Raw genomic sequence first — 41,255 nt, 5'->3', positions numbered from 1 at the left:
TGAAATTTTCAATTGAGAAGACCGCATTCTAAAACGCTTGTTGTTGTGTTTTAAAAATTCCCAATAGCTTGCTTCAAATTTCTGAAAAAAGTCATCAATGATGCAGAAGAAATATGTAAAATCGAACATGGTGGCTGAAGGTGTAGGTTGTGTGGTAACTCCCTAATGGTTTTCAGCCACCTTTTTTTCAAGTTAATTTCTTATCCGCGATTCAGGTTAAATAGTTATATTTAAGTACAAAAATGAATTTAAAAATTGTGATTTTGATCACACTTTCTTGTGGTTATTTGTTATTATAATGAAAAGTTTTCTAAATAATAAAATTTTGTTATGAAAAAGATATTGATTCTACTCATCATTTTTGCCGTGCTAGGACTCGGATATTGGGTTTATCAGGATGCAGAAATGAAAAAAAAGAAAGAGGTTAATCAGGTAATTCATGAGGCCTATCAGTCACTCAATATTGTAGACACTCATCCTTATAATTTTATTTCTAGCCCTGATATTGAAGTCATTCCAGTTCACCCTTCCGCTCACTTTATTGCTAAATCAAGTGAACTTTAATTGTTAAATCTGGATTGATAAATTTACAACAATAGATATCTTATTGAATTTTATTGAATAATAAATTTTAGAAACAATAAAAAATCATTGTGCTATAATTTGCCGCAACCATAATTGAATCATTATATTTATTTTACAAGTATATGATTTATTTGAATCAAGTAGAGCTGCATAACATTTATGCAGCTTTTTTGTTTTACAATTTTTGTCATCTGGTTTTATTTTGGCACCAATGAAAAGTTGTTCAATATATTTTTTTTCAAATTAAATGTGGCATATCAATTGCTTAGACCCCTATAAAATTAATGATGATTCAATTTCACGGATCATTAATTTTATAGCGTGCTGACGGCATAAAGTTTACTTACCGGGGTAAAGTCATGACGACTCCTAATCCATCTTCAGAGAATATGCTTGAACGCTTATTTAAATTAAGCGAAAACAAAACCAGTTTTCGTACAGAAGTTCTTGCTGGTGTAACCACTTTCCTAACGATGTGTTACATCATTATTGTTAATCCAATGATTTTGTCCGAAACAGGCATGGATCATGGGGCTGTTTTTGTCGCCACCTGTCTGGCAGCTGCAATCGGCTGTTTGGTGATGGGACTTGTTGCAAATTATCCAATTGCACTCGCACCGGGTATGGGGCTGAATGCATACTTTACCTATTCAGTGTGTATGGGTATGGGCGTGCCTTGGCAAACAGCATTGGCTGCTGTGTTTGTATCGGGTTTGATCTTCATTGCGATCAGCATGTTTAAAATTCGTGAAGCCATTGTCAATGCGATTCCAATGTCATTAAAACTGGCGATTGGTGGTGGTATTGGTATGTTTCTGGCACTGGTTGCTTTAAAAAATGCCGGTATCATTGTAGATAATCCTGCAACCTTGGTGGGCTTGGGTGATTTAAAACAACCTTCGGTACTGCTGGCTTTGCTCGGTTTCTTAATGGTTGTGGTGATGCACCAGTTTAAGGTACGTGGTGCAATTATTATCAGTATTTTAGTCATTACCGCTATTGCTACGGCATTGGGTTATAACCAGTTTCAAGGCGTGGTTGGTCAGATCCCATCTATTGCCCCAACATTCCTGCAAATGGACTTCCAAGGCTTGTTCACTGCTAGCTTGGTGGGTGTTATCTTTGTGTTCTTTCTGGTCGATTTGTTTGACTCAACAGGGACATTGGTGGGTGTATCGCATCGTGCAGGTTTATTGAAAGATGGCAAATTGCCACGTTTGAAAAAAGCACTTTTTGCAGATTCAACTGCAATTGTTGCAGGTGCGGCTTTAGGTACATCTTCAACCACGCCTTATATTGAATCCTCTGCTGGTGTTGCTGCTGGTGGTCGTACAGGTCTAACAGCTGTAGTAGTTGGCATTATGTTCTTGCTGTGCCTGTTTTTAGCTCCTCTTGCACAGTCTGTGCCAAGTTTTGCTACGGCACCTGCATTGTTATTTGTGGGTGTATTGATGATTCAGGGTATCGTCCATATTGACTGGGATGATATCACTGAGGCGGTACCTGCCTTTTTGACCATTGTGTTTATGCCTTTTGCCTACTCAATTGCAGATGGTATTGCGATGGGTTTTATCAGCTATGCGTTAATTAAGCTATTCACAGGTAAGGCGAAAACTGTTCCATATATGGTATGGATTATTGCTGCACTTTGGGCATTGAAATTTGCTGCATTTGGTGGCTAGTTCACCAAATTCACATGAGGGTGTAAATTCCGTTTGCACCCTTTTTTATTTTTTAAAAAAAGTTTTATAAGGATAAGATATGAACCAACTTGAGCTTATTCAAGCGCTGCCAAAAGCAGAGTTACACGTACATATTGAAGGGACTTTTGAGCCTGAACTAATGTTCGCCATTGCTCAACGTAACCATATTGATATTCCGTATAAATCTGTCGATGAAGTGAAACAGGCCTACAACTTCCATAATTTACAGTCGTTCCTCGATATTTATTATGCGGGTGCAAATGTTTTAGTGCTTGAACAAGACTTTTATGATCTGGCGATGGCGTATTTTGAAAAATGTGCTGCCGATAAAGTCGTGCATACAGAAATGTTCTTCGATCCGCAAACCCATACCGATCGTGGTGTGGCATTTGCAACCGTGATCAATGGTTTGCAACACGCCTGTGATGATGCAAAAGCCAAATTTGGCATTACATCGCATTTAATTATGTGTTTCTTGCGTCATTTAAGTGAAGAAGCGGCATTTGAAATCTTAGAACAAGCTTTACCCTTTAAAGATCAGATTATTGCGGTAGGTCTGGATTCAAGTGAAGTAGGGCATCCGCCTGCAAAATTTGAACGTGTATTTGCAAAAGTGCGTAAAGAAGGCTTTTTGGTGGTGGCACATGCCGGTGAAGAAGGTCCTGCAGATTATGTTTGGGAAGCTTTGGACTTGCTAAAAGTAAATCGCGTGGATCACGGGGTACGCTCAGAAGAAGATCCTAAACTGATGCAACGTTTAATTGCGGAAAAAATGCCATTAACTGTATGTCCTTTAAGTAATTTAAAGCTCTGTGTAGTGGATAATATGGCACAGCACAATATCCGGCGTTTATTGCAACAAGGCGCGCATGTGACTGTAAATTCAGATGATCCATCGTATTTTGGTGGATATATGAATGATAATTTTATTGCGATCGCGGAAGCCTTGGATCTGTCTAATGATGAACTGAAACAATTGGCTAAAAACTCATTTGAAGCGTCATTTATTACCGAGGCTGAAAAGCAAAAATGGTCACAACAGATTGATGCCTTGGTCTAATTTATTCATTTGAAAATGCTTTTAAATTGAGCAGATTTATTTATTAAGCTGCTCAATTATTGTCTAATCAATATTGCGTATGAAGAGCTGAGTTTAATTTTGAAAAAGAGTCTTTGTTGGATAGCGGTTATTGCTTTACTGGTGGGTTCTATGTCTATTTTTGCGATGAATAAAAACTCTAATTTAACCCAGAAAATGTTAAAACCTGTGGTTGAACAAGGTTGTAAAATTGAATTAAATGATTCAAAGATTTGGCAATCTACTGCCTTGTTTATGAGTTCAGAACGTCAAAGTTCGGTGCAAAAACAAATCTGTGGTTGTGTGAGTGATCATGCGCTGAAAGATGTGTCTGTGCAAGACTTGGCGCGGGCATCGCTCAGTGAAGATGCTAAAAATAGTCTGATTCAGCACGCAGTATTAAATAGTATTAAGGGTTGTGCTCAAGAAGCTTTGAAGTAAGTTTCAAACAAGAAAAAGCCGTATCTGTGTATAAATGGATGCGGCTTTTTTTATTAGACTTTATGGGACTATTTTTCTTGCCGAGTCATACTGCGTAAGACATGATCTTGGTCTATAAAATGATGTTTTAAAGCAGTGATATGTCCTAGCATGAGAAAACCTGCAAACCCTGATAAATAAATATGAACAGGTTTAATAATGGCTAAAAGTTAAGAGTTATCTTGAACCAGGCGCGGGATTTCAAATAAATACAAAACAGGTGCAGGATGTCCAGCACTCCAGCTAAACAAACAGACGCTAATGGGTAATGCCAGCAACATCAAATATAAAGCCAAATGTCCAAGATATGCCAAGATTTTCATGAATGGTGATATCGTATCTGGCAGGGCTGGAACGGGGTGGGTATAACGCCAAAACAGATGAATCAAGAGCAGGGATATAATCGTAGTCGCTATGTTCTTATGCAAGCTGATGACTTGACCTTTAAAGCTGCCATCAACATCGTAGCTTAAAAAAATTCCGCTATAAAAACCAATCAACCATGGGGCAATGAAAATAACCGCCATCAGCCAATGCAGCATCTGTGCTGTATGGCTATAGTATTGTGAAGTGCTTGTTATGTTAGGGCAGTATGTAATTTATAAGTCTAAGTAGGCTAATCAAATCGTATATTCTAAAAAAACGTGAATATGGAACGAAGCGTACAATTTTTGCAACGCTACGGTATTGTTTTGCACAGACAATATGCATCTAGAAAATTCATTTGAAATATCGATTTATTCTAGGGGAAAGTTTCGGCAGAATAGGCCCAACAGATTTTATAACAAAGGATTAAACTGTGAAAAAATTAATTGCTGTGCTTGCACCTTTAACTTTAGTTCTTAGCGCATGTGTATCAACTGGCACAACTACAGGTACAACGGGTGCAACAGGTACGCAATCGGCAACCCAGCAACTCGGTACTGCGGCACTTAAAATTGCCATCAATGCAAAATGTACAACTGAATTGAATAATATTGCTGCATGGCAAACGGCCACTAAATTGATGACTGCAACTCAAAAGCAAAATATTCAGTCTGAAATTTGTGGATGTGTAAGTGAAAAAGCGCCACAAAGCGTCACAGCAGTAGATTTGGCCACAGCAGCGATTGATCCGGCAGCACGTACTACAATTGTTTCAAATGCAGTCACTAAAACAATTAATGCCTGTGTCGCTGAAGCAGTACAATAATCATTAATGAAATTAATAAATAGGCTGACTTGTTCAGCCTCTTTTTTTTGTAGGTAGACAGGTTATGAAAATTGCTGGTGCAGATGAAGCGGGACGGGGTCCACTTGTAGGTTCAGTGGTTGCAGCTGCGGTCATTTTAGATCCCAATAATCCGATTGAAGGCTTAAATGACTCTAAAAAGCTCACTGAAAAAAAACGTGAAAAGCTATTTGTAGAAATACAGGAAAAAGCCTTGGCTTGGGCCATTGCTGAAGCGAGTCATGAAGAAATTGACGAGATCAATATTCTTCAAGCATCATTGTTGGCGATGCGCCGCGCTGTAGAGGCTTTAAATATTCAACCTGAGCATGTGCGGGTCGATGGCAATAAAGTCCCGCAGGGCTTAATGATGAGCTGTGATGCAGTGGTAGGCGGTGATGCCATCCATGCAGAAATTTCAGCTGCCAGTATTTTGGCGAAAGTCACGCGCGATCATCAAATGGTCGAATTGGATCTGCAATATCCACAATTTGGATTTGCGAAACACAAGGGTTATCCAACCAAAGCCCATTTTGAAGCAATTGCAGAACATGGTGTTATTGATCAGCATCGTCGCAGTTATGCGCCAGTCAAAAAAGCTTTGGCTTTGCTTGAACAAAGCTAAAATGAATAGCCAGATAAATTTAAAGCGGCTTATATAAGCCGCTTTAGGAGAAAACATTTAATCTGTTATCGATTAAAGTCATTCTGGGTATTCGGGGGGAAATTATCTTCCTCAAAAGAAGGTTGATAATCTTGATCGATATGCTGAAGATGTTCATGCATTGCACGTTCATGCTGGATACGCTGATAAATTTCTTCACGGTGCACAGAAACTTCTTTCGGAGCATTGACCCCGATGCGTACCTGATTACCTTTTACACCAAGTACAGTTACGCTGACTTGGTCTCCAATCATTAAAGTTTCCCCGACGCGTCGAGTCAAAATCAGCATGTTTCTCTCCTTGCAAAATGCAAAACCTGCAATTTATTAAATATAAAATAAAAAACAACCAAAAATTAACATCTAGATAGAAATTCTATCATCTGTGTGAAAGATTTTACTCTATCGCAGCTTTTAAAAATTTTCAGGCTTTAATATAACAGAGCAACTATAAAAAAAACTATAGCGGCTCTGTTTTTTTCTACTTTTTTAAAAACTGTCTAACAATGGCAATTCCTACCATGTTTTCCGATATTATGCACGTACGCTTGATTCACCATGCTCACGGTCTAAACCGAAAGCAGTATGAAGCGTGCGTACAGCAAGCTCTAAATAATTTTCTTCGATGATCACGGAAATTTTGATTTCTGAAGTGGAGATCATCAAAATATTAATACCTTCTTCAGCAAGGGCCGTGAACATTTTGCTTGCCACACCTGCATGTGAACGCATACCTACACCCACAATCGATACTTTTACGATATCAGAACGGGTAGCCACTTCACGTGCACCAATTTTTTTCGCGGTATCTTCAAGAATTGTTTTAGCTTTGGCTAATTCACTACGGTTCACCGTGAAAGTGAAATCAGTGGTACCATCTTCTTCAACGTTCTGGATAATCATATCCACTTCAACGTTAGCATCACCAATTGGACACAAGATTTTAGCTGCAATACCTGGTTCATCAGGCACACCTAGAATCGTTAATTTTGCTTCGTCACGGTTAAATGCGATACCAGAGATAATTGGCTGTTCCATGTTGTCTTCCAATTCAGTAGTAATAAGAGTGCCGACGTTTTGTTTAAAGTTTTCGTCAAATGCGCCATCATCGTCATTATCAAAACTGGATAATACACGTAAAGGCACTTGGTATTTACCAGCAAATTCAACTGAACGAATTTGAAGAACTTTAGAACCCAAAGATGCCATTTCAAGCATTTCTTCAAAAGAAATACGATCAACTTTTTTTGCTTTAGGGGCAACACGCGGGTCGGTGGTATAAACACCGTCCACATCTGTGTAAATCTGGCATTCATCTGCTTTGAGTGCAGCTGCAAGTGCAACACCAGAAGTATCCGAACCGCCACGGCCTAAAGTGGTGGTATTGCCTTGTTCGTCAAAGCCCTGAAAGCCAGCAACAACCAGTACACGACCTGCGTCTAAATTTTCAGTTAAAACATCAGTATCAATTGCTTCAATACGTGCTTTAGTGAATGCGCTATCTGTTTTAATGCCAACCTGGCGACCAGTGAGCGACTTTGCTTCAACACCAATAGAGTTAAGTGCCATCGCTAACATAGAAATCGTAACCTGCTCACCTGTAGAGACCATCTGGTCAAGTTCACGTGGATCAGGGGTTTCGGTAATGGCCTTCGCTAAAGCAAGCAGACGATTGGTTTCGCCACTCATTGCTGAAACCACCACTACAACCTTGTGGCCGTGGTCATGCCAGCGCTTTACACGACGAGCAACATTTAAAATGCGCTCGGGAGTACCCATAGAGGTACCGCCATATTTTTGAACGATTAATGCCATAGTTGTTCCATAAAAGCCATGACCCTGATGTACCTATCAGGGTCCATTACACAAAAAGTGAAGTCTTATTTTGCCTCAAGCCAAGCAGTTAAACCTGCCATGACTGGTGCAAACTTCTCGTTAAGTGGCGCGCCACCTTGTGCCAAGTCAGGTTTCCCACCACCTTTACCACCGAGTTCGGTTGCCAAGTGTTTGATGATGTCACCTGCTTTAATGTTTGCAGTAAAATCTTTTGCTACAGATGCAAGCAGGCTAACTTTATCGCCCTCTACACCTGCAAGCACGATCACTGCATTTTCTAATTTTGATTTCACACCGTCATGCAGGTTACGAAGTGATTTCGCATCCATGTTTTGTACAGTGGTAATCAGTGTCGGACGACCTGCAACAGTTTGAACCTGACTTAAAAGTTCGCCGGCTTGCAAGCTTGCAAGTTTTTGATTCAGTTGCTCAATTTGTTTTTGCAACTGATGTGCAGTGTCTACTACAGCTTCAACTTTTTCAACTGTTTGATGATTCTGCGCTTTTAATAAGCCATTGATGTATTGAACATCACGATCGACTTTCTGCACGACTTCAACAGCTTTAGTGCCGGTTACTGCTTCAATACGACGAACACCTGCTGCAACGCCACCTTCAGAAGTTATTTTGAATAGCCCGATGTCACCGGTACGTTTTACATGAATGCCACCACATAGCTCGATTGAGAAATTTTTCTCGTCAATCACCGAACCCATAGACAGTACGCGTACTTCATCACCATATTTCTCGCCGAACAGCATCATTGCGCCCTTGGCTTTGGCAGACTCGATATCCAGAAGCTCGGTAGACACAGCAGTATTAGCAATTACTTCAGCATTTACTAAGCGTTCTACTTGTTGAAGTTGTTCAAAAGTAACCGGTTGGTCGTTGGCAAAGTCAAAACGTAAAATATCTGATGCAACCAGCGAACCTTTTTGTTGCACATGTGAACCCAAGACTTGACGTAGAGCAGCATGTAAAAGGTGAGTCGCAGAGTGGTTACGCGCAGTTGCAGCACGGATATCTGCTTTTACAATGGCTTCCACCTTTTGTGCAGCCTTTAGGCTACCCATGGTCACGATACCTTGGTGAATGAAAGCACCACCAGATTTTTTGGTATCTTGAACTTCGAAAATACCGGTATCATTTTTGAAGATACCTGTATCACCAATCTGACCACCGCTTTCGGCATAGAAAGGGGTCTGGTTTAGAACGATCAGTGCTTCATCACCTTCAACCACTTCGTCAACTTGCTCGCCATCTTTATAGATCGCGATAATTTGACCTTCACCTGCAGTTGCATCGTAACCTTCAAATTGTGTTTCGCCTTCAACTTTCACAACGCTGTTATAATCGATTGCGAATTTGCCTGCTTCACGAGCACGTTGACGTTGTGCAGCCATTTCCACTTCAAAGCCTGCTTCGTCAATCGTTAAGCCACGTTCACGTGCGATGTCGGCAGTTAAGTCAGTCGGGAAGCCATAAGTGTCGTACAGTTTGAATACTGTTTCGCCCGGAATCACATTGCCTTTTAAGTGAGCCAATTCACCTTCAAGCAATTTCAAACCTTGCTCTAAAGTTTTTGCAAACTGTTCTTCTTCTTTAAGCAATAACGCTTCAATACGTGATTGTTGTGCTGCAAGTTCAGGGTAAGCTTCGCCCATCACGGCAATTAAAGGTTGCAACATTTTATAGAAAAATGAACCGGTCGCACCTAATTTGTTCCCATGACGAACGGCACGGCGAATGATACGACGTAGTACATAACCACGACCTTCATTTGAAGGATTTACACCGTCCGCAATCAGGAAGCAGCATGAACGTGCATGATCCGCTACAACTTTTAAAGATGCAGGGTATTCAACCGGTTTGTTATTTGCAGCGGCTTCAGCATCAATAGCAGTAGTATCCATGCCAATGATTTCTGCAGCTGATTTAAGCAAGTTTTGGAACAAGTCAATTTCGTAGTTTGAGTTTACATGCTGTAAAACTGCAGAAATACGTTCCAAGCCCATACCTGTATCAACAGAAGGAGCGGGAAGCGGGTGCAGTACGCCATCAGCAGTACGATTGAACTGCATGAATACGTTGTTCCAGATTTCGATGAAACGGTCGCCATCCTCTTCAGGTGTACCGGGTAGGCCACCCCAGATGTGCTCCCCATGGTCAAAGAAAATTTCAGAACAAGGACCGCAAGGGCCAGTATCACCCATTGCCCAGAAGTTGTCTGATGCGTATTTTTCGCCCTTGTTATCACCAATGCGGATAATACGGCTGGCATCTAAACCAATTTCTTTGTTCCAGATGTCAAATGCTTCGTCATCGGTATGGTAAACAGTGGCATAGAGTTTATCTTTAGGAAGTGCTAACCATTCATCGCTAGTCAGAAATTCCCAGGCAAATTTGATGGCATCACGTTTAAAGTAATCACCAAATGAAAAGTTACCTAACATTTCAAAGAATGTATGGTGACGTGCTGTATAACCGACGTTATCTAAGTCGTTGTGTTTACCACCAGCACGTACACATTTTTGTGAAGATGTTGCGCGAACATAATCACGTTTTTCCAAACCAAGGAAGCAGTCTTTAAACTGGTTCATCCCGGCATTGGTAAACAATAAAGTCGGGTCATTGGCGGGTACTAGTGAACTCGACGCGACACGTGTATGCCCTTGCGATTCAAAGTAACGCAAAAATGCTTCACGAATTTCAGCTGATGTCATAAAACGAGTACTCACAACCAAGTCACTCCATATTTCGTATTGGCGAGTAGCATATCGAGCATTTTCATGGAAGATGAAGTGCCTCAATACACTGGGCTTAAAATTTTAAAACGCCAAATTATAACGGAAAAAGCCGCATGCACCAATTACTTTCAGGTGAATTAGTGACAATTCTGCGTATTCGATGTTCAGACTTGTTGAGGGAAGTCCAAGGCTTAATTTATAACAGAGAATCGCTATAAAAGTTGAGCAAAAGCTTGAGTGAATATTTTTAGCTTGCTTTTTCTGATGCTGATTTGTGATAAAACCACTGTATAAAGTGCAATAGGATGTTTTTGATGCATTTTATTTGATAAATAGACGCGAAGAAATGGTATCGGTTTTCGATTGAAATCCATTAACATAGACAAGTGTTTACAACTACCCAAGAATTAAGGATATCTGATGCAACGAGTAGCCATTAATGGTTTCGGGCGAATTGGTCGCAATGTATTACGTGCTTGGTTTGAAAATCCGAAGGATTTTCATTTTGACATTGTTGCGATTAATGATGTTGCAGAAGTGGAAACTTTGGTGCATTTATTTAAATACGATACCACCCATGGACGTTTTAAAGGCAAAGTCGAAGTATTATTGGAAAATGAACAGATTTTTTTGCATATTTCAGCAGGTTTGGCGCAGTTAAAAGTACAGGTGTTTGATCAGCCACAACCAGAACAATTGCCTTGGAAGGATTTAAAGGTTGATGTGGTACTTGAATGTACCGGCCTGTTTCGTTCACGTGAAGCCGCAACCCGGCATATTACAGCAGGGGCGAAGCGCGTCATTGTTGGTGCTGCGCCATTTGACAGTGTGGATGCGGCCATTGTGTATGGTGTCAACCATCATGAAGTCAAAGACACGGATCAAATTATTTCCAGCGTATCCTGTACCACGCAAGCATTGGTGCCTTTGGTGAAAATCATTGATGATGCATTTGGAATTGAGACTGCTTTAATGACAGAAATTCATGCGGTGACGGCTGATCAGTCAGTACTGGATCATGCACATCGTGACCTGCGTCGTGCACGGGCTTCCGGACAAAATATTATTCCAACCACATCTTCAGCCTTGGGTGCATTAAAACGTGTGATGCCAAAAATGGAAGACCGGATTGATGGTTATTCAATTCGTGTACCTACCATTAATGTAGCGGCTATCGATTTAACTTTTGTTGCACAATCGCATGTTACAAGGCATAAAATTAATGAACTGTTGATCAAATCGGCACGCCATGATTATGCCGAAATTATGGATGTGACAGATGAACCTCTGGTGTCATCAGACTTTAACCATTCACCTTATTCTTTAATTGTTGATTTAAGCCAGACCATGGTGGTTGGACACCAGGCTAAAGTTTTGGCCTGGTATGACAATGAGTGGGGCTATGCTAACCGTTTGCTGGATTTGTGCGAGTCATTTACTTCCTGAAATAAAGGCACGTATTAGATTTAACGTGCCTTTATTTTAAATTAATACGTTATGGTCGCTATACGGTTATCCTGAAAAAATAAATTCCTTTTAGATCACGATGAAGCGCTAAAAAAACAGAACAAATCTTAATAAATTGATTATAGAAACACCCACGCAATAATGTTCTAATTGTTTTTAATCGATCAATAAATATAAAATTCAACTTGATAAAAATATAATCAAAACGACAAGTTGAAATAATTTTAGGAAAAGGCTGAGCTTGTTTACAGTAATTTTAAATAGATCAAATAAATTGCTTGAATCAAGCTTTTGAAAAATTCACTTCATTAGTTTGCCATGATGTTGAATAATAACTGGATATGAGAAGAGAAGCACAGCTATGTTGATATTTATATGGGGGTTTATTCTCCTTTTAGCCATTGCAGTGATTTTTTTGATTTGGGCACAATTTACCAATCAAAGTGATGTGTTAAGTGAAATGCAAGTGAATCTACAACTCGAAGAAAAAGTGATTCATTTGGAGCAGAACTTGAAAAAAACCTTGGAAATTATGCAGGACTTGGCCAAAAAAATGCACATTCAGCAAGAAGTGCTTGATAAAACTAGCGCTAAACTCAGTCAGGTCGAGTTGCAAAATGCTGAATTGGTGGGGTTGTTGGCAAAGGCAGTCAATACCTCGGAAAAACCATCTATTTAGTTTTATTTTATCAGGATTTAAAGAAGAACAAATTGTTAAATAGCGGCCGATGTCATACTGATCAAAACGTTAAGGCAGTAATGAAAAACGTGAAGCTGCGATGAGGGTAATCACGATTGCCAGCCAAGTTGTCCTTGATAAAATAAGGTGCAATTACACAAATAAACACAGCGGGGATACCCTCTAAAATGCATTTTTGGCGTTCAGTTAAGGTTTTATTTTGTAATACATAGCCTATACACGAGTGGGTTAAGCCGACACTACAATAGAAAGCACTCACAATAAGCATCGCAAAGTGAATCATTGTTCACCTCCAATTAAAAAAAATGCAGATGCGATTCTTGTAATTTCACCTAGGGGTACATACCTTTGTAGTAAATATAAATAAGCCTAAAGAAGCAGCGATTAAATTGACTGGCTAGGTACTTGAACTCCTTTCCATATATTGCAATTACAGCTCTGTAGAATGTAAAAAATGAGATTCCATTGCAGAAAATTAAACAAATCCCTGAATTGCCTTTGGGTTAATAACAAGCAGTTTTAGCCTCATCTTTGAGCGGTGTGAGTGCTTTAGTCGAATTGGGCTATTTTTGTCTGATTAAACAATAAGTATTCCGCCTGTTTTTGTGAAAAAGTCAGGTGCACAGCCAAAACTATCGTGCTAGACTAGGAGAAATCGGGTGTGCTCCCGATTTTTTTATGCGGATAACTTCCGCTCTGACAGAATTTAGGTTTACAACATGCCCATTTCAGAGACATGGTTATTACCTGATGGTGTAGCTGATGTATTACCAGAACAGGCGCAAGTGATTGAAACTTTGCGCCGTGATGCACTAGATTTCCTCACATCTCGAGGTTATCAATTGGTGTACACGCCATTTATCGAATACATCGAATCTCTATCTTCTCTTTCAGAATCGAATCAAGATTTAGACTTAGCCACTTTTAAAGTCATCGACCAGTTATCAGGTCGTTTACTTGGTGTGCGTGCCGATATGACACCACAAGTGGCTCGTATTGATGCGCATGTACATCCAGTTGATGGTGTGGCTCGTTACTGCTATGCAGGAACGGTTTTACATACGAAACCACAAGGGTTTAATACCACACGTGCACCATTGCAATTAGGTGCAGAGCTATTTGGTTCAGACAGTATTGATGCAGATGTCGAAATGGTTGATGTCATGCTAGGCTTAATTGAACAAGCCGGCTTGGCAGACGGTACCCATCTAGATTTAGGGCATGTCGGTTTGTTCCGTAGTTTGGTGAAACATGCAGGTTTGACAAAGGTTGTGGAAAGTCATCTTTCAGACCTTTATCAACGTAAAGCATTACCTGAGCTGGCTGAATTTACCCAAGAATTAAAATTTGGTGCAGATTTTTATACCCTAGGTCGCTATTCAAGTGATATGGATGCATTACAAGCCAATTTAAGTGCTGAAATTTTCGCCGATGAAGCGTTCAAACAAGCCTTCGATGCCTTGAAAACGACACAAATCGAAATTCAGTCACGTTGGCCCAATCTGCATATTGGTATTGATGTTGTAGAATTACGTTCATACCATTATCACACTGGTTTAATGTATGCAGTGTATGCACCAAACCGTGCGGCTCCATTGGCTCAAGGTGGTCGCTATGACGGCATTGGCGAACATTTTGGTCGTGCGCGTCCTGCAACAGGTTTTTCGTGTGACTTATATGCATTAAGCACAGGACAATTTAAAGATTTAAATGTAGTTGTTGCACCGAAGGGTACCAATGCAGATTTGCTTAAAGCAATTTCAAATGCACGTACACAAGGCTTTGGTGTAATTCAATTACTCGGAAATGACAGTTTAAACTCGGTACCGCACGCAACTCACCAATTGGTGAATGTGGCAGGTGAGTGGAAAGTCGAAAAGATTTAATGACGTGAATCGGTTTTAGCTAACCCGTTCAAGTTTTCAATTTTAACAGCATGATGCAATGAGGCTATTATGGGCAAAAATGTTGTGGTACTCGGTACCCAATGGGGCGACGAAGGTAAAGGTAAAATCGTTGACCTGCTCACAGATCAAGCGGCTGCGGTAGTTCGTTACCAAGGCGGACATAACGCGGGTCATACACTCGTGGTGGGTGGTAAGAAAACCGTATTACACCTCATTCCATCTGGTATTTTACGTGATAACGTACTTTGCTTAATTGGTAACGGTGTTGTACTTTCACCTGCTGCATTAATCGAAGAAATGGACATCCTTGAGAAAGAAGGCGTTCCAGTTAAAGAACGTTTACGTATTTCTCCAAACTGTCCTTTAATCTTGCCGAACCATATCGCGCTTGACCAGGCACGTGAAAAAAAACGTGGGAATGCGAAAATTGGTACCACAGGTCGTGGTATTGGTCCAGCATATGAAGATAAAGTTGCTCGCCGTGCAATCCGTGTTGCGGACTTGGTACGTGGTGGTGCTCATCTAAAAGCTCAGCTTGAAGAGCTGCTTGAATACCATAACTTCCAGTTGACTCAATTCTACGGCGTAGAAGCAGTTAACCTGGAAGAAGTATTGGCACTTTGTGACCAATGGCGTGAAGTGGTTGCACCATTAGTGATGGATGTCACCAAAGAATTACATGATTACCGTAAAGCGGGCAAAAAAATCATGTTTGAAGGCGCGCAAGGTTCACTTCTTGACGTTGACCACGGTACATATCCGTATGTAACATCTTCAAACACCACTGCTGGTGGCGTAAGCTCAGGTTCAGGTCTAGGTCCATTGCACCTTGACTATGTATTGGGTATTACCAAAGCATACACAACTCGTGTAGGTGCTGGTCCATTCCCAACTGAACTTGTTTACGATGCTGCTAACGATGTTGGTGATGCAATTGGTAAACACTTGGGTACAGTAGGTTCTGAATTTGGTGCTTCAACTGGTCGTCAACGTCGTTGCGGTTGGTTCGATGCAGAAATTCTTCGCCGCTCAGTAGATGTAAACTCACTTTCAGGTATTTGCCTAACTAAACTTGACGTTCTTGACGGTTTAGAAGAAGTGAAAATCTGTGTAGGTTATGAAGCTGCAGATTCTGGTTGTATAGGTTCTTCTGATGCGCTTGCATTTGAATCTTTAAAACCCATCTACGAAACTATGCCAGGCTGGTCTGAGTCGACTTTCGGTGCGAAATCAATCGAGCAATTACCTCAAGCTGCACTTAACTATGTTAAGCGTCTTGAGCAGTTGATCGAATGTCCAATCGATATTATTTCGACTGGTCCAGACCGCGAAGAAACAATTGTTTTACGTCATCCGTTTGATGCTTAATTTAAGCTGATACCAAGATGATAAAAAAGCCCCGCCATTTGCGGGGCTTTTTTATATTCATTATTTTGAAATGCAATCGGCGAATATATGGGGGGAATTTTGCCAAGACTAAAGTTGCATCAGAGAATACTGTTTAAATAACTGGTACTTGTTAGAATACAAAACATAAGATAAATGGAAGGTTGTGCGGGATGCATAAGAATATTTCAGGAACGATATTTTATTCCTTACTATTTGCCATGGGTGGTGCACCCACCATTGCGATGCTGATTATTCAGGCACAAACGCAAGATCCCAATATTATCTATACGGCATTTATCGGTTTAAGTGTAATTATTGCCTGCATTTTAGTTCCATTGATTCTGATTCAAAATGCTATTTTATTTTTCAAAAGAAAAAATGAGCAGCTTGAACAGAAAATTAAGCCATTTTGCCAAGTGTATTTGGTTTTAAATATATTATGTTTGATTTATTGGCTTAGTTTTCAGTTTCTTAAATAAGTACAGTTACATAAATGATATGAATATAAAGGGAATAATAATGTAAAGCTTATCTACTATTACCCTATAATCTGCTTAAAACTGATATTTGTTTTCAAGGTGGAGATTATTATAATGAATAGCAAACTCATTTTAAGTTTGTGTGCAGCGAGTGTGATCACGATTTCAGGCTGTACCACTGTAGCAGAAATGGCAGGGGCGGATTCATCCACATTAAATGTAGCTGCAGCACAAGGATTTAATAAAACAGTTCAGGAAGCGAGTGCCAATAAAACCTTAGATACAACTTCAGCAACGTATAAACGCATTAATTCTGTCTTTATGCGGCTAAAACCTTATGGTGATCAACTCAATCAAACAGGTCAAAAATTCGATTGGCGATTGGCTGTTCTAAAATCAGATCAGATTAATGCATATGTAGCACCAGGTGGAAAAGTGGTGTTCTATACCGGTATTGTGAATAAACTAAACCTGACTGATGCAGAAATTGCCGCAGTAATGGGTCACGAAATGGTACATGCTCTAGAAGAACATTCTAAAAATAAAATTGGTCAGCAAGCATTAACCGATTTGGCTTTAAGCATTGGTCTGAGCGCTGCGGGAAGTAATGTAGGGCAGTTAGGCAGTGCCGCGGCTCAGTTGGGTGCGCAAGTAGGTGTAGGTTTGCCTTATTCGCGAAGTCTGGAAAGTCGTGCCGACCAGGGTGGTTTAATGCTGATGGCGCGTGCCGGCTATAACCCACAAGCTGCTATTACACTTTGGGAAAAAATGAATAAATTGGAAGGTGCGGGCGGTGCCTCATTCTTATCGACTCACCCTTCAAATAGCCAGCGTATTGAAGCAATGCGTAAAAACTTGCCAGCCGCACAAGCGATTTATAACAAACGTTAATTGTGATTTGGCTTATTAAAAAGGATGCAATATGCATCCTTTTTAGTTTTTTACCCTCATCCCATTACGGAATATATTCCTCATCCCAAAGGGGGACGTAGATATATGCTTATGGAGCAGGGTTTGGCTGTTGACGATGAATATCCTCAATGCCTTGTAAAACTTCTGCTGACAAGTCAATTTCGAATGCCTGGATATTTTCCTTGAGTTGATCCAGGTTGGTGGCACCAATAATGGTACTGGTCACAAAGAACTGCTGTTTAATAAATGCCAACGAAAGTTGAGTCAAGGTTAAACCGTGGCGTTCAGCAAGTTGAGCATATTGTTCAGTTGCCCATTCGCTCTCTGGGTTGCTATAGCGGCTAAAACGGGAGAAAAGAGTGACACGTGCATTTGCAGGACGCGCACCATTACGGAATTTTCCGGTCAAATAACCAAAAGCTAAAGGGGAATAGGCAAGGAGCCCGACATTTTCATAATGGGCAATTTCGGACATGCCAATTTCATAGGTACGGTTGAGCAGACTATATGGGTTTTGCACGCTAACAAATTTTTCTAAGCCTAATTTTTCAGCCAAATGCAGAAACTTTAAAGTTCCCCAAGGGGTTTCATTGGAAAGGCCAATATAACGAATACGCCCTTTTTTAATTTCATCACTTAAAGCATTTAAGGTTTCTTCTAGTGCGGTAACTTCTTTATTGTTTTGGGCTTCCTCATTGCCATAACCGAGCTTGCCAAAGAAATTGGTTGGACGTTGTGGCCAATGCAGTTGATAGAGGTCGATATAATCGCTTTGCAGGCGTTTTAACGAACCGTCTATGGCTGAGCTAATCTCTGCAGCAGTAAAGCGGGTTTGTCCATCACGGATGTGGCTGCCCCCTTGTGAGGGACCAGCTATTTTTGAAGCAATAAAAAGCTGATCTCGCTTGCCGCGCTGTGCAATCCAATTGCCAAGGATGGTTTCAGTTGCACCTTGCGTTTCAGGCTTCGGCGGCACCGGATACATTTCAGCCGTGTCCCAAAAAAACAGACCTTGATCTAAAGCATATTCAAGTTGCTGAAAGGCCTCTGCTTGGGTATTTTGCTCACCAAACGTCATTGTGCCTAAACAAATTTCAGGTACAAGAATGCCTGTGTTGGTTAAAGGTTTGAGTTGCATAGGGCTTGATCCTTGAATTTTTATCATGAAATTTTAAATGGCTAAAGCCTAACTGATTTTTTGATCAGCGTTAAATCATGAATAGTTTTAAAGTTGTCACAAAATTTACAAAAGGATAGGCATAAAAATCAATCTATAAAAAAAGCAAACCCTAAGATTTGCTTTTTTCGTGAGCGCTAAAGAATAAAAAATTATTCTTCGTCTTCAAGCCCATCTACAGCGACATTTGCATCTTCAGTTGAGACATCGAAAATAAGAATGGCTTTACCATCAGTTTCGATCATGCCTTGTTCTTCAAGGGTTTTTAAAACGCGTCCCACCATTTCGCGGGAGCAACCGACGATACGGCCAATTTCTTGACGCGTAATACGGATTTGTCGGCCGTTAGGTAAAATCATGGCTTCTGGCTGAGAAGAAAGATCGATTAAGCAACGCGCAATACGACCAGAGACATCAATAAATGCAAGGTCAGTCACTTTACGTGTGGTATTTTTTAAGCGACGAACCAGTTGGGCAAATACAGCATAGCTCAGGTCTGGATACTGTTTGCTTAATTCATGGAAGTTGTCATAGGTGATTTCAGCAATTTCACAGACATCACGTGTACGGACTTCCGCAGTACGTTGTGGATTTGCTTCAAAAAGACCCATTTCCCCAAAAAAGTCTCCTGCATTCAAATACGCAACCACAATTTCACGTTCATCATCTTCACGTAAAATAATGGATACTGAACCTTTTAAAATTAAATAAAGTGATTTTGATTCAGTGCCTGCATCAATAATTGCAGTACGTTTTGGGTAGCGGTTTATATATGCACGTTTTAATAATGCTTTGACTGACTCTGGTAATTGACCAGGAGAAAGTGCATCGGTGCTAAGTTGTGAAAAGCTTGCAGTCATGCTAACGGTTCCGAATATGGATAAGTAATAGATCGCACAGACCTAAAATGAACTTGTCACATAGAAGAGATGAAATTCCTTATCAACTCAAATTATGTTAGTGTACAGGTACTTCGTAAATTTATAGCTTTTTTCAGGTAGTTGCAATGCAAACAAGCGTACATTGGCTAGAGAATGTTGCTTTTGAAGCAAAATCAGAAAGTGGTCATCACATTGTCATGGATGGTGCTGAGGCATATGGTGGTGAAAACCGTGGTCCACGTCCCATGGAGTTGATATTAATGGGACTTGGTGGCTGTGCTTCCTTTGATATTGTGACTATTTTAAAGAAATCACGACAAGATGTGACAGGTGTGGTATGTCAGCTAAAAGCTGATCGTGCCGATACGATTCCTGCGGTGTTTACCAAAATTCATTTACACTTTGTGGTGACCGGTAAAGCAGTGAAAGAAAAACAGGTGGCTAAGGCTGTTGAACTTTCTGCTGAAAAATACTGTTCAGCAAGCAAAATGTTATCCGATGGTGGCGTTGAAATTACCCACGATTTCGAAATTATTGAAGCAGCATGATAAAAATAAACGGCAATTCATCAGTGAATTGCCGTTTTGTATGAATGATATAACTGAAAAATATTTTATAAAAAATAATCTGTGCGCTTCAAATCCACTCTTTTAAAAAGACTTCATTCTTTGCTTTGTTAAATTCAATCTTTGATTTTCACTTAATAAAGTTTGGATCAATCCCATAAGCTGCTTATATAAATTAAAAGCATACATATCATTTTTAAAATCCCCCCCCTATAGATGTCTTGTAATCCATTGAATTATCTCAAACATCGTAATGAAAGCGCTTTTAAATAGAATTTGATACATAAGATATAAAAATCACCTTGAAAAAAAATATTTAAATACCCATATTATAATCAAGCTCTATATTTTATTTTAATTTCTTTAGTCTTTGAAAATTAAAACATTTTTTAATAAATTGTGTTGAAAAATATCAAAGCATTCCCATCTATTATCCAAGTACAAAATTTGTTGTGAGGAAAATAAGAATGCGTTTTGAAAAATTTACCAATCGCTTGCAGCAAGCTCTCTCAGATGCTCAATCTTTAGCCATGGGTAAAGACAATACCTCTATTGAAGGTATTCACATTTTATCAGCGCTATTGCAGGAGCCTGCCAATATCAGCTTGTTACAACAAGCTGGGGCAAATCTACGAGATCTTCAGACCAAGTTACAACAAGCATTAAATGATGCAGCTACTATTGCCAATCCGACAGGAGATATCAATCTTAATCCTGAAGCAGTACGTGCCTTAAATTTGGCAGACAGCTATGCACAGAAAGCCGGAGATGAATTTTTATCGACCGATTGGGTGCTTCTGAGTTTGGCAGAAACAGGTGCAACCAAAACTTTACTGAATAATGTAGGCGTAACCTCTGAAAGTTTACGCAAAGCAATTGAAAATATTCGAGGTGGTGAAAAAGTCATGAGTAATACCCACGAAGATCAACGTGATTCACTCAATAAATACACCATTGATTTAACTGAGCGTGCCATGTCAGGAAAATTGGATCCAGTGATTGGGCGTGATGAAGAAATTCGTCGCACCATTCAGGTTCTGTCACGTCGTACTAAAAATAACCCTGTATTGATTGGTGAGCCTGGGGTCGGTAAAACTGCAATTGTAGAAGGTTTGGCACAGCGAATTGTTAATGGGGAAGTTCCTGAAGGCTTAAAAGGTAAACGCGTTTTATCTTTGGACTTGGGTTCATTGCTGGCAGGAGCTAAATATCGAGGTGAGTTTGAAGAACGTTTAAAAGCGGTTTTGAAAGATCTGGCCAAATATGAAGGCGAAATCATTCTCTTTATTGATGAACTGCATACTCTTGTCGGTGCCGGTAAGGGGGAGGGTGCCATGGATGCCGGCAATATGCTGAAACCGGCCTTGGCACGTGGTGAACTGCATTGTGTTGGTGCAACTACTCTAGATGAATATCGTCAATTCATTGAAAAAGATGCTGCGTTAGAACGTCGTTTCCAAAAAGTCTTGGTGGATGAACCGAGTGTTGAAGATACCATTGCAATTTTACGTGGTTTAAAAGAGAAGTATGCAACGCATCATGGTGTCCAGATTCTGGATTCGGCCATTATTGCTGCTGCCAAAATGTCACATCGTTATATTACCGATCGTCAATTACCCGATAAGGCCATTGATTTGATTGATGAAGCCGCTTCTCGTATCAAAATGGAAATTGACTCAAAACCTGAGCCGCTTGACCGCTTGGATCGTCGTTTAATCCAGTTGAAAATGCAGTTGGAAGCGGTAAAACAAGATGCTGATTCAGTCAGTAAAGCTGAAGTGAAACACCTGGAAAACCAAATCGAAGAAGTGCAACGTGAATATAGTGATTTGGAAGAGCAATGGATCGCTGAAAAAAGATTGGTAGAAGGTACGAATCAGGCACAAGTTGAATTGGATAAAGCGCGTACAGCTTTTGAAAAAGCCCAACGTGAAGGTGACTTGGCTGAAGCTAGCCGTTTGCAATATGGAGTGATTCCTGAATTGCAAAAAAGGCTCGAAGCTGAAGAAGTGGCTGAAAACAATGAAGAGCCAAAACTCATACGGACTAAAGTGACCGAGAATGAAATTGCAGAAGTGGTTAGTGCTGCAACGGGTATTCCGGTGGCGAAAATGTTGCAAGGTGAACGTGAAAAACTCCTTCATATGGAAGATTTCTTACATAACCGTGTAGTTGGGCAAGATGAAGCGGTAGTTGCAGTTTCTAATGCGGTTCGTCGCTCACGCGCAGGCTTATCTGATCCGAATCGTCCAAGTGGTTCATTCTTGTTCCTTGGGCCAACAGGCGTGGGTAAAACTGAATTGACCAAGGCTTTGGCAAACTTCCTTTTCGACAGTGACGATGCCATGGTTCGGATTGACATGAGTGAGTTCATGGAAAAACACTCTGTGAGTCGGTTGGTCGGTGCACCTCCAGGATATGTAGGTTATGAAGAAGGTGGTGTATTAACTGAGGCGGTGCGTCGCAAACCTTATAGTGTTGTATTGTTTGATGAAGTAGAAAAAGCGCATCCTGATGTGTTTAATATCCTGCTGCAAGTTCTTGATGATGGACGTTTAACTGACTCTCAAGGTCGTGTAATCGACTTTAAAAATACGGTTATAGTTATGACCTCTAATTTGGGTTCCCAAGATGTTCGTGAATTAGGGGAGGATGCAACCGATGATGAAGTCCGTGCAGTAGTCATGAGTGCTGTCTCTCAACACTTCCGTCCAGAATTCATTAACCGTATTGATGAGTTGGTGGTGTTCCATTCACTGAAAAAAGCACAAATTCGTGGTATTGCCGATATTCAGTTGGATCGTTTACGTTCACGTTTAAGTGAAAAAGACATGCGTCTTTCTGTTGATGATAGTGCATTTGATCAATTGATTGATGCTGGTTTTGACCCTGTGTATGGTGCGCGACCATTGAAACGTGCAATTCAACAGCAGGTCGAAAATTCCTTGGCTCAAAAAATCTTGAGCGGAGATTTTCTACCTGGCGACACCATTTTGATTAAAGCTGAAAATGGTCATCTTGAGTTTGAAAAAATGAAATTAAGTTAACCACTTGACTAAAACGAATGGTAAAAAACCCAGCCAAGGCTGGGTTTTTTATTTTACGCTTATCCTTATTATTGTTTAAATACGTAAAGCTAATTGCAATTTATCAATTGATGGTTTTAAGATTAGGTCTAAATCTACAACTTGGATGCGTAGATTATCGCTTTATAAAAAACAAAAAATGCCGCTGTGCAGCGTGCGAAAGGAAATAAAAATTATGATGGAATTTAAGCTTTTACGGCAATTAAAAAAAGAGCCGTATAGTCAGTATAAGCATGTCGGTGATGTGACAATACAAGAAATTAAGCGTATGTATGATATTTACCAAAAATATTATGCCAATACCCGTTATGAAATTTTTGAACGTGATTTCTTAGAAAAAACGGGTGTTTTCTTTATTATCGAACCTAAAAATAAACAAATCGTCGGCTTTTCTACCGTTATGGAACGTGACTTCGTGGTGAAGGGTAAAGCTCGTCATGCTTTTTTTAGCGGTGACACCATTATTGAGCAAGAATATTGGGGAAATCGTGCTTTAACACGTGCCATGTATCGTTATATTGTTAGCTTTAAAATGCGTTATCCACTTACACCAATTTACTGGATCTTGATTTCTAAAGGTTTTAAAACCTATTTGTTATTGGCGAATAATTATTACAGTTATTATCCACACTATGGTGAAAAAAATTCCCATTTACAAGATTATGTGGATTCTTATTGCCGCCAGTATTTTTCCGAATATTATGATAAAGCCTCAGGTTTACTGAATTTTGGTGAAGATTATCAGCCTTTAAAAGCAGATGTCGCACCAATTACCAAAGAATTACGCGAGAAAAATACCAAGATTGCATTCTTTGAAGATAAAAACCCAACCTGGGTGGAAGGGACAGAGTTGCCATGTATCGGTGAATTACGCTGGAGTGATTTATATCGCTTTATTAGCCGCTTTATGACCAAAAATATGAGTGTGGGTAAAGTAGAAAGTCAAATGCCACAAAAGCGTCCATTACATATCGCTTCGGATTCAGATTCTAGGGTGGCGTAACTATGGGATTTCTGCTGTCAGCTTCACATCAAATACTGGAGTTCGCCTGCCGAAAAGCATTTCAGCGCTATCGGCAGCAAGCGAATGATCTAGAAGCGGTACAACGCCAAAAATTGGATCAGTTCTTAAAACAACATACTTCGCAAAGTTTAAGTTATGAAGCGTTTGTAGAAAAGTATCCAATCACCCGTTATAGCCATTGGAAAGAAAAAATTGAACAGTCTCGCCAAAGTGGAAAAAACTGTTTGGGTACAGAAAAAATTGTTCGCTTTCAACCCACCAGTGGTTCAAGCGAAGCACTGAAATTTATTCCTTATACGCAAAGTTTTTTAAATGAATTGGATGAAGCTATTAGTGTATGGCTCACTAATTTATATCGTGAACATCCACAACTAAAAAATTCAACCCATTATTGGTCAGTGTCATGGTTGCCGGAAAGTCAGCGTAAATTGTTAGAAAACAGTAATCTGAATGATGACAGTGCATTACTGAATGCCTCAAAACGTATTTTAAGTAAAATTACGCAAGCTGTACCGGCTGATATCGCCCTTGCTGAATCAGCAGAAGATGCCATGTTTGCGACCGCCGTATTTTTGGTCGCGGATAAAAATCTAGGCATGATTTCAGTGTGGAGTCCAACTTTTGCGCTGCAATTATTGGATGTGATTGAACAGAATCAAAATGAAATTGTGAACGTGTTGAGAACAGGGCAATGGAAACGTCGCAGTCTGGATTATTTAAAAGCACCACAATCATCAGAGCAGAGTTATAAATTACAACGTGTAGATTTAAAAGAACCAATGGCATGGACCGACCTTTGGCCTAAATTGGCATTAATTTCCAGTTGGGATACCGCAAGTGCTGAACGCTGGGCTAAAAATTTACAGGATCGTGTAGCAAATGTCGCTTTTGAAGGCAAAGGCTTATGGGCGACAGAAGGCGTAGTCACGATTCCTCTTAATAATCGTTATCCGCTCAGCTATCAATCACACTTTTACGAATTTTTGAATTTAGACAGCGGTCAAACTGGACCTTCATGGGCACTCAAAGCAGGTGATATTGTAAGTCCAGTTATTACTACAGGTTCTGGGCTGATCAGATATGTGATTGATGATGAACTTGAAGTGACGGGTTTTTATAATCAGATTCCCTGTTTTTTGTTTTTAGGCCGAAAGATGACGGTCGATTTGGTGGGTGAAAAAATTGATCAAATCACCGCACAAAAAATTTTGGCTACCTTCCAACAAGACGATTATGTCCCGGTAAGTTTGTTGGGGATTGAGTTTTGTGAGAGTAAAAAACCTCACTATATTTTATTAAGTGAAGGTAATTTAGCAAAACAACCTTCAGCTATAAGATTAGATGAATTGTTAAAAGAAAATTTTCATTATGAATTGGCACGAAATTTAGGTCAGTTAGATGAACCTGAAGTAAAACACGTAGATGATGCATGGCAGTACTATAAAAGTTTGGCAATGCACAATGGAATGATCGAAGGGAATATTAAACCTGAACCTTTGAAAAAAATGAAAACAAAAATAACTTAAGTATATTTGAGTAAAACTATATGAGCTTAAACGTATTGTATGCACAAAATGACAATGATAACCAAATTTACCGATCGAAAAATGAACCGAATTTTTTGGTACGGGATGCGACTCAGGCAGATGACGAACAACTGGTGCAATTGATTGCAGAGACCATGCCAAGTAATGGTATGACTTTGGCTTTTGAACGTTATCCAAGTTATCTCAGTGCTAGCCATGCACAATATAATCGTCCAGATATCAAACTGGTTGTACCGGAGGAAAATCCTACACAAGTGGTCGGAATGATGAATCTGGGTTGGCGCTATTGTTTTATCAATGGACAACCAGAATTATTGCGTTATGTCGCGGATTTGCGCATGCATCCGGCGCATCGTGGTAATAAAGTACTGCGACTACTAATGGATTATGTATATGACGAAATTCCACTTGAGACTATTTTTCAAAGTGTAGTTCTAGAAGATAATACTGTTGCATGTAATATTTTGCACAATGAGCGTAAAGGCTTTCCTACACCATTTCATTATGACGATATTCGTACCTTTACGGTGTCACAAGCGCAAAAACCGGCGCAATTTGGACAGTATCATTTTGAGCAAATGAATACGAACCATGTAAGTGAAGCCAATGCATTTATTTTAACAATGAAGCAGCATTATAATTTTCTACCGAATTATGATTTTTCAGGTTTGGCAGAATCCAACCATCCATTTTGGTTGGGCATGAACATCCACGATTTTTATCTGATGTATGACCAGAATCATCAGATTGTTGGTTTATATGGTTTGTGGAATCAAAAAGCTTTTAAACAAACCCGTGTTGTCGATTATTCTTTGCCTTTAAAAGTCATGAAGCCTTTTTATAATCTTTATGCTGGTGTTCGAGGTGTTGTGTCTTTACCTAAAAAAAATGATGCCTTTGAGTATTTGATGATTCATAGTGCTTTATGCCATCCTGAGCAACAAGATGTGTTTGCCAGCCTGATTTTCCATGCGAAGCAACAGACTAAACTGCGTCGCAAACAAGCCTTTTGTATTACTTTGGCAAATAATGATCCACGTATTCATTGGATGAGTAATACTACATCTCATATAATTCAAGCCAAGCATTATTTTCATAGCTTTAAAGGCAATCCCTATACCACCTTTGATCGTAATAAGATTAGTTGTTTTGAAGTGGGCCGTATTTAATTATTATGTGGCAATTACCCAATCATGCAATGTGATTGGGGGCAGATAGTAATTTAAAAAAATTATATTAATTTACATTTCTGACTTTTACTTGTTTGTAAAATAAGCAAAAAATAAGACATGTGCTGTCAAAATTAATATGGGGTTTGGTGGCCTTGTTGTATTGGCAACGGCTGCTATTGGGGGGATTTGTATACAGATAAAAGTTTACATTTGTATTATCAGCAAAATCAAAAAAAATAATTTAGTTTCGATGCAATATAAAAATTTTAATATGGGCGCAATGCAGGGTTCTGCAGACTGGGCAGCTCAACTTTCATTTGATCCTTGTAAACCTAAAGATGTTTTGATGCTCACAGGCAAGGATGAAATTAAATGCAGTTGGAAGGGTTATCATATCGAATCGAAAATTAACTTACAGCAAGGCAGTGAAGTTTTTCAAAAAATACTCAAACAGACTTTAACTGCTCAAACCAAGATTGATTGGTTGGGTATTGTGTATTCCTCATTGACGACGCCGGTTTTTGAAAAAAATGATGCGGATATACAAACTCGAATTGATTCAATGACGTTTAAAATGGATACAAAATCCAAAGACGATCAATTAAAAATATTAAATGCCAAACTTGAAATACCGAATATGACCTTTAGTGATAAATTGAGTTATGTACAGATGCGAGAAGTAGAGTTTGAAACGACTCAAGGTTTAAATTCTATCCTTGATGAAGGGAAAACCCAATTGAATATTGCTTCGATTAAACGTACCGATCGAAATGTGCAGCAATTTGGCAGTGGTGAATTTAAAGAGATTTTGCTTTGATGATGAATCCGGGTATTGATCAACATACGGTAAATTTTGATACTCAGCTGAATATTAAAGAAGTGGTCATGCACAAAATACCAACCTTGCAAAAGTTGCAAATGAATTTTACGCTGAAAGCGCTGAACAAGAAAAAAGTACAAGATTTCTTTGATTTGATAGAAAAAAATAGTGAAGTGTGTATAGCTAAAGAAGAGTTGACTCCAGTATTGGCTAATCGTCTTTTATCCATTGTGAATGAAGGTTTTGGTTTTGAATCGCAAAATAACCAGATTAATTTGGGTGAAGGGTTTGCTAAAGCAAGCTTGAGTGGCAAGGTGATGCCCGGTCATCAATCTTCATTTGCCAGCTTGGTTAAAATGGCACCCAGTTTAGTCGAGTATCAGGCGAATGTTGAATATGACAAACAAATCATGAAAACCCTGATGAGTAATTATTTACAGCAAGGCGGTAAAACACTGTCTGATCAAGAGTTTGAACAAATGCTTAATGGCATGCAGCAAGCGATGCCAGCCAAACGCGATGGTGATGTGTTAAAGGTAGGAATTGAATATAAATATGGCGAAAAGAAATTTTTAAATTAAGACCTGAGCTTAAAAAAGGCGGTCGGATGTGTAGTCTTTTTTAATTGCATAATATCGGGAAGTAACGAAAGCACATTGTTGTTGTATATAAAAATTGTTAGCGTTCATTATAAATAATAAAAAAGGAAAGCTCATCATGAAGATGAAAAATAAAAAAAGCGTTTATAGTCAGCCGCAAAAAAATATAGTGATCATAAATCTTCTGCTGATCATCTGTTCAGGATCTTATGCAGAAGTTCCTTTAACAGACCAAAAACTGTCAGAACAAAGGAGTGATTCTAGGCATCTGGATGCTGAGACTATTCAGCGTGCTCAAAATAGTATTGCACAGCCGATTGATCAGCAGAAAAAAGAAAGTAAGGAGTTAAGTGACCAGAACAATCAGGGAATTCAAAAACAGAATATTGATGAAACGGCATTAACCGATTATCAGATGCAGAAGAAAAAAGCGACTGAGCAATTAATGCTAAATGAAAAACAAGCCAGTACTGAATCCACCATTCGTTTATTTGACTCGGTGAATCAGTCAGATAATTTGCGAATGAATTACTACGATGGCATTAGCATTGAGATGAAACGCTAAATTGCGTTCCATCTCAATGGGTATTATTTCATGCTAAGAATCATCAGATTGGATGATGTTTAATTTTCCATGCTTTATGGATTTTGGTATTGCGTTTGAAATCTGGCCCAATGGTTTCACTGGTAATCTCTTGCACGTCAAACATGGCTTGAACTTCTTCATCCATTTCGAAACCACGGTAGTTATTCGAAAAGTATAACGTACCTTCAGTGGTTAAACGGTTCATGGCGCGTTTAAGCAATGAATTGTGGTCACGCTGGACGTCAAAAGTACCATAGAATTTTTTGGAATTTGAGAATGTTGGTGGATCAATAAAGATCAGGTCATATTGTTCATGACCTTCTTTAAGCCATTCAAAACAGTCACTCGAGAAGAACTGGTGCTGTTCATCCGCATGATCCACCGTCAAGCCATTGAGCACAAAATTTTCTTTTGACCAGTTCAAATAGGTATTGGATAAATCGACACTTGTTGTACTTGCTGCACCGCCTAAAGCTGCATGAACGCTGGCAGTAGAGGTGTAACTGTATAAGTTTAAGAAGTGTTTGCCTTTCGCTTCAGCAGCAATACGTAAACGCATTTGGCGATGATCAAGGAACAGGCCAGTATCTAAATAATCGGTCAAGTTGACTAAAAGTTTAGCTTTGCCTTCTTGCACAATAAACCGCTTAGAAGCAGTACTTTGTTTTTCGTACTGAGTTTTACCTTCCTGACGGGCACGCGTCTTGATAAAAATCGCATCACGGCCTAAACCAGTCACTGCACGAATAGAAGCCAAAGCTAAATTAAAGCGTTTTTTTGCTTTTTCAGGATCAATGGTTTTTGGTGGCGCGTATTCTTGCACATGCAGACGGTCGCCATACAAATCCACTGCAACATTAAAGTCAGGTAAATCTGCATCGTATAGACGTAAGCAATAGATATTTTCTTTCACAGCCCATTTTTTTAAGGCTTGAATATTTTTTTGCAAACGGTTGGTAAAGTCCTCGGCACCTTCAATTGGCTCAAATTGTTGCGGTTGCCAAGTTGCCAAAAATGGCTGGCTTGCAGTTGCAGGTTTGATGGTGCCGAAACGTACGTAAATAGGAAGTTTACCATTCATCAAACGCAGAATTTGCGGATCATTGAATGCCAGCACATCGGCTTGTTCAACTTGTGCAGCAATGACTGCCGCATATTGATTCGGGAAGTTCTTTTGTAAAAGAGCGGACAAGCCTAAATACAAGGCGCGATTTGAGGCTTTTTCACCTAAACGCTCCCCATACGGTGGGTTGGTCACGATAAACGAAGTTTTTCCTTCAGCCTGGAAATCAGGCCAATCTGCAAGAGTACGTTCTTCAATTTTAATTTGATCGAGTATGGCTTCAAAGCCTGCTGCAATAATATTTTGCTTGGTCGCTTTCACCGCTTCCCAGTCAGCATCATAAGCATAGAACTGAGGGAGTGGTTTTTCTAATGCTGCCTGATGGCGTTCAGCGGCTTCAGCTTTAATCGACATCCATAAGTCATGGTCATGACCATTCCAGCCACTGAAACCAAAACGACGGACAAGGCCCGGCGCACGATCAGTGAGCATCATCAATGATTCAATAATGAATGTTCCTGAACCACACATTGGGTCTAAAATAATGTCAGGCTTACGTTCGATTAATTTGGCTTTTTGCAGAATAGCGGCTGCAAGATTTTCTTTAATTGGCGCATCGGTCATGAAATGACGGTAGCCACGTTTATGTAAAGAATCACCTGATAAATCCAGGCAATAAGTATGCTGGGTTTTACCCGCAAGCACATATAAAGTAATTTCAGGTTGTTTAATGTCGATGCTTGGGCGTTTGCCTACAGCTTCCATGAAGGAATCGACTACACCATCTTTCACACGTAAAGTCGCAAATTGTGTATTTACTTTAATGTCGCGTTCAACGTGTAAACGAATGGCAAATGTACTTTGGGTTGCAAAAATAAGCGACCAGTCAAAGTTCATTGCACCTTCGTACAATTCTTCAGCCACATCACGTGCATCATGAGTGAACTCTAATTCATGGGTATGAATAGGCGTCAGTACACGAGAGGCTAAACGTGACCACATACAAATACGGTATGCATTTTCTAGCGTGCCTTGGAAAACTAAACGTCCTGGAAAGCGTTCAATATTTTGAACACCTAAACCTTCCAATTCTTCTTGGAGTAAGGTTTCAAGCCCATCTGCACAGGTGACCCAGTATGTAGAAAGACGTAGTTTCGAATTCATGCAAATTTCCAAAAGCAGCTAAGCAATCTATTATTTTAACGTATTTTAGTCCCGAAAAGTTTATAAATTATGGCAAAGCCCAAGCTTGATAGGGGAAATATATGATTTTTATCTATTAAGCTTGCATAACTGGTATGTATTTTGCTGATCACCCTGTTTATTGGTTATGAGTCATGTGATTTGGACTGTAACTGCTATTTTTAATCAGTTTGATTTGATCAGGGGACATTGGATGCAAGACACGACTATAAATGGGTTCTTGAACCGTTCTGAAGCATTTTCTATTGCGACATTGATTTATGCGCGATTAAGACGTATAACAGGGCGCGTGATTGATGTGACGTATTTGATGCAAAATCAAGATTATATAAAACATGTGATTGATCTTGCTTTATCTGCGAATGATTCCGAGCTGCAGCGGCAAGCTGAGCGTTTACGTTGCTTAATGGTATTGGACGTTGAACCTAATCAAATTGAGGTTCAGGCAGAAGCAGCGGAAATATATGAATCGGAAGTAACAGAAGAAGAAATTTATAGAGCACAAGTGTCACATCACTACATTGGTGCATTGCGTTAATGTTTAGGCTCTAAATACGCTTTGATTTAGAGCCCAGCTTTAAAAAATTAACAATAAACTGAATTTTATTAATAAAGCATTGTCATATATAAATGGGTAAAACTAATCACTTACCTTTAATTAATAAATTTACATGACACGTAAATAGTCACTGAATGCTGAAAACTTCAACTGCCATCCACAGGGGAATATCTGTATAATAGTTCAACTTAACTGAACGGGAATCTCTCATGCACTTGGCGGCATTGCATACTCCGAGCCAGATTCAACTCAATCAACAGGGGAATCTCAAACATTTCTTGACTATTGACGGTCTTTCTAAAGAAACCCTGACCAAAATTCTTGATACAGCCAATTCCTTTTTCAATGCTCAAAATCAACTAATAACGACTCCTTTATTAGAAGGTCGTACGGTCATGAATTTGTTCTTTGAAAATTCGACACGTACGCGTACCACTTTTGAAGCAGCGGCAAAACGCTTGTCAGCCAATGTGCTGAATATTGATATTGCGCGCTCAAGTACATCAAAAGGTGAAACATTACGAGATACCTTGTGGAATCTTGAAGCGATGGCAGCCGATATTTTTGTGGTTCGTCATTCATCTTCAGGTGCGGCACATTTTATTGCACAAACAGTTTGCCCTCATGTTGCGATTATTAATGCAGGTGATGGCCGTCATGCGCATCCGACGCAAGCGATGCTGGATATGTTGACCATCCGCCGTGAAACTAAAAAGCCGTTTGAAGCTTTAAGTGTGGCCATTATTGGTGATATCAAACATTCACGTGTAGCACGTTCCGATGTGGCGGCATTGCAAACTTTAGGCTGTAAAGACATTCGTGTAATTGCACCGAATACCTTGCTGCCGTATGGCTTTGAAGAATATGGCGAAGATATTCGTTTGTTCAATAATATGGAAGCCGGGATTAAAGATTGTGACGTGATTATTACTTTACGTATTCAGAATGAACGTATTGATTCTCCTGCGCTGGCTTCACAAGCTGAATTTTATAAAATGTACGGTTTAAACAAAGAACGTTTGGCGATGGCAAAACCTGATTGTATCGTGATGCATCCGGGGCCAATGAACCGTGGTGTTGAAATTGATTCCAGTATTGCCGATGGTCCACAAGCGGTCATTTTACATCAGGTGACCAATGGGATTGCTGTGCGTATGGCGGTACTGGCCCTGTCTATGCAAGGTCAGTTGCAAGAAAAAGGTTTAATTGAAGCGGTTGCGGGATAAGGTAAAGTCATGAGTATTGTAAAAATTGAAAATGTACGTGTCTTAGACCCAATCAAAAAAACGGATAGCATACAAACAGTATTTATCGAAAACGGCAAATTGGTTGCGGCAACGGATCAGATCAGTGAAAGAATTGATGGTCAAGGTCAATGGTTGATGCCAACTATGGTCGATTTGTGTGCACGTTTACGTGAACCGGGTCAGCAGCAGCACGGTACTTTAAAGTCTGAAGGAAAGGCCGCGCGTGAAAATGGTATTTTGCATGTCTTTACGCCGCCAGATTCAAAACCAATTGTACAAGATAATGGTGCACTGATTCATGGTCTGGTTGAAAAAGCCATGCTAGATGGCGGCATCTATTTACAAGTGATTGGTGCACAAACTCAGGGTTTGCAAGGTAATCAGCCAGCAAATATGGCAGGCTTGAAAAAAGGCGGTTGTACGGCTGTTTCGAATGCCAATGCGCCGTTTGCGGATGATGACGTGGTAATTCGTACCCTTGAATATGCTGCAGGTTTAGGTATGACGGTGGTGTTCTATGCAGAAGAACACCAAATTGCGAAAGATGGTTGTGCGCATGAAGGCTTTATTGCTTCACGTCAAGGTTTGCCGATGATTCCGGCATTGGCTGAAACCGTTGCGATTGCTAAATATTTACTCATGATTGAAGTAACTAAAGTACGTGCACATTTCGGTTTGTTATCTTGTGGTACATCTGTTGAATTGATCAAAATTGCAAAAGATAAAGGCTTGCCTGTTACTGCGGATGTAGCAATGCATCAATTGCATTTAACCGAAAGCTTAACCGACGGTTTTAATTCTTTGGCCCATGTACGCCCGCCATTGCGTGCTGAAAAAGATAAGCAATTATTACGTCAAGGTGTAAAGGATGGAGTGATCGATGCGATTTGTACCCATCATGAACCGCTTAGCAGCTCTGCAAAATTAGCACCATTTGCCGAAACACAACCAGGTATGACCGCTTTTGATACTTACGTTGCATTTGGTATTCAACTCGTTAATGAAGGGCTGTTTGAACCTTTGGAATGGGTAGAAAAAGTAACACTTGCACCGGCAAAAGTCGCGAATATGGTTGACCGTTGGACTGAAGAATCGGGTTGGGCTTTGATTGACCCTAAACTAGAATGGATGGTCTCAAAAGAGTCAATTCTTTCACAGGGTAAAAATACTCCGCTCATTAATCAAAAAGTAGTAGGTAAAGTGGTTCAAACTTTTGTAGCTCAATTGATTTAATATTTTTTTATAATTTATAAAAGTCAGCCTCGGCTGGCTTTTTATTGCTGAAAAAAATAATGGTATTCAAATAATACAATTAATTACACTGAATAAAAATTGAACAGATAAACTAAAAATACAGATGATAAGACCAGAATAAGAGGAATAATGGATGAATAGTAATTTGATTGATTTACTCAAGCAGAAAGTATCTGCGATTGTCCTTGAGGGCGAAACAGAATATCTTAGCGAGAAGATTCAGGCATTAAGCAGTTTTTTTCCTATTCTCTTGTCACTTTTCAAATCTAAGCCCGAACTTATTGGAAATTTACAGAGTCAGTTAAATCCGAGATTAAGTGATATCTTTGCAACACATCCCGATTTAAAGCAGCAATTTTTAGAACAGGTTTCAGGCACAGTTCCGACAGGAACCATTGAATCGACCTTAAATCGTTCAATTGCCCCTACACTGGGCTTTTTAGAAAGTGAAGCGGGTTCCTCTGAACCAAGTGCGATTGCCCATCTTATTGAGACGCATTGGCCAGCAGTGTCGAGTGCCTTGCCACATTGGGCACCGGCACTTTTAAGTGCTCTGGGTGTCAGTGTTGCATCTGGGCATGCATTGCACCAAGCACCGGAAGTTGAACCTAATAGAGTGGTCGAGGAAAAAAAGAAAACGAATTTTCTCTGGCCGCTGATTGCTTTAATTGTTCTGGCAGCACTGCTGGCTTTAATGTTTAAAGCCTGTTCAGATAAAGAAACCAAGCCAGCAAGTGGTGTACCTGCACAAACAGCCACCAGTGAGCCAGCAAAATTGCAACTCAGTACAGGTTCGACAGGGGATTTAACCACGTGTCAACTTTATTCTGGCAATGCGAGTTATAGCGATATTCTGCAAAAAGAAATTAAACAAATTTTCAATCACAATATCGGTTGTGGTGTCGAAACAAATGCAAAATACCATAATGAATTTATTGATCAAGATGCGATTCCAAGTGTATTGAAACTGATCCAAGGTGTTCCCAATACCTCATTAATCTGGATGGGGGATCAACTTTATATTCAGACTGATAATCCTGATGATGCACAACAATTGGCAGACAAAATTCAGCCACTGGTTAAAAATATGAAAGTGGTGATACAGGCCTCTACCACTATTTCTGAACCTGTGGATAGCGAGACAGCAATAAGCGCAGGTAATACCAGTGCTGAAAAAGCTTTGGCAAAAATTAATCCAGATAATATCCGTCCATTAGATATTGCAACCGCACTGAATATGCAAATTATCAATTTTGATACCGCAAGTAGCAATATTCCAGATGCCAATAAGTCGATTTTAGATCAAGCTGCAGCCTTGATTAAACGAGCATCACAAGTGCATTTAACGGTTAAAGGTCATACCGATGCTTCGGGTGATGCGGCAGCAAATAAAGCATTATCACAAAAACGAGCACAAGCTGTTGTAGACTATCTCGTAAAACAAGGTGTTGACCCAGCACAATTGAAAGCTGTCGGTTATGGTTCGGAACAGCCTGTTGCTGATAATGCAACACCTGAAGGTCGTTTTAAAAACCGCCGTATTGAGTTTGAAGTATTGAATACTGAAAATGGCGTAGTGCGTGATGTCGATGAGCAAGGAATCAATGAACAGTAAATATAAAATATATAATTTTCAGAAAAAATCCCTGAGTGACGCAGGGATTTTTTAAAAGAATTTTTATAAATAGTTTTTTAAACAAAAGGACGAATTGATTCGTTCTTTTTTTATTGGCATGCTGTGGTTAATTGTGAAACGTGAAAATATTATGCGTATTAGTTTTATTGGGGCTGGGCGGGTTGCACATCATTTGGCTCATGTTTTAAGCCAGCATCATCACATCATACAAATCTATAGCCGTAGTCTTGAGCCTGCACACACCTTGGCTGCGCAAGTGGGTGCAACTGCAACGGTGAATATCTGCGAAATAAATCCTGAAATTGATTTGGTGATCATTGCGGTAAGTGATCAGGCAATTGCATCAGTCATTGCAGAGGTTCATCAACACTTAGCTGATGTTTTGATGGTTCACACCTCCGGCAGTACAGATATTGAAGTCTTGGCAAAAAACCATGCACGTGCTGGTGTGTTTTATCCTTTACAAACCTTTAGTCTGGATCGGGAAATTCCTTGGTCAGATACACCCTTATTTGTAGAAGCCAACTCTGAAGCGGATCTGGTATTATTAACAAAGCTTGCCTACCAGTTAAGTCATCGAGTTTATCAATACACATCGGCACAGCGCTTAAGCCTGCATTTGGCTGCGGTGTTTGCCTGTAATTTTAGCAATTATTGTTATGACATGGCGAAGCAGATTGTCGACACGCAGCAGGTGGATTTCTCTTTACTTTATCCACTGATTTTAGAAACTGCCAATAAAGCCGTACAGCATGATCCTAAACAGATGCAAACAGGGCCTGCGATGCGGGGCGATCAAAACATCTTGAATATGCATCAACAGATATTAGATGATGCTCAAAGAGAAGATCTAAAAAATGTGTATAACCTGATGAGTCAGCAGATTTTGCAATCGCATCATCCTCAATAGTTACTTAAACTGAGATAAATAAATTGATGCAATAGATGGCAAAAGGAGGTGAGTATGGCAAAAGATTTTAATAGCCAATATGTTGTGGATGGCTATGATGAGCATATTAGGAAATTAATTCCCGGCTATGATGTGGTACACCAGCAAATCAAAGCTTTATTACAAACCTATGCAGATGAATATGCCCATGTATTGATTGTAGGCTGTGGCACAGGGTATGAGCTGGGTTATCTATTGCGATCATTTCCAGACTGGACCTTTACGGCAACAGAGTTGTCGGAAACCATGCTGGATAAAGCCAAACACTATATTCATTCCTTAAATGCATCGCATCGGGTGGAATTTGTGTTAGGCAATGTTGACCAGTTAAAAACCGCTCAGGCCTATGATGCAGCACTTTCTATTCTGGTCACCCATTTTGTGAATTATTCAGAGAAGGCAAAGTTCTTTAAAGCGATTTGTTCGCGTTTAAAACCTCAGGGAATATTTATTACTTTTGATTTGACCAAAATAAAATCAGATCAGGAGCTGGAAGTACTGAAGCATGTATGCGAGGCAAATGGTTTAACCCCTTCACAATCAGCAGCAATGATTGAGCGTTTGGATGATGATTTTTATCCGTTATCAGAGCAGGAAGCATGTGAACAATTGAAATTAAGTGGCTTTGATTCTGTAGAGCGCTTTACCCAGATTTTATCTTATCAAGGTTATCTGGCGATAAAAGCTTAAAGTCTAACAATGAAAATGGCCCATATCTATATGAGCCATTTTTTTAATCTCTATTCAGTTTATTTAATTTTCTTGAACAGGAAGTCATTAATGGTATGACCTTCCTCTAAGCCGCGGCGTTCAAACTTGGTTTGTGGACGCCAGTCAGGGCGTGGGTAGCTATTGCCTTTACCTGCCATGTTTTCAAGATTGGGACGGTTATCCAATACATCCAGCATCCATTCAGCATACGGTACCCAATCTGTAGCGGAGTGGAAGGTACCGCCCATTTCCAGTTTTTGTTCAACCAGTGGCATACGGTCATGCGATACAAAACGACGTTTGAAATGACGTTTCTTTTGCCAAGGATCGGGGAAATACAGCTGCACGGCATTAATGCTGTTGTCTGGCATTCCACGAAGCACTTGAATGGCATCGGCATCGAGCAAACGCAGGTTGGTTATACCTGCTATACCCGCTTCATATACACATTGTGCGATACCCGGAACATGCACTTCGATACCGACATAATTGCGTTCAGGATTGGCTTTTGCCATAAGCACAAGCGAACGGCCCATACCAAAACCAATTTCCACCGTTAAAGGGCGTTCTGGATGTTCAAAGTGCTGACGTAAATCACCCACCGGATATTCCAAAATTAGGTGACCATATTGTTCAAGCGCAGTACGTTGAGAGGTGTTCAGCGGAGATGAACGACGCATAAAAGTGACAATTTCGCGATGTTCATTCAAGTTGTCCAGCTCGACGACTTGCGGGTCTAATTGATCGTTCGACATAACTTTGGCAAATGTAAAAAATTCGAATGCGGTATTTTAAGTCTTAAGACTGGCAAGTCAAACTTTTCTAGGATTTTTCATGGGCTAAAATACTTTAGCAGGGCCAAAAATATAAAAGAGTCCGAAGACTCTCTATATTTTCTTTATATTTGATTAGGCTTGGTTGTATTGATCAACCAAGGTGCTGCTGGCGTTATTTAACCCGACAACTTTTACTTCAATATTCTGATCTTTAAATTTCTGTACGACATTATTCAGCATATTGACTGAAGTAATATCCCAGATATGCGCATGGGTAAGATCAATCTCAACCTTGGAAATATTTTCTTTAAAGTCAAAAAACAGGAAAAACTTGTCTGAGCTGCTAAAGAAAATTTGTCCTGAAATCGTGTAATGACGTGTGGATTGATTGACTAATACAGAACTGACTTTTACTTCGCTTTCCAGTTTATTCACTAAAAACAAAGCCGAAAGTAACACACCGACAAATACGCCTAGCGCAAGGTTATGGGTTGCTAAAACGATAATGACCACAGCCAGCATCACAATATTACTTTGCTTCGGATGCTTCTTGAAATTACGCAATGAATCCCAGTTAAAGGTGGTGAAAGACACCATAATCATAATGGCAACTAGTGCTGCCATTGGAATGTAAGCCAGCCAATCTTTAAGAAAAACCACTAAACACAGTAAAAATACTCCTGCAACCAAAGTTGATAAACGTGTACGTGCACCAGATGATACGTTAATGATGGATTGACCAATCATGGCACAACCGGCCATGCCGCCCATAAAACCACTCACGATATTGGCATAACCTTGACCGCGACATTCCTGATGACGGTCGGCTTCAGTGTCAGTAACTTCATTCACGACAGTTGTGGTCATCATGGTTTCTAATAAACCCACGGTTGCAAGGGGAATTGAATAAGGAAAGATAATTTTTAAGGTTTCAAAGTTCAGTGGAATTTCTGGAATCAGGAAAATAGGCAAGGTATCGGGTAAATGACCCAAGTCACTGACGGTACGCATATCACCGCCTGAAAATAAGGCAAGTAGGCTCAGCAGGACAATACAAATCAGTGGAGATGGAATCAGTTTGCCAATTCTTGGAATATAAGGAGAAAGATAAACCACAGCCAAACCTAGGCCTACAAATAAATAGCCTAAACTATCCATTCTGCTTAATTCTGGAAGTTGAGCCACAAAAATTAAAATCGCTAGGGCATTTAAAAAACCATAGACCACGGATTGTGATACAAAGCGCATCAGTTTGGCGACTTTAAAATAACCTGCAATTACCTGAATGATACCGGTTAAAACGGTTGCTGCCAGTAAATACTGCAAGCCATGTTCTTTGACCAGAGTAATCATCAGTAAAGCCAGCGCACCGGTCGCCGCAGAAATCATGGCAGGGCGACCGCCAAAGAAAGCAATGGTGACAGCTATACAGAATGACGCATATAAGCCGACTTGCGGATCAACACCGGCGATTGCTGAAAAGGCAATCGACTCGGGGATGAGGGCTAAACCCACCACCAAACCTGCCAATACATCGGTGCGGATATTGGAAAACCATTCTTCTTTTTTAAGGCTAATCACTACGTTAATTTTCATCACACTTTAAAGTGGGGTATGTTAAAACAGTTTTATGGAAAAAAGCACCTCAGATTGACTTGAAAAATACTGCATTTTGGACAATATTCTAAAAGGTAAAGGTTTTTTACGCATTGGTGCTTTTTTGCAATTTACAGGTATGATCACTTGAAAGTTTGTTAGAAGAGATTTAAAACAGTTAATAGTTAAATAACAAGGATCAGATATGAAGCTTTATTACGCCCCTGGCGCGTGTTCACTAGCATCACATATTATTTTAAATGAAATTAATGTCGATTTTGATTTAGAGCGTGTAAATTTAAAAACCCATACAACAGAGAAAGGTGCTGATTACTACGCAATTAACCCAAAGGGCTATGTTCCAGCTTTAGAAATTAACCCCGGCTTGATTTTGACTGAAAATGTGGCAATTTTACCGTTTCTTGCACAACATGATCCCAAACAAGATTTAATTCCGCCATCAGGTTTAGGGCGTGCCAAAGTTCTTGAATGGTTAGGGTACTTGAACTCTGAATTACACGATGCTTATGCGGTATTTTTCGGTGCGCCATTGTCGGATGAAGCGAAAGAAAAAGCCTATGCAGAAATTGACCGTTTGCTTGCCTATATTGAAAAAGCCATTGCTGAGTCTGATAATGATTATTTAGTTGATGATAATTTTGGTCCGGCAGATGCCTATTTATTTGTGTTAACCAATTGGTCAAATGGTATTGGGCATGACCTGGCGCCGTATACCAATATTATTGCCTTGCGTAATAAAGTGGCAGAACGCCAATCTGTACAAATTGCGATGCGTGATGAAGGTTTGATTCCTTAATTTTTTGCACTGATTTGAAAAAGTACCTGAGGGTGCTTTTTTTTGGTTTTAAAATTGTGAATATTGAAGGATTGGAGAGTTTTATTGTTGATTTTTTATCAATAAAAAATTGAGTATCTTGGCCGCTGTAAACAAGTCTTTTAAGGTGAGTGGATGAATAAGATTCTGATTGTTAATGGTGCTAAGCAATTTGCACCCTCGAAGGGCGGATGAAATGATACATTGACTAGTTAGCAAATACTGCGCTTGGCGAACTGGGTCATAGCGTTAAAATTTCTCGTGTAGGGAGCGATTATGACATTGAGGAAGAAATCCAAAAATATATCGGGGCAGATGTCATTATTTACCAAATGTCAGGCTGGTAGATGGGCGTGTCGTGGACAAAAGTATTATAGTAGATGAATATCTTTACAGAAGGCCATGGAACTTTATATGCCAGTGAGGGGCGATCACATTCAGATGCATTAAAAAAATATGGTTCATGTGGTCTCATTCACGATAAAAAGTATATGTTGTCATTAACCTGGAACGCACCCCTATGGAGGTGTTTAATGATGCTGATCAGTTTTTATCATGGCGTTGGGGTGGACGGGGTATATCTGCCATTTCATGATATTAAAATCCGCATTTTGCAAAAAAGGTTTAAGTATTTAAGAATATTCTTAAAATGAAAAAAAGGACTCGAAAGAGCACTGCTGTCCCATAGTTTGATTTGAATAAAAAAACCTGAGTCCGAACAGTTAAAATATGAGTGCAAACAAACACTTTAACGATCAGGATTCAGGTTTTGTCACATCAGAATACCGTATTTCATCAACTGATTAAACCTG

35 protein-coding genes and 4 pseudogenes are annotated in these 41,255 nt (G+C 39.7%); 28 read left to right on the top strand and 11 right to left on the bottom strand.

Annotated features, from left to right (window positions below; translation table 11 throughout):
* Positions 1-129: pseudogene (locus tag ACKI4H_RS01175) on the bottom strand (IS982 family transposase); the annotation flags it as partial.
* A gap of 276 nt (positions 130-405) precedes the next feature.
* Between ACKI4H_RS01175 and ACKI4H_RS01170 the strand changes: the two are divergent.
* The 4 genes from ACKI4H_RS01170 (at position 406) to ACKI4H_RS01155 (ending at position 3,807) form a co-directional block, all read left to right on the top strand.
* The gene (locus tag ACKI4H_RS01170; RefSeq protein ID WP_407303310.1) at positions 406-564 is read left to right on the top strand and encodes a hypothetical protein; all 159 of its coding nucleotides are present in this window, start codon (positions 406-408) and stop codon (positions 562-564) included.
* A gap of 380 nt (positions 565-944) precedes the next feature.
* Positions 945-2,267: an NCS2 family permease gene (locus ACKI4H_RS01165; protein ID WP_407303309.1), complete on the top strand. Its 1,323-nt coding sequence runs from the start codon at positions 945-947 to the stop codon at positions 2,265-2,267.
* Between the two features lie 79 nt (positions 2,268-2,346).
* Complete coding sequence (locus ACKI4H_RS01160; RefSeq protein ID WP_407303308.1) at positions 2,347-3,348, top strand: adenosine deaminase; 1,002 nt, start codon at positions 2,347-2,349, stop codon at positions 3,346-3,348.
* Positions 3,349-3,498: 150 nt separating this feature from the next.
* Positions 3,499-3,807, top strand: coding sequence for a hypothetical protein (locus ACKI4H_RS01155; RefSeq protein ID WP_407303307.1), 309 nt, complete (start codon positions 3,499-3,501; stop codon positions 3,805-3,807).
* A 68-nt stretch (positions 3,808-3,875) separates the two neighbouring features.
* On the opposite strand, the pseudogene ACKI4H_RS01150 reads toward ACKI4H_RS01155, so the two are convergent.
* Positions 3,876-4,427: pseudogene (locus ACKI4H_RS01150) on the bottom strand (cytochrome b).
* A 218-nt stretch (positions 4,428-4,645) separates the two neighbouring features.
* On the opposite strand from ACKI4H_RS01150, the gene ACKI4H_RS01145 reads away from it, so the two are divergent.
* Entirely contained in the window at positions 4,646-5,038 is a 393-nt protein-coding gene (locus ACKI4H_RS01145) for a hypothetical protein (protein ID WP_407303306.1), read from the top strand.
* A gap of 64 nt (positions 5,039-5,102) precedes the next feature.
* Complete coding sequence (gene rnhB / locus ACKI4H_RS01140; protein WP_407303305.1) at positions 5,103-5,681, top strand: ribonuclease HII; 579 nt, start codon at positions 5,103-5,105, stop codon at positions 5,679-5,681.
* A gap of 65 nt (positions 5,682-5,746) precedes the next feature.
* Here the strand turns inward: rnhB and csrA are convergent, their stop codons facing one another.
* The 3 genes from csrA to alaS form a co-directional block, all read right to left on the bottom strand.
* Positions 5,747-6,010 (bottom strand): carbon storage regulator CsrA, encoded by a 264-nt coding sequence (gene csrA, locus ACKI4H_RS01135; RefSeq protein WP_407303304.1) that lies wholly within the window; start codon positions 6,008-6,010, stop codon positions 5,747-5,749.
* A gap of 243 nt (positions 6,011-6,253) precedes the next feature.
* The gene (locus tag ACKI4H_RS01130) at positions 6,254-7,534 is read right to left on the bottom strand and encodes an aspartate kinase (RefSeq protein ID WP_407303303.1); all 1,281 of its coding nucleotides are present in this window, start codon (positions 7,532-7,534) and stop codon (positions 6,254-6,256) included.
* 65 nt (positions 7,535-7,599) lie between these two features.
* A complete protein-coding gene (gene alaS / locus ACKI4H_RS01125) occupies positions 7,600-10,293 on the bottom strand; it encodes an alanine--tRNA ligase (protein WP_407303302.1) in 2,694 nt (897 codons plus the stop codon).
* A gap of 429 nt (positions 10,294-10,722) precedes the next feature.
* On the opposite strand from alaS, the gene ACKI4H_RS01120 reads away from it, so the two are divergent.
* Together ACKI4H_RS01120 and ACKI4H_RS01115 are read left to right on the top strand one after the other, a co-directional pair.
* Entirely contained in the window at positions 10,723-11,748 is a 1,026-nt protein-coding gene (locus tag ACKI4H_RS01120) for a type I glyceraldehyde-3-phosphate dehydrogenase (protein ID WP_407303300.1), read from the top strand.
* A gap of 382 nt (positions 11,749-12,130) precedes the next feature.
* On the top strand, positions 12,131-12,448 hold the full coding sequence (locus ACKI4H_RS01115) for a hypothetical protein (protein ID WP_407303299.1): 318 nt from the start codon (positions 12,131-12,133) through the stop codon (positions 12,446-12,448).
* A 35-nt stretch (positions 12,449-12,483) separates the two neighbouring features.
* On the opposite strand, the pseudogene ACKI4H_RS01110 reads toward ACKI4H_RS01115, so the two are convergent.
* Positions 12,484-12,752: pseudogene (locus ACKI4H_RS01110) on the bottom strand (AzlD family protein).
* 436 nt (positions 12,753-13,188) lie between these two features.
* Between ACKI4H_RS01110 and ACKI4H_RS01105 the strand changes: the two are divergent.
* The 4 genes from ACKI4H_RS01105 (at position 13,189) to ACKI4H_RS01090 (ending at position 17,135) form a co-directional block, all read left to right on the top strand.
* Positions 13,189-14,355: an ATP phosphoribosyltransferase regulatory subunit gene (locus ACKI4H_RS01105; RefSeq protein WP_407303297.1), complete on the top strand. Its 1,167-nt coding sequence runs from the start codon at positions 13,189-13,191 to the stop codon at positions 14,353-14,355.
* 69 nt (positions 14,356-14,424) lie between these two features.
* Positions 14,425-15,744 (top strand): adenylosuccinate synthase, encoded by a 1,320-nt coding sequence (locus ACKI4H_RS01100; protein ID WP_407303296.1) that lies wholly within the window; start codon positions 14,425-14,427, stop codon positions 15,742-15,744.
* Positions 15,745-15,935: 191 nt separating this feature from the next.
* Entirely contained in the window at positions 15,936-16,244 is a 309-nt protein-coding gene (locus ACKI4H_RS01095) for a hypothetical protein (protein WP_407303295.1), read from the top strand.
* A 114-nt stretch (positions 16,245-16,358) separates the two neighbouring features.
* Positions 16,359-17,135, top strand: a complete 777-nt coding sequence (locus ACKI4H_RS01090) for a M48 family metallopeptidase (RefSeq protein ID WP_407303294.1) — start codon at positions 16,359-16,361, stop codon at positions 17,133-17,135.
* Positions 17,136-17,244: 109 nt separating this feature from the next.
* Here the strand turns inward: ACKI4H_RS01090 and ACKI4H_RS01085 are convergent, their stop codons facing one another.
* Positions 17,245-18,294: an NADP(H)-dependent aldo-keto reductase gene (locus ACKI4H_RS01085; RefSeq protein WP_407303293.1), complete on the bottom strand. Its 1,050-nt coding sequence runs from the start codon at positions 18,292-18,294 to the stop codon at positions 17,245-17,247.
* A 191-nt stretch (positions 18,295-18,485) separates the two neighbouring features.
* Positions 18,486-19,193 (bottom strand): cAMP-activated global transcriptional regulator CRP, encoded by a 708-nt coding sequence (gene crp / locus ACKI4H_RS01080; RefSeq protein WP_407303292.1) that lies wholly within the window; start codon positions 19,191-19,193, stop codon positions 18,486-18,488.
* A 146-nt stretch (positions 19,194-19,339) separates the two neighbouring features.
* On the opposite strand from crp, the gene ACKI4H_RS01075 reads away from it, so the two are divergent.
* The 8 genes from ACKI4H_RS01075 (at position 19,340) to ACKI4H_RS01040 (ending at position 28,593) form a co-directional block, all read left to right on the top strand.
* Entirely contained in the window at positions 19,340-19,762 is a 423-nt protein-coding gene (locus ACKI4H_RS01075) for an OsmC family protein (protein ID WP_131383508.1), read from the top strand.
* 485 nt (positions 19,763-20,247) lie between these two features.
* Positions 20,248-22,827 (top strand): ATP-dependent chaperone ClpB, encoded by a 2,580-nt coding sequence (gene clpB / locus ACKI4H_RS01070; RefSeq protein ID WP_407303291.1) that lies wholly within the window; start codon positions 20,248-20,250, stop codon positions 22,825-22,827.
* Positions 22,828-23,041: 214 nt separating this feature from the next.
* Complete coding sequence (locus tag ACKI4H_RS01065; protein WP_407303290.1) at positions 23,042-23,869, top strand: hypothetical protein; 828 nt, start codon at positions 23,042-23,044, stop codon at positions 23,867-23,869.
* Between the two features lie 2 nt (positions 23,870-23,871).
* Positions 23,872-25,416 (top strand): GH3 auxin-responsive promoter family protein, encoded by a 1,545-nt coding sequence (locus ACKI4H_RS01060; RefSeq protein WP_407303289.1) that lies wholly within the window; start codon positions 23,872-23,874, stop codon positions 25,414-25,416.
* A gap of 20 nt (positions 25,417-25,436) precedes the next feature.
* Entirely contained in the window at positions 25,437-26,606 is a 1,170-nt protein-coding gene (locus ACKI4H_RS01055; RefSeq protein ID WP_407303288.1) for a GNAT family N-acetyltransferase, read from the top strand.
* 253 nt (positions 26,607-26,859) lie between these two features.
* Positions 26,860-27,426 carry a hypothetical protein gene (locus tag ACKI4H_RS01050; RefSeq protein WP_407303286.1) on the top strand — a complete coding sequence of 189 codons (567 nt, stop codon included), beginning with the start codon at positions 26,860-26,862 and terminating at the stop codon, positions 27,424-27,426.
* Positions 27,426-28,010 (top strand): DUF945 family protein, encoded by a 585-nt coding sequence (locus tag ACKI4H_RS01045; protein ID WP_407303285.1) that lies wholly within the window; start codon positions 27,426-27,428, stop codon positions 28,008-28,010. Before ACKI4H_RS01050 ends, ACKI4H_RS01045 begins: the two co-directional genes overlap by 1 nt.
* Before the next feature lie 136 nt (positions 28,011-28,146).
* Positions 28,147-28,593 carry a hypothetical protein gene (locus tag ACKI4H_RS01040; protein ID WP_407303283.1) on the top strand — a complete coding sequence of 149 codons (447 nt, stop codon included), beginning with the start codon at positions 28,147-28,149 and terminating at the stop codon, positions 28,591-28,593.
* A gap of 43 nt (positions 28,594-28,636) precedes the next feature.
* On the opposite strand, the gene rlmKL is transcribed toward ACKI4H_RS01040, so the two are convergent.
* Positions 28,637-30,841: a bifunctional 23S rRNA (guanine(2069)-N(7))-methyltransferase RlmK/23S rRNA (guanine(2445)-N(2))-methyltransferase RlmL gene (rlmKL, locus tag ACKI4H_RS01035; RefSeq protein ID WP_407303282.1), complete on the bottom strand. Its 2,205-nt coding sequence runs from the start codon at positions 30,839-30,841 to the stop codon at positions 28,637-28,639.
* Between the two features lie 232 nt (positions 30,842-31,073).
* On the opposite strand from rlmKL, the gene ACKI4H_RS01030 reads away from it, so the two are divergent.
* From ACKI4H_RS01030 to ACKI4H_RS01005, 6 genes are all read left to right on the top strand, one after another.
* Positions 31,074-31,418: a hypothetical protein gene (locus tag ACKI4H_RS01030; protein ID WP_407303280.1), complete on the top strand. Its 345-nt coding sequence runs from the start codon at positions 31,074-31,076 to the stop codon at positions 31,416-31,418.
* A gap of 230 nt (positions 31,419-31,648) precedes the next feature.
* A complete protein-coding gene (locus ACKI4H_RS01025) occupies positions 31,649-32,665 on the top strand; it encodes an aspartate carbamoyltransferase catalytic subunit (protein ID WP_407303278.1) in 1,017 nt (338 codons plus the stop codon).
* Positions 32,666-32,674: 9 nt separating this feature from the next.
* Positions 32,675-33,919 (top strand): dihydroorotase, encoded by a 1,245-nt coding sequence (locus ACKI4H_RS01020; RefSeq protein ID WP_407303277.1) that lies wholly within the window; start codon positions 32,675-32,677, stop codon positions 33,917-33,919.
* A 154-nt stretch (positions 33,920-34,073) separates the two neighbouring features.
* Positions 34,074-35,555 carry an OmpA family protein gene (locus tag ACKI4H_RS01015; protein ID WP_407303276.1) on the top strand — a complete coding sequence of 494 codons (1,482 nt, stop codon included), beginning with the start codon at positions 34,074-34,076 and terminating at the stop codon, positions 35,553-35,555.
* Positions 35,556-35,706: 151 nt separating this feature from the next.
* Complete coding sequence (locus ACKI4H_RS01010; RefSeq protein ID WP_407303312.1) at positions 35,707-36,486, top strand: Rossmann-like and DUF2520 domain-containing protein; 780 nt, start codon at positions 35,707-35,709, stop codon at positions 36,484-36,486.
* 54 nt (positions 36,487-36,540) lie between these two features.
* Entirely contained in the window at positions 36,541-37,215 is a 675-nt protein-coding gene (locus tag ACKI4H_RS01005) for a class I SAM-dependent methyltransferase (RefSeq protein ID WP_407303275.1), read from the top strand.
* Between the two features lie 59 nt (positions 37,216-37,274).
* Here the strand turns inward: ACKI4H_RS01005 and trmB are convergent, their stop codons facing one another.
* Complete coding sequence (trmB, locus tag ACKI4H_RS01000) at positions 37,275-37,991, bottom strand: tRNA (guanosine(46)-N7)-methyltransferase TrmB (protein WP_407303274.1); 717 nt, start codon at positions 37,989-37,991, stop codon at positions 37,275-37,277.
* Between the two features lie 153 nt (positions 37,992-38,144).
* Positions 38,145-39,593 carry a SulP family inorganic anion transporter gene (locus ACKI4H_RS00995; protein WP_407303311.1) on the bottom strand — a complete coding sequence of 483 codons (1,449 nt, stop codon included), beginning with the start codon at positions 39,591-39,593 and terminating at the stop codon, positions 38,145-38,147.
* Between the two features lie 220 nt (positions 39,594-39,813).
* Here ACKI4H_RS00995 and ACKI4H_RS00990 point away from each other — a divergent pair, with 220 nt between their 5' ends.
* Together ACKI4H_RS00990 and ACKI4H_RS00985 are read left to right on the top strand one after the other, a co-directional pair.
* Positions 39,814-40,425: a glutathione binding-like protein gene (locus ACKI4H_RS00990; protein WP_407303272.1), complete on the top strand. Its 612-nt coding sequence runs from the start codon at positions 39,814-39,816 to the stop codon at positions 40,423-40,425.
* Between the two features lie 153 nt (positions 40,426-40,578).
* Positions 40,579-41,036 (top strand): annotated as a pseudogene (locus ACKI4H_RS00985) (NAD(P)H-dependent oxidoreductase); the annotation flags it as partial.
* Positions 41,037-41,255: the final 219 nt, after the last annotated feature.

Origin of the sequence: Acinetobacter sp., from assembly GCF_045628685.1 — a bacterium.
Lineage (GTDB): Bacteria > Pseudomonadota > Gammaproteobacteria > Pseudomonadales > Moraxellaceae > Acinetobacter.
Note: the sequence above shows the minus strand (reverse complement) of the source record. Positions and strands in the feature narration are given on the sequence as shown.

Coding starts and splice junctions, on each gene's coding strand:
- ACKI4H_RS01115 (WP_407303299.1), top strand. CDS start 12,131: ATGTTGATATTTATATGGGGGTTTATTCTCCTTTTAGCCATTGCAGTG.
- ACKI4H_RS01030 (WP_407303280.1), top strand. CDS start 31,074: ATGCAAGACACGACTATAAATGGGTTCTTGAACCGTTCTGAAGCATTT.
- ACKI4H_RS01100 (WP_407303296.1), top strand. CDS start 14,425: ATGGGCAAAAATGTTGTGGTACTCGGTACCCAATGGGGCGACGAAGGT.
- ACKI4H_RS01015 (WP_407303276.1), top strand. CDS start 34,074: ATGAATAGTAATTTGATTGATTTACTCAAGCAGAAAGTATCTGCGATT.
- ACKI4H_RS01040 (WP_407303283.1), top strand. CDS start 28,147: ATGAAGATGAAAAATAAAAAAAGCGTTTATAGTCAGCCGCAAAAAAAT.
- rnhB (WP_407303305.1), top strand. CDS start 5,103: ATGAAAATTGCTGGTGCAGATGAAGCGGGACGGGGTCCACTTGTAGGT.
- ACKI4H_RS01055 (WP_407303288.1), top strand. CDS start 25,437: ATGAGCTTAAACGTATTGTATGCACAAAATGACAATGATAACCAAATT.
- ACKI4H_RS01095 (WP_407303295.1), top strand. CDS start 15,936: ATGCATAAGAATATTTCAGGAACGATATTTTATTCCTTACTATTTGCC.
- ACKI4H_RS01025 (WP_407303278.1), top strand. CDS start 31,649: ATGCACTTGGCGGCATTGCATACTCCGAGCCAGATTCAACTCAATCAA.
- ACKI4H_RS01105 (WP_407303297.1), top strand. CDS start 13,189: ATGCCCATTTCAGAGACATGGTTATTACCTGATGGTGTAGCTGATGTA.
- clpB (WP_407303291.1), top strand. CDS start 20,248: ATGCGTTTTGAAAAATTTACCAATCGCTTGCAGCAAGCTCTCTCAGAT.
- ACKI4H_RS01090 (WP_407303294.1), top strand. CDS start 16,359: ATGAATAGCAAACTCATTTTAAGTTTGTGTGCAGCGAGTGTGATCACG.
- csrA (WP_407303304.1), bottom strand. CDS start 6,010: ATGCTGATTTTGACTCGACGCGTCGGGGAAACTTTAATGATTGGAGAC.
- ACKI4H_RS01130 (WP_407303303.1), bottom strand. CDS start 7,534: ATGGCATTAATCGTTCAAAAATATGGCGGTACCTCTATGGGTACTCCC.
- ACKI4H_RS01160 (WP_407303308.1), top strand. CDS start 2,347: ATGAACCAACTTGAGCTTATTCAAGCGCTGCCAAAAGCAGAGTTACAC.
- ACKI4H_RS01075 (WP_131383508.1), top strand. CDS start 19,340: ATGCAAACAAGCGTACATTGGCTAGAGAATGTTGCTTTTGAAGCAAAA.
- ACKI4H_RS01120 (WP_407303300.1), top strand. CDS start 10,723: ATGCAACGAGTAGCCATTAATGGTTTCGGGCGAATTGGTCGCAATGTA.
- ACKI4H_RS01045 (WP_407303285.1), top strand. CDS start 27,426: ATGATGAATCCGGGTATTGATCAACATACGGTAAATTTTGATACTCAG.
- trmB (WP_407303274.1), bottom strand. CDS start 37,991: ATGTCGAACGATCAATTAGACCCGCAAGTCGTCGAGCTGGACAACTTG.
- ACKI4H_RS01050 (WP_407303286.1), top strand. CDS start 26,860: ATGCAATATAAAAATTTTAATATGGGCGCAATGCAGGGTTCTGCAGAC.
- ACKI4H_RS01020 (WP_407303277.1), top strand. CDS start 32,675: ATGAGTATTGTAAAAATTGAAAATGTACGTGTCTTAGACCCAATCAAA.
- ACKI4H_RS00990 (WP_407303272.1), top strand. CDS start 39,814: ATGAAGCTTTATTACGCCCCTGGCGCGTGTTCACTAGCATCACATATT.
- ACKI4H_RS01085 (WP_407303293.1), bottom strand. CDS start 18,294: ATGCAACTCAAACCTTTAACCAACACAGGCATTCTTGTACCTGAAATT.
- ACKI4H_RS01155 (WP_407303307.1), top strand. CDS start 3,499: ATGTCTATTTTTGCGATGAATAAAAACTCTAATTTAACCCAGAAAATG.
- ACKI4H_RS01010 (WP_407303312.1), top strand. CDS start 35,707: ATGCGTATTAGTTTTATTGGGGCTGGGCGGGTTGCACATCATTTGGCT.
- ACKI4H_RS01165 (WP_407303309.1), top strand. CDS start 945: ATGACGACTCCTAATCCATCTTCAGAGAATATGCTTGAACGCTTATTT.
- ACKI4H_RS01065 (WP_407303290.1), top strand. CDS start 23,042: ATGATGGAATTTAAGCTTTTACGGCAATTAAAAAAAGAGCCGTATAGT.
- crp (WP_407303292.1), bottom strand. CDS start 19,193: ATGACTGCAAGCTTTTCACAACTTAGCACCGATGCACTTTCTCCTGGT.
- ACKI4H_RS01060 (WP_407303289.1), top strand. CDS start 23,872: ATGGGATTTCTGCTGTCAGCTTCACATCAAATACTGGAGTTCGCCTGC.
- ACKI4H_RS01005 (WP_407303275.1), top strand. CDS start 36,541: ATGGCAAAAGATTTTAATAGCCAATATGTTGTGGATGGCTATGATGAG.
- ACKI4H_RS01170 (WP_407303310.1), top strand. CDS start 406: ATGAAAAAAAAGAAAGAGGTTAATCAGGTAATTCATGAGGCCTATCAG.
- rlmKL (WP_407303282.1), bottom strand. CDS start 30,841: ATGAATTCGAAACTACGTCTTTCTACATACTGGGTCACCTGTGCAGAT.